Origin of the sequence: Pseudomonas sp. 2995-1 (genome assembly GCF_002742505.1) — a bacterium.
GTDB classification, from domain to species: Bacteria; Pseudomonadota; Gammaproteobacteria; order Pseudomonadales; family Pseudomonadaceae; genus Aquipseudomonas; species Aquipseudomonas sivasensis.
The window spans coordinates 229,505-285,809 of the sequence record NZ_LJSA01000490.1; the positions used below are offsets into that span (position 1 = coordinate 229,505).

Consider the following 56,305-nt stretch of genomic DNA (forward strand, 5'->3'; position numbering starts at 1 on the left):
CACGGTCGTGCCCATGCTAAATCGCTTCGCACCCCTCGTGCCCCTCGCACTCGTTACCCTGTTGTTTGGTTGCGCCTCCCACCCTCAGCAGGTGGTTGAGCAGCAAAAGCCTCAACAACATTCCCAGGCAAAATTTGTTGCAGCGCAGTCTTCCACTGTCTATGAGGAAGAAGTTGCAACAGAGAAAGAACTGGCCGATTTCTCCGGCAGCAAGCCTTATCAGCTTCCAGTTCTGGCCGACAGCATTCTCGAACGCGGCATGTCCCTGATCGGTACCCGTTACCGTTTTGGCGGTACTTCCGAAGCCGGTTTCGACTGCAGCGGTTTCATCGGCTATCTGTTTCGTGAAGAAGCTGGCATGAACTTGCCACGCTCCACTCGCGAAATGATCAACGTGAACGCACCGTTGGTCGCGCGCAACAACCTCAAGCCCGGTGATCTGCTTTTCTTCAGTACTGCAGGTCGTGGTCGTGTCAGTCACGCCGGTATTTACCTGGGTGATAACCAGTTTATCCACTCCAGCAGCCGTCGCAGTGGCGGTGTCCGAGTCGACAACCTGGGCGACAGTTACTGGAGCAAAACCTTCATCGAAGCCAAGCGTGCACTCGCCATGGCCCCGACGACCGTTACCGCTAGCAAGTAAACTTAAAGTGATACTTGAAGTTTGACGTGTAAGCGCTAGAATCCCTGGACATTGTTGTAATCCGTTCGCGCGAGCCTTGCTTGCGCGTTCTGGTTTTCAGCGTTCGGCAGCGAAAGCCGCATCCAGACCAGGATTGTTCTGCACATGTCGACGTCAGCCCGCCTAGTTCTTCTCGTTTGCGCCGCGCTGCTCAGCGCCTGCGCCAGCCGTCCGCCGCCTGCTCCTGTCGCGGTCAAGCCCAAGCCAGTATTCAACTACGCCACTCAGAACTTCTCGCCTGCTGCTGAAGACGTGCTCTTCCGTGCGCTGGGCCTCGTCGGCACGCCTTATCGCTGGGGCGGCAACACGCCGGACTCGGGCTTTGATTGCAGTGGCCTGATCGGCTTTGTGTTCCGTGACGCCGCCGGCATTTCCCTGCCACGCACTACCCGTGAGCTGATCGTGATGCGCGCTCAGGACGTGAGTGAGCAGAACCTGCAAACAGGTGACCTGCTGTTCTTCGCCACCGGTGGTGGTTCGCAGGTCAGCCATGCTGGGATCTATGTGGGCGAGGGCCGCTTTGTCCATGCGCCGCAAACCGGCGGTACGGTGAAGCTCGATACCCTGTCCAAGGCGTATTGGCAGAATGCCTATCTGAGCGCCAAGCGGGTATTGCCAGCAAACCTGGCACGTAATCCCTGAACCCAATACCGCACTAAATGTGGGAGGGGGCTTGCCCCCGATAGCGAAGTATCAGCCACAGTATCTGTGCCTGACCCACTGCTATCGGGAGCAAGCCCCCTCCCACATTGGTTTTGTGATGCTTCTGGGGGCGTTTATTTGGCCGCCGACACCCGCCATACCTTGTTCCCCACGTCATCCGCCACCAGCAAGTCCCCTTGCTGATCAATCACCACGCCCACTGGGCGGCCCATGGCTTTCTCATCTTTATCGAGGAAGCCGGTCAGCACGTCCACCGGCTGGCCTTTAGGCTGGCCTGCCTCGAATGGCACGAAAATTACCTTGTAGCCGCTGTGCGGCTTGCGATTCCACGAGCCATGCTGGCCGATGAATGCGCCGTTGCTGAACGGCGCCGGGAGTTTGCTGCCCTCGGCGAACGTCAGGCCCAAAGAAGCGGTGTGCGGCCCTACGGCGTAGTCCGGCGCAATGGCCTTGGCGACCAGGTCCGGGTTCTGCGGCGTGACGCGCACATCCACATGCTGGCCGTAATAGCTGAACGGCCAGCCATAGAATCCGCCGTCCTTGACCGAGGTGATGTAGTCCGGCACCAGGTCGCTGCCGATCTCGTCGCGCTCGTTCACCGCCGTCCACAGCTTGCCGCTCTGCGGTTCCCAAGCCATGCCATTGGGGTTGCGCAGGCCGGAGGCGAAAATACGGTGCTGGCCGCTGGCGCGGTCGACTTCCCAGATCGCGGCACGCCCCTGTTCCGCCTCCAGGCCGTTTTCACCGACGTTGCTGTTTGAACCGACGCTCACGTACAGCTTGCTGCCGTCCTTGCTGGCCACCACGTTTTTCGTCCAGTGGTGGTTCAGCGGGCCGCCTGGCAAGTCGACCACCTTGGAGCCTTGGGCCTTGATGGCAGTTTCGCCTGGCTGATAGGGGAAACGCAGCAGCTTGTCCGAGTCGGCCACATACAGGTCGTTTCCGACCAGGGTCATACCGAACGGCGAATTGAGGTTTTCCAGGAACACCGTACGTGTTTCGGCGACGCCGTCGTGGTCGGCATCGCGCAATAGAGTGATACGGTTCGGGCTCGGCACCCCGGCGCCGGCACGTCCCATGACCTTCTCCATGACCCAGCCGCGTATGCCCTTGGCGTCATCCGGTTTGGGCGGTGCGTTGGTTTCCGCCACCAGCACATCGCCATTAGGCAACACATACAGCCAGCGCGGGTGGTCGAGGCCCTCGGCGAACGCGGCCACTTGGGTGCCGGGGGCTGCCGTTGGCTTCGCGCCATCTGGCCAGCCGATGGCCGGAGCGATGTTGACGGTAGGGATCAGCGTTTTGTTCGGCTCCGGCAGTCGGGGCGAGGGGCCGGTGCCGTCGGAAACCTTCAGGGTTGAGCTTTCTCCGCACGCCGCGAGGGCGCCGGCAAGCATGATTAACAGGGCGAGTCTGGTTTTATGCATGGTGTTCTCCTTGATACCTGTAAGGGTAGAGGAGGGCGGTGGTGCGATGGTTCAAGTACTCGACCAGCTTTCATTGACGCTCCACCCCCAACCCACTAACCTTCGCCGCTTGTTCCAGGTGCTCTGTGACCCGTGGGTCGACAGAGTGAAACAGGGAAGCCGGTGAGTGAGCGCGCTTGTACACAGCGCCGCCGCAATTCCGGCGCTGCCCCCGCAACGGTAAATGAGTCAAGACGCTGCTTTTGCCACTGTATCGCGTGTGATATGGGAAGGCGCAGCGTTGGCCTGCTTGCTCTCTACAAGAGCTGCGCCACTCATGAGCCCGGAGACCGGCCTGGATCATCCAACAGCATCACGGTGGGCGATGCTTGGCTGTCTGTTTTTTCTTTTTCCTGCCCGCCGTTTTTGTCCAGCCCCAACGGAGAGCTGCCATGACCGATACCCCCGACCGCGACGAACGCCACCTGGCGCGCATGCTGCGCAAAAAAGCCGTGATCGACGAGCGCATCGCCAACTCCCCTAACGAATGCGGCTTGCTGCTGGTACTCACCGGCAACGGCAAAGGCAAGAGCAGCTCAGCGTTTGGCATGCTCGCTCGCGCCATGGGCCATGGGATGCAATGCGGTGTGGTGCAGTTCATCAAGGGGCGTAACAGCACTGGCGAAGAGTTGTTCTTCCGCCGCTTCCCCGAGCAAGTGCGTTTCCACGTCATGGGCGAAGGCTTTACCTGGGAAACCCAGGACCGCCAGCGCGATATCGCCGCCGCCGAGGCAGCCTGGGCGGTATCCCGCGAACTGCTGCAAGACCCAACCATCGGCCTGGTGGTGCTGGACGAGCTGAACATAGCCCTCAAGCACGGCTACCTCGACCTGGACCAAGTGCTCAGCGACCTGCAAGCCCGCCCGCCGATGCAACACGTGGTGGTCACTGGCCGTGGCGCTAAGCCGGAGCTGATCGAGATGGGCGACACCGTCACCGAAATGGGCATGCTCAAACACGCATTCCAGGCCGGTATCAAGGCACAGAAGGGCGTCGAACTTTGAATCAGCCCCGTCATTGCCCGGCCGTATTGATCGCCGCACCGGCGTCCGGCCAAGGCAAAACTACTGTCACCGCCGCCCTGGCCCGTTTGCACCGCAATCTGGGACGTAGGGTGCGCGTGTTCAAATGCGGTCCGGACTTTCTGGACCCGATGATCCACGAACGCGCCAGCGGTGCGCCGGTGTATCAATTGGATATGTGGATGGTGGGCGAGCAGGAAAGTCGCCGCCTGCTGTGGGAAGCGGCGGGGGAGGCCGACCTGATCCTGATCGAAGGCGTGATGGGTCTGTTCGACGGCACGCCCTCCAGTGCCGACCTGGCGCGGCACTTCGGCGTGCCGGTGCTGGGCGTGATTGATGGCACCGCCATGGCCCAAACCTTTGGTGCTCTGGCGCTGGGCCTTGCGCGCTACCAGCCGGATCTGCCGTTCGCGGGCGTGTTGGCCAACCGCGTCGGCACGTTGCGTCATGCGCAATTGCTCGAAGGTAGCCTCACTGAAGGCCTGCGCTGGTACGGCGCGCTGTCCCGCGAGACGGGAATCGAGCTGCCGAGCCGTCATCTGGGCCTGGTGCAAGCCAGCGAACTGAATGACCTCGATGCACGCCTGGACGCCGCCGCCCAAGCCTTGGGCAGCAGTTGCGAAGTCGCTTTACCGCCGCCCGTGACCTTCGCCGCGCCTGAAGTGATCGAAGCTGAGCCGTTGTTGGCCGGTGTCCGCATTGCCGTGGCCCGCGACGAAGCCTTCGCCTTCACCTACGGCGCCAGTCTTGACCTGTTGCGGGCGATGGGCGCTGAGCTGACATTTTTCTCCCCGATCCACGATCGCGAATTACCTGACGCCGACAGTCTGTATCTGCCTGGCGGCTACCCGGAACTGCACCACCAGGCGTTGTCGGAAAATACCCCGATGCTCGACGCCATCCGTGCTCACCATGCGGCGGGTAAGCCGTTGCTCGCTGAGTGTGGCGGCATGCTCTACCTGCTGAACTCCCTCACCGACGTCGACGGCAACCGCGCCGAATTGCTCGGCCTGTTGCAGGGTGATGCAGTGATGCAAAAGAAACTGGCGGCCCTGGCGCTGCAAAGCGTCGAATTGCCGGAAGGCGTACTGCGCGGCCATACCTATCACCACTCCCTGACCAGCACAGAATGGCAACCGATTGCCCGTGGTCTGAGCCCCAATGGTGGGCGCGGGGCCGAAGCGGTCTACCGACAGGGGCGGATGACGGCCTCTTACGTGCACTTCTACTTTCCGTCGAATCCGGCTGCTGTGGCCGCATTGTTTTTACCCACGATAGCGCCATGACTGACAACGCCTTCCCCCAGGCCGACCGCGATGCCGTCTACCGCGCCATCGCCGAACGCCGCGACATGCGCCACTTCAGCGGTGGCACTGTCGCCCCTGAATTGCTCCACCGCCTGCTTCAGGCCGCGCATCAGGCGCCGAGTGTCGGCCTCATGCAGCCCTGGCGTTTTATCCGCATCAGCGACCGCCACCTGCGCGGGCAGATCCAGCAACTGGTGGAAGAAGAGCGCGTGCGCACAGCCGAGGCCCTTGGCGAGCGCACCGATGAGTTCATGAGGCTTAAGGTCGAAGGCATCAATGACTGTGCCGAAGTACTGGTGGCGGCATTGATGGATGATCGCGAGCGCCATATTTTCGGCCGGCGCACCTTGCCGGAGATGGACATGGCCTCGCTGTCCTGCGCGATCCAGAATCTGTGGCTGGCCGCTCGCGTGGAAGGCCTTGGCATGGGCTGGGTCTCGTTGTTTGAGCCCCAGGCCCTGGCCGATTTGCTGGGCCTGCCGCCCGGCGCAAAACCTCTGGCTGTGTTGTGCCTGGGGCCGGTCGTCGAGTTCTATCCGGCACCGATGTTGCAGCTCGAAGGCTGGACCGAACCGCGTCCGCTGAGTGACATGTTGTATGAGAATACGTGGGGAGTAAGTCAATGAGTGTGGCCTTGCTGTGTGTCGCTGCAGTGGCGTTGGATGCGCTACTGGGCGAGCCCAGGCGCTGGCATCCGCTGGTGGCGTTCGGCAATTTTGCCGGGCGCATCGAGCAACGTTTCAACAGTGGCGGCCGTGGCTGGCGCAGTCACGGCGTGACGGCGTGGTTTATCGCCGTGGTGCCGCTGACGCTGCTGGCCACCGCGTTGTCGTGGGCGCCTTATATCGGCTGGGTGTTGGAAATTCTGGCGTTGTACTGCGCCCTCGGTATGCGCAGCCTCGGCGAGCATGTGATGCCGGTGGCCCAGGCGTTGCGCAGCGATGACCTGGATGAAGCCCGCACGCGGGTGAGTTACCTGGTGAGCCGCCAGACCAGCGAGCTGGATCGCACCGAAGTCGCCCGCGCTGCCACCGAATCGGTATTGGAAAACGGCAGCGATGCGATATTCGCCGCGCTGTTCTGGTTCGTGGTCGCTGGCGTACCGGGCGTGGTGCTCTACCGATTGAGCAACACCCTTGATGCCATGTGGGGCTATCGCAACGAACGCTTCGAGCGCTTCGGCTGGGCCGCAGCGAAAATCGACGACGTGCTCAACTACATTCCGGCACGCCTGGTGGCCTTGACCTACGCCGCGCTCGGCAAAACCCGCCTGGCCCTCAAATGCTGGCGCACCCAGGGCCCGACCTGGGACAGCCCCAACGCCGGGCCGGTGATGGCTGCCGGCGCAGGCGCCTTGGGTGTTGAATTGGGTGGTGCTGCGATTTATCACGGCGAAGTGCACCAGCGTCCGCCATTGGGCGAAGGCCCGGCGGCGGATGCCGACTCCATCGACCGAGGCTGGCAACTGGTGCAGCGCGGCGTATGGTTGTGGCTGCTGATCCTATGTGTGGGGGCGCAATTCTATGCTTGAACACGGTGGCCGACTGCGTAAAGCATCCATTCAATACGGGATTGCCGAGGCCGACTGGCTTGACCTGTCCAGCGGTCTCGCGCCTTGGCCCTGGCCGATCCCGCCGATCCCGCTGCGTGCCTGGGCACGATTGCCAGAGACCGACGACGGCTTGGAACAGGCTGCCAGCGAGTACTACGGGGCCGCGCATTTATTGCCGGTGCCCGGTTCCCAGGCGGCGATCCAGTTGCTGCCGCGCCTGCGCCGATCCGGCAAAGTCGGCGTGCTGTCGCCTTGCTATGCCGAGCATGCCGAAGCCTGGCGCCGCGCCGGGTATGTAGTGCGCGAGGTGCAGGAACAGGAAGTCGACTTCTTCCTCGATAGCCTCGACGTTTTGGTGGTGGTCAATCCCAACAATCCTACAGGCCAGAGCCTGACTCCCCAGCGCCTGCTGGACTGGCACACACGGCTGGCCCAGCGCGGCGGCTGGCTGGTGGTGGACGAAGCGTTTATGGACGTGACGCCGGAGTTGAGTTTGGCAGGCCAGGCTCATCAGGTCGGTCTGATTGTGTTGCGCTCGTTCGGCAAGTTCTTCGGCCTGGCCGGCGTGCGTCTGGGGTTTGTGCTGGCCGAACGCAAGTTGCTCAAGTTGCTCGCTGAACAGGTCGGGCCTTGGGCCGTCAGCGGACCGACACGCGTGTTGGGGCAAGTGTGCCTGCGCGACACTGCCGGGCATACCCGTCAGCGGGCGCGTTGCGTCGAGGCTGGCGAGCGATTGTTCACGCTGCTTGAGCGCCACGGATTTCAGCCTCAGGGCGGCTGCGCGTTGTTCCAATGGCTGATCACCCCGCACGCCGAACGCATGCACGAATTCATGGCCCAGCGCGGCATCCTGCTGCGCCTGTTCGTCCACGACAGCAGCCTGCGCTTCGGCCTGCCCGACACCGAGGCCGATTGGTTGCGACTCGACGCCGCACTGGCCGCCTATAAGGATGCTTCATGAGTACGCTGATGGTGCAAGGCACCACGTCCGACGCCGGCAAAAGTACGCTGGTGACCGCGCTGTGCCGCTGGCTGGTACGCCAAGGCGTCGCAGTGGTGCCGTTCAAGCCGCAGAACATGGCGCTCAACAGTGCCGTGACGGCCGAAGGCGGCGAGATCGGCCGCGCCCAGGCGGTGCAGGCCCAGGCAGCTAATCTGGCGCCTCACACCGACATGAACCCGGTGCTGCTCAAACCCAACAGCGACACCGGTTCCCAAGTGATCATCCACGGCCGCGCCGTGACCACCATGAACGCCGTGGCCTATCACGACTACAAAGCCATCGCCATGCAGGCAGTGCTGGCCTCCCACGCACGGTTGAGCGAAGCCTATCCGGTGGTGATGGTGGAAGGCGCAGGCTCCCCGGCGGAGATCAACCTGCGCGCCAATGACATTGCCAACATGGGCTTCGCCGAAGCCGTCGACTGCCCAGTGCTGCTGATCGCCGACATCAATCGCGGCGGTGTATTTGCCCATCTGGTCGGCACCTTGGAATTGCTTTCGCCCACCGAACAAGAGCGGGTCAAGGGCTTCGTCATCAACCGTTTTCGCGGCGATATCGCGCTGTTGCAACCCGGTTTGGATTGGCTGCAAGCACGCACTGGCAAACCGGTGGTGGGGGTTTTGCCCTACGTGATGGATTTGCACTTGGAGGCTGAAGACGGCATCGACCAGCGTCAGATCGACAAGGCGGCGCAGGTGCTCAAGGTGGTGGTGCCGGTATTGCCGCGCATCAGCAATCACACGGATTTTGACCCACTGCGCCTGCATCCTCAGGTGGATTTGCAGTTTGTCGGTCCGGGCCAGTCGATTCCTGCCGCCGACCTGATCATCCTGCCGGGCTCGAAAAGCGTGCGCAGTGATTTGGCGTATCTGCGTGCCAATGGCTGGGATACCGCCGTAGCGCGGCATTTGCGGTATGGCGGCAAGGTGCTGGGGATTTGCGGCGGGTTGCAGATGCTGGGCGAGCAGGTGCATGACCCATTGGGGCTGGAAGGAGCGGCGGGTTCCAGTGACGGCTTGGGGTTGTTGGCGTTCAGCACGACTTTGGAAGAAGAGAAGCAACTGCGCAATGTGCGGGGGCGGTTGTTGCTGGAGGATGCTGAGGTCAGCGGGTACGAGATTCATGCGGGTGTGACGTGTGGCGCTGCCCTGTCGAACGCCGCCGTGCTGCTGGAGGACGGTCGCAGTGACGGCGCGCAAAGTGCTGACGGGCAGATTCTCGGCACGTATCTGCATGGCTTGTTCGAGACCCCGGCGGCCTGCAGTGCGTTGCTGCGTTGGGCCGGGTTGCAGGATGTGCAGGAGGTGGACTACTACGCCCTGCGCGAGCGCGATATCGAACGCCTGGCCGATCTGGTGGAGAACCATTTGGACACCGATTTGTTGCGCAAACTGTGTGGGATTTAATGGTGTACACACGGTTCAAAGGTGGGAGGGGGCTTTCGGTGTACATATCCATTCCTGCGTTCGGCCAGCGTGGTTTACGGGGCGACTTCAGATCAAAAGCAGGATCAAAAACGACTCGCTTCGCATCGTGGATGGGTGAATGGGTAGGGGGTGTCTCATGCTTCAACTGATTTTAGGCGGCGCTCGTTCCGGTAAAAGCCGCCTGGCCGAAAAGCTCGCCAGCGACAGCGCTTTGCCCGTCATCTATATCGCCACCAGTCAGCCGCTTGACGGCGAGATGAATGCCCGCGTTGCCTCGCATCGCGAGCGTCGCCCTGATCATTGGGGTTTGATCGAAGAGCCTGTCGAGCTGGCGCGTGTGCTACGCGAAAACGCCGGCCCCGGTCGCTGCTTGCTGGTGGATTGCCTGACCCTGTGGCTGACCAATCTGCTGATGCTCGAAGACGCAGAGCGCTTGGCGTTTGAGCGCGATCAATTGCTGGAAACCCTGGCCACGCTGCCGGGGGAAATCATTTTTGTCAGCAACGAGACCGGAATGGGTGTCGTGCCGCTGGGCGAATTGACTCGCCGCTATGTGGATGAAGCCGGTTGGCTGCATCAAGCTTTGGCCGAGCGGTGTCAGCGTGTTGTCCTGACGGTTGCCGGCCTGCCCCTGACTTTGAAAGGTATTGCGTTATGACTGACACCTGGTGGCTCAACCCTTGTAAGGCGATTGACGCCTCGGCGTACGAACAGGCCCTGGCGCGCCAGCAGCAATTGACCAAGCCGACCGGTTCCCTCGGTCAGTTGGAAGCGCTGGCCGTGCAATTGGCTGGCTTGCAGGGCCAGGTCAAACCGTCGGTTGATCACGTGTGGATTGCGATTTTTGCCGGGGATCACGGCGTGGTTGCCGAAGGTGTGTCGGCGTATCCCCAGGAAGTGACCGGGCAGATGCTGCATAACTTTGTCACCGGTGGTGCGGCCATCAGCGTACTGGCGCGGCAATTGGATGGGCAGTTGGAGGTGGTCGACCTCGGTACGGTGAACCCGTCGCTGAGCCTGCCGGGCGTGCGTCACCTGAATATCGGTGCGGGCACCGCCAACTTCGTCAAGGGCCCGGCAATGACCGTGGCTCAGGGGCAATTGGCATTGCAAGCGGGTCGCGACAGCGTGCTGCGTGCCCGTGAAAGCGGTGCGCAGTTGTTTATCGGTGGCGAAATGGGCATCGGCAACACCACCGCTGCCAGTGCGTTGGCGTGCGCGTTGCTCGATTGCCACGTCAGCGATCTGACCGGCCCGGGTACAGGGTTGAACGCTGAAGGGGTGAGCCACAAGGTTGCCGTGATCGAACGCGCATTGGCGTTGCATGGCGGGCAGCGTGGTGACGCACTGCACACCCTGTTCAACCTGGGCGGCTTTGAGATTGCTGCGTTGGTGGGAGCTTATCTGGCGTGCGCCCAAGAAGGCGTGGTGGTGCTGGTGGATGGGTTTATCTGCACGGTCGCCGCACTGGTGGCCACGCGTCTGAATCCGGACTGCCGCGATTGGCTGTTGTTCGGCCATCGGGGCGCTGAACCGGGTCATCGTCATGTGCTGCAAAGCCTTGATGCACAACCGTTGCTCGAACTCGGCTTGCGCCTGGGCGAAGGCAGCGGTGCCGCGTTGGCGGTACCGTTGTTGCGCCTGGCGTGTGCGCTGCACGGGCAGATGGCGACCTTTGCTGAAGCGGCCGTGGCAGACCGTCCGGCATGATTTTGCACCTGGACCTGCTGCGCCACGGCGAAACCGAGCTGGGCGGCGGCCTGCGTGGCAGCCTGGATGACGCCTTGACCGCCAAAGGCTGGGAGCAGATGCGCGCCGCCGTCATAGCGCAGGGGCCTTGGGACCGGCTCATCAGTTCGCCGCTGCAACGCTGCGCGCGCTTCGCTGATGAGTTGGCGGCGCGGCTGAAGGTGCCGGTGAGCTTGGAAAAGGACCTGCAAGAGCTGCACTTCGGCGCTTGGGAAGGACAGAGCGCGGCGGCGTTGATGGAAACCGACGCCGAAGGCTTGGGCCTGTTCTGGGCCGATCCCTATAGCTTCACGCCACCTAAGGGTGAGCCGGTCAGGGAATTTTCCGAACGTGTTTTGAGCGCCGTCTCACGCTTGCATCAGGCCTATGCTGGTGAGCGCGTGCTGTTAGTCAGTCATGGCGGGGTGATGCGTTTGCTATTGGCCCAGGCCCGAGGCTTGCCCCGCGAGCAGTTGCTGAATGTCGAAGTCGGCCATGGTGGGCTGTTCAGCTTGCAGGTCGCTGCCGATGGCGTGTTGAAGGAAGGAATCTGACGATGCTGCCGTTCTGGATCGCCCTGCAATTTCTCAGCAGCCTGCCGATTCGCTTGCCGGGCATGCCGCAGCCGCAGGAGTTGGGGCGCTCTTTGCTGTTTTATCCGGTAGTCGGGCTGCTGTTCGGTTTGCTGTTGTGGGGTTTGAATACGGCGCTGATGGGGGCGCCATTGTTGCTGCATGCCGCGCTGCTGCTGACGGCCTGGGTGCTGCTCAGTGGCGGGTTGCACTTGGATGGCCTGGCGGATAGCGCGGACGCCTGGCTCGGTGGTTTTGGCGACCGTGAGCGCACCCTGAGCATCATGAAAGACCCCCGCAGCGGACCGATTGCGGTGGTCACCCTGGGCTTGGTGTTGCTGCTCAAGTTCAGTGCATTGGTGGCCTTGATTGAGCAACACAACGGCGCTGCGCTTATTTTGGCACCGCTGATCGGGCGGGCCTCGATGCTGGCATTGTTTCTGACCACTCGTTATGTGCGTGCTGGCGGATTGGGTCAGGCATTGTCGGATCATTTACCTCGGCTCGTCGGCCAACAGGTGCTGATCCTCAGTGGTCTGGCCTGCATTCTTATCGGGGGGGTCAGTGGTGGGGTCGCGGTGCTGCTCGCGGCGATCTGCTTCATTGGTCTGCGCCAGTTGATGGTCAATCGCCTCGGCGGCACCACCGGCGACACCGCTGGGGCCTTGTTGGAGCTGCTGGAAGTCGCTGTATTGGTCGGTCTGGCGCTGTAACACTTTCTTGCATTTCAATAATCGCGGGTATATACACGTTCCATGCTTGCCTCCCAATGTTTATGCACCAACCTGCGACGCGCCGCCCGTGGCGTCAGCAGGCACTACGACGGCGCCCTCGACGGCTTCGGGATCAACGTTGCCCAGTATTCTTTGCTGTGTAACCTGCAGCGCCTTGATCAGCCGAGCATTTCCAGCCTGGCGGACGCCATGGGGCTGGACCGCAGCACCTTGGGGCGCAATCTCCGGGTGTTGGAGTGCGAAGGATTGGTCCAGTTGGTCGAGGGCAATGACCTGCGAAATCGCCTGGTGCTGCTGACCGAGGCGGGTGCAGAACGGCTGGCTGCGGCCTTGCCAGCCTGGGAAGCAGCGCAACAGAAATTGATCGATCAACTCGGCGCGGATAAACGCGAAACCTTGTTGGCCTTGCTGGATGAGCTCGCCTGAAGGCGAGCTTGTTCGAACATAAGCGGGTATATACCCGCGAGCGGAGAATAAGAAATGACCTCGATGTGGCGCACCAGTGGTTGGATCCTAGTGGGGAGTGCGCTGATCCTGGCGTTGTCATTGGGGGTGCGGCACGGTTTCGGCCTGTTCCTTGCGCCAATGAGCAGTGAATTCGGCTGGGGTCGAGGCACGTTCGCCTTGGCGATTGCGCTGCAGAATCTGATCTGGGGCCTGGCGCAGCCATTTGCGGGGGCGGTGGCCGACCGATTCGGCGCGACCAAAGTGGTATTTGTAGGCGGCGTGCTCTACGCCGTGGGCCTCGTGTTGATGGGCCTGTCCGATTCCGCGTGGTCGCTTTCGCTGAGTGCCGGTCTGCTGATTGGTATCGGCCTCTCTGGAACCTCGTTTTCGGTGATTCTTGGGGTCGTCGGCCGTGCCGTGGCGCCGGAAAAACGCAGCATGGCCATGGGTATTGCCAGCGCCGCAGGTTCATTCGGCCAGTTCGCTATGGTGCCCGGCACCTTAGGCTTGATCAGTTGGCTGGGCTGGTCCGCAGCACTGCTTGCGTTGGGCCTGATGGTGGCGTTGATCTTGCCGCTGGTCAGCATGCTCAAGGATCAGCCGCTGCCGGTACTGGCCGGGCAGCAGACCTTGCGCGAGGCATTGCACGAAGCCTGCGGACACTCCGGATTCTGGCTGCTGGCCTTTGGCTTTTTCGTCTGTGGTTTCCAGGTGGTGTTTATCGGTGTGCACCTGCCGGCCTACCTGGTGGATCAGCACTTGCCGGCCACCACAGGCACCACCGTGCTGGCATTGATTGGCCTGTTCAATATCGTCGGTACCTACACCGCCGGTTGGCTGGGTGGGCGTATGTCCAAGCCGCGTCTGCTGACCGGGTTGTACCTGTTGCGAGCGGTGGTGATTGTGCTGTTCCTTTGGGCGCCGGTGACCCAACTCAGCGCCTACCTGTTCGGCATGGCGATGGGCTTGCTGTGGTTGTCCACGGTGCCGCTGACCAACGGCACCGTAGCCACCTTGTTTGGCGTGCGAAATCTTTCGATGCTCGGTGGGATTGTGTTCTTGTTCCATCAGATTGGTTCGTTCCTCGGCGGTTGGTTGGGCGGGGTGGTCTATGATCGAACCGGCAACTACGATTTGATCTGGCAAGGTGCCATTGTGTTGAGCCTGCTCGCAGCCGCCCTCAATTGGCCGGTACGCGAGCGGCCGGTGGCGCGTCTACAGGCGCAAATGGAGGCGGCATGAGCCTGAAAGCACAGGGTTTATTGATTATTGCGGGGCTCATCCTGCTGGTGCTGGCATGGTGGGGCTGGCAGCGCGGCGGGCTGGCATTGATGCAACTGGGTATGTCGATCTGTTAAGTTCGATCCCTGAACTCTTGAAAGGACGTTTCGACATGCAGATGCGCTGGCTGGCTGTACCTGTGCTGATGGCGGCTTTTGGCGGTGTGGCGTTGGCTGCTGATTGCCCACCTTTGCTTGAAGGCCAATTGCCCAAACTGCGCGCCAAGGAATCCATCGACCTGTGCCATCGCTTTGCCGGCAAGCCTTTGGTTATCGTCAACACCGCGAGCTTTTGCGGATTCGCCCCGCAGTTCAAAGGCCTCGAAGCCTTGTATCAACGCTACAAGGATCAAGGGCTGGAAGTGATCGGCGTGCCGTCCGATGACTTCAAGCAGGAAGCCAAGACCGGCGAGGAGACCGCCAAGGTCTGCTACGTGAACTACGGCGTGACCTTCACCATGACCGAGCCGCAGAAGGTCAAGGGCCCTGATGCAGTGAATCTGTTCAAGGTGTTGGCACAGCAGAGCAACGCGCCGAAGTGGAATTTCTACAAGTACGTGGTGGATCGCCAGGGTAAGGTGATCGCCGATTTTTCCAGCCTGACCAAGCCGGACAGCCCGGAACTGATCAAGGCGGTGGAGCAGGCGATAGCGTCTAAACCCTGATCCGCGCCCAATGAAAAGCCCCGCCTCCTTTGCAGGAGAGCGGGGCTTTTTTACACCTGCCTGAATCAGAAGGTGTAGGTCATGCCCAGGCCGAAACCGTTGGCACTGTTTTCGTACTTGGCGCGATAGCTCGACGGCGCCGCAGTGTTATTGACCTTGACGTCTTCTTCCTTGAGGTAGGAATAAGCCAGGTCTACCGTCATGTTATCCATCACTTTGTAGCCCAAGCCAACACTGAAGATCGTACGGTCGCCAGTAGGAATGCGCGGCGAACGGTCGGTGTTGTTGGTTGGCGACTGGTCGAAGGTCAGGCCGGTACGCAGTACGACCTGTTTGGTCAACTGGTACGAAGTACCCACGGCGTACGCCCAGGTGTCATGCCAGTTTTGTTCTTCAGTAATGTTGCTGATTCGGCTCGGGGCCAGGATGCCGCCGTTTGTACCGGTCACGCCTTCGTTGTTAACAGTGATTTCTTTCAGGCGGCTCCAGCGGGTCCAGGTTGCACCGCCGTACAGTTTCCAGGCATCGGTCAGGTCTTGAGTGACCGACAGATCGTAGGATTCTGGCGTTTCAATTTTCAACGATGCGTCGTAGCGGTTGTTACGCAGGAACCCTTGGGTCGCTGCCGGGCCGCTGACGGTCGTGTGACCCTCAAGCTTGTACTTCACTTTGGAGTGGTAGGTCAGGCCGACTCGGGTGGTATCGGTGGCTTGTACCAGTACGCCGACATTGAAGCCCAGCGCGGTATCGTCGCCCTTGATTTTGACATTGGTATCGGAGAATGCAGGGGACAAGGTCTTGTCCGATTCCAGCACGCCGGAAATCCGGTTGATCGTTGGACCAAAGCCGATCGACACACGATCGTTGAACGCGTAGCTGACAGTTGGCTGGAAGGTCATGACCTTCACTTCACTCTTGCTGCCGAAACCACGGCCCTGGAAGCCGTTTTCATAGTCGGTCACCAGGCCGAACGGTGCATACACACCGAAGCCGATGGCCCACTGATCGTCAAGTTTGTTGGTGTAGAAACCGAATGGCACGGCGGTGAACGGTACCATGTCACCTTTGTTCGAGCCGCTGGAGGCGCCGCCCGTGTCCTTGATGTTGGACGAAGCATCAATGGCAGCAACACCGCCCGTGATCTGCTGGCCATTCAGGCGAGCCATACCGGCAGGGTTACCGTAAACAGTGCTTGCATCATCGGCAGAAGAGGAGCGACCTGCGAAACCCGTACCCATCCCGCTCACGCTTTGTTCGTTCAGTGCAAAGCCGCTTGCGAACAGTTGGGAGGATGCCATGGCAACGGCGAGGCTAAGTGTGGTCTTGAGCATTACTTTTTTCATTATTAGAACTCCGTGGTGATCACCGCTGCGGAAAGTACCAATAAAATTAACATCGCGCTATAGGCTGTAATGTCGGAGATAGAGCGTTTTTGTAGGACAATCCGACCAAAATTCAGCGTTTTTGGCGAATCTTGCAAATTGCCCGGTCAGCAGGCCACGTGATTCATGGGTGAAACACAGGTTTGCCAGGTTTGGGTGAAATCTCGCAGCCTTCCTTGCGGATGAAATATTTCTTTCCAGATACGTGCCATCGCTAAAACGTCACCGGATGGAGGCAGGGCAGGGCTGTGTTGTTCCACCAGAAGCCATGCGATGGCGGTGGCGTAACGCAGGTTTACGGTGAGCTCCAATTGTGGGGCGCTGAGAAAGGCGTGTTGGCTGGCCAGCCCGCGCACCAGACTGGCACGCTCGGGGTCGAGTGCCAGGTAGGTGTCCCACAGGGCGCGATGACGGGGTTCGGTGATGCTGTACAGGCCGTGACCGCGTCGATCGTGCAAGGCGGAACCCAATTCCGACTGGCTGGCCGCGATACCCAGGAGCAGAGACTCTGCCGTTGGGCTCTGTCGGTCGAGGTACATCAGCGTCGGCCGGATTACATAACGACACAATTCACTGGCAGCGATACCCATACAAGCCTCAATCCGTGAAAGTGGTCGACGAGACCTGAGAAGGAGGGGGCTTGGCAGCAGTGGATCGGATCTCAGGCTCGCCGGAAGCGGATCACGCCGCTTGAGTTGAAGTGTAGTGTCATATTCGCGATGTAAAGGCCTGTTTTTAAAACATCTTATTCAACCAGTTATAATGTTTATATCGATTTGAACTTAGTAAAACTTCGCAATTCAGGAATCGCAGGCAATAAAAAACCCTGTGTTTTAAACAGGGTTTTTTGTGTTTCAGCGACTCGGGTCGATCAGGCAACCAGTGCCTGACGGGTACGCTCGATCACGGCCTGCAGCGGTTCTGCGCTGGAGTATTGATCGGGGTACAGGCGTTCGCTGTGACGAGCGATGCCGTGTTCGTTGACCAGTGTGAAGCTGAAGCAGCCTTTGCGAGCGGCCATGATCAGGCAGTTCATTGGGGCAAAAGCATTAGTGAGGGTGCGAATGGCATCCTGAGTATGGATTTGAGCGTTCATATTATTGGTGTTCCTACAAATGACACGGATTAAGAGCCGTGCAACGTTAAAACGTTCCAGTAACGTTGATCACCATTGATCAAACGAAGAACCTGACTGGAACAAAGCAGCCAGTTTGAAGCGCTAATAAGTTAGGCGCGCTTGGGCTGGCAGGTAGGTACTTAGGAGGGCAGGCAGCACAACAGGGGCAAAGGTTCTGTGCCCAGGGTGAAGATCCTGATCAATTTGCAGGTTGGTTCGGTCAGAGTATGGAAACTTTGCGACACCCTTTGCTTGTTCAAAGGCAATGTCGTCGCAAGTGATACCTGGAAACCTTCGAGGTGGTCGATCCCGTGTTGTTCAGGGGAGTTGTTCGACCAGAATTGACTTTCAGCTTGGTACTAACGCCGCGGATAGTAACGGAATGAAACAGGTAATGGAAGTGTGTTACCAAAAAAACTTCAATCAGCCAGCCAGTAGGCTGCGGTAGACCAGTACGGTGATAGCTGCGGCCATCGAACAGCCCAGCCCATAGGCGGCTAAGGTCAGGCGCAGTGATTGGCCGGTCTCAATGACCTTCATCACATCGCGCATATCGTTGATGCGGCCATCGCCGAGCTCGATGCACAGGCTTATGGCCGTGAAAGCGGCCGACAGCAAGATAGCGATGGCGAACAGCGCGCCATCTGGCGATGGCAGCGCGGCATTAATCCACAATGAGATGGCGCAGATGGCCAGTAACAGCACAGCGAATAACAGAATTCCTTTCATCGACCTAGTCCGCATTGCGTTGCCCGTCGGGCAGTGTGGAGAGCCGGTAAAGATTTGAAAAGTCCCCAATTGGCTTCGCGGTAACGTTTTTGAAGGCAGTCGCTCCAAAAAAAGCCGGGGATATAACCATCGGATCGGTACTTGTGCACATTGGTTGCGGCAGGTGTAACCAGGCTGTCCATCGCATCGCAGCCTCGCCATTTGCCTGTAATGGAAATTTAAGTCAATGAAAAATCTGGCTTTTTTTTATTGGTGAAAAAATCGTCAGTTTGACTGCGAGCCCCGCTCCATGGGCCTTTGCGCGAGTTTAAGGTAGGTTGTCCACTGAGTTATCCACAGCTTCTGTGGATTGTCCCAAGCGCTTGCTCTAGCACGGGCGTGCACGGTTTTTTGAGCTTTACCTGTACGAAAAAAAGAGTAGAGTGGCGCGCCTTCCGTTCTGTCCCACAGTGCTTTATGAAGTTTCGCTCAGTATCACCTTCTGTTACCGACACCCTACAGACTGTTACCGCACCCAAGCGCTTCTCATTGAAAGTGGCCCTGTGGTTGCTCGACAGCCCGCGCCTGGGACACAGCAGCAACGTCAAACACTTCGCCGGACGCTTGCTCAAGCAGCCGGCTCGTGAAGGCGTCGTCGCCGCACAAAGCCGCCTGGGCCAATTGATGTGCCGTGAATGCGGCAATGCCCGCGACCGCCGTATCGGTCACGACCTGCTGCGCATGGCCGCCCGTGCCGGTGACCTGCGCGCCCAACGCGAACTGGGCCAGGTCGAAGACTGAGCTGTCTTCCCGCCCTATGCTTGGTTAACCTTGCTCCTTTTCGGTGATGGCAGAAATGGCTATGGCTTTTGACTGGACCAGTATTGCCCTGGGCCTTGCAGGCGCTGCAGTGCCGTTGTTGGCCGTGTGCTGGCAGCTCCAGCGGCGGTTGACCGCGCGCACCACTGGCTGGGAATTGCTTGAAGAGCGCCTGGCCACTGCGCAACTGGCCCAGGAAGGCCTCGCCGCGCAACTGGATGCCAGCCGCGATGAAATCAGCGACCTGAGCCAGGCCAACGCCGCCAAGCAGGCCGACCTCGCCGCTGTGCGCCGTGAAGTCGAACTACTGCAGATCGACCGTGACAACGCCCGCGACGCCGCCCACGCCTGGAACCTCGACCGCAGTGCAAAAGACACCGAATTACGGCGCCTCGACGCCCTGGCGGCCGGCTTGCGCGCCGAACTGCGTGAGCAACAGGACAGCCATCAACAGCGTCTGACTGACCTGCAAGGCTCGCGAGATGAGCTGCGCGCGCAGTTCGCCGAATTGGCCGGCAAGATCTTCGACGAGCGTGAACAGCGCTTTGCTGAAACCAGCCAGGAACGCCTGGGACAGTTGCTCGATCCGTTGAAGGAACGCATACAGTCCTTCGAAAAGCGTGTGGAAGAGAGCTATCAGAACGAGGCGCGTGAGCGTTTTTCCCTGGCCAAGGAGCTTGAGCGCTTACAGCAACTGAACCTGCGTCTGTCAGACGAAGCCACCAACCTGACCCGCGCCCTCAAGGGCCAGAAAACCCAGGGCAACTGGGGCGAACTGATCCTTGAGCGCGTGCTGGAACATGCGGGACTGGAGAAGGGGCGCGAGTACCAGACCCAGGTCAGCCTCAAAGGGCCGGACGGCGAACGCTTTCAGCCGGATGTGCTGATCATGTTGCCTGGCGACAAGCAGGTGGTGGTGGATTCCAAGGTCAGCCTGACGGCGTATCAACAGTACGTTGCGGCTGATGATGAAGTGATTGGCCAAGCGGCGCTGAAACAGCACGTGCTGTCGCTGCGCAATCACGTCAAAGGCTTGGCCGGCAAGGACTATAAGCGCCTGGAAGGCCTGCACAGCCTGGATTTCGTCTTGCTGTTCGTGCCGATCGAAGCGGCGTTTTCCGCTGCGTTGCAGGCCGAGCCGAATCTGTTTCAAGAGGCCTTCGACCGCCATATCGTGATCGTCAGCCCTACGACCTTGCTTGCGACACTGCGGGTGATCGACAGCCTTTGGAAGCAGGAACGCCAAAGCCAGAACGCCCGGGAAATCGCCGAGCGCGCTGGTTGGCTGTATGACAAGTTTGTGCTGTTTATCCAAGACTTGGACGAAGTGGGCAACCGTCTTCAGCAGTTGGATAAGGCCTACAGCGCCGCGCGAAACAAGCTGACAGATGGACGCGGAAATCTGGTCAGCCGCACCGAGCAATTAAGGCTGCTGGGTGCTCGCGCGAGCAAAAGCCTGCCGGCGGATTTGCTGGAGCGGGCGATGACCGATTCAGACGGCGTCGCACACCTTCCCGAATAAACGCAGCGCTAAATGTGGGGAGGGGGCGCATCCGGTTTATAGAGGTAAGTGTCGACTCAGCAACGCCCGCAACGCCGCCGGCTTCACCGGCTTGGCCAGATAGTCCAAGCCAGCCGCATGCACCTCGGCAACCATCTCCGGACGGCCGTCGGCACTGATGACCACACCGGGAATAGGCTCCGCCAACTGCGCGCGCAGCCAACCCATCAATTCAGTGCCGGTTTCTCCATGATCCAAGTGGTAATCCACCAGCGCCAGTTGCGGCCGCACCCCTTCGGCTAACAACGCCGCGCACTGCGCCTGGTTGGTGGCGGTCCACACTTCGCACCCCCAGCGCGTCAGCAGGCTGCGCATGCCGATCAGGATGCTTTCTTCGTTATCCACGCACAGCACTTGCGCGCCGCTCAATGGCTGGCCGTTATCCGCTGTCGGCTTGGGCTGCGGGCTGGCCTGGTTGCGCGCCAGTGGCACGCGCACGCTGAACACGCTGCCTTTGCCCGGCCACGAGCGCACGCTCAGACGATGGCCCAGCACCCGGCACAGGCCGTCGGCAATCGCGAGGCCCAGGCCCAGGCCTTTCTCGGCGCGGGTCTGATGGCTGTCCAGGCGCTTGAACTCTTCGAAGATCACCTTCTGTTTATCCTGCGGAATACCGGGGCCTCTGTCCCACACCTCCAGGCACAACTCGCCCTTGCGCCGGCGTACGCCAAGCAGCACCGGGCCGTCGGCATAACGGAAAGCGTTGGTCAGGAAATTCTGCAGGATTCGTCGCAGCAGCTTGATGTCGCTGTCGACCCGCAGGCGACTACCGCGCAGGCGGAAGCGCAAACCTTGCTCCTGGGCCAGTGCCTTGAATTCCGCGCCCAGAGTGTCGAACAGCTCGTTGAGCACAAAGGGCTGGCGTTGCGGATTGATTTTGCCGTTTTCCAGGCGCGAGATATCCAGCAGGTCGCTGATCAGGTCTTCGGCGGAGCGCAGCGAACTGTCCAAGTGCTGCACCAGTTGCCTGGCTTCGCTGGACAGGCCGTCGTTCTGGTGGGAGAGGGCGGCTGAGAACAGGCGGGCGGCGTTCAATGGTTGCATCAGGTCATGACTGACGGCTGCGAGAAAGCGTGTCTTCGACTGGCTGGCGGATTCGGCCACGCCTTTGGCATCGGTGAGCGCCACATTGAGCTGCGACAGTTCATGGGTACGTTCGGTCACCCGCTGCTCAAGGCCTTCGTTCGCTTCGGTGAGCGCCTGCTCGGCTTCGCGGAACGCGGTGATGTCAGTGAAGCTCATGACAAATCCACCACCGGGCATCGGGTTGCCAATCAGCTCAATCACCCGTCCATTCGGGAACAAACGCTCGGAGGTGTGCGCGCGGCCCTGGCGCATCCAGTGCAGGCGTCGCGCCACATGCACTTCGGCTTCGCCCGGGCCACAAAGGCCGCGCTCGGCGTTGTAGCGGATGATGTCGGCGATTGGCCGGCCGACGCTGATCAGCCCGTCGGGGTAGTTGAACAGTTCCAGGTAGCGTCGATTCCAGGCCACCAGCTTGAGCGACTGGTCGACGACGCTGATGCCTTGGGTAATGTTTTCGATAGCACCTTGCAGCAGCGCGCGGTTGAACTGCAGCACTTCCGACGCTTCATCGGCGATGCGTACTACGTCCTCCAGCTGCATTTCCCGCCCTTCAATCGCAGCTTTTACCACCGCACGCGTCGAAGAGGCGCCGAGCACACCGGCCAACAGGCGTTCGGTGTGGGCGATCCAGTCGTTATCGGCATTCTGATTGGGGTTGAAGCCTTTGCCCTGGCGGTAGGCAAAGCGAATAAAGCTCTGCTGGGCACGTTCTTCACCAACAAAACGTGCCGCCAGGCTGAGGAGGTCGCTGATCTGTACCGACAGCATTGAGCGGGCGTTGGCGCGCTGGCTGATTTCCTGGCCGATAAAACGCCCGGCTTGCCAGTGCTCCGACACCCGCGTGCGCGACAGCATCGACACCCACACAAACAGCGTGAAGTTACCCGCCAGGGAGAACACCGTGCCCAGGGTCAGCGACGTGACGGATAAACCCAACGGGTGGGAATGCATCCACGTCAGCCCAGGGAAAAGGCTGAGGGACCAGCCCAGGCTTTTCGCCGTTACGGGTAGGACCAAGGTGTAGAACCACAGGAATGTGCCCGCCGCCAAGCCGGCAAACACACCGCGGCGGTTCGCCTGCTTCCAATACAGCGCGCCAAGCATGGCCGGGGCGAGCTGGGTCACGGCGGCAAAAGCGATCTGCCCGATAGTTGCCAGGCTTGCCGTAGAGCCCAGCAAGCGGTAGCTCACGTAAGCCAACAGCAAAATGATCACAATGCTGACCCGGCGCACGGAGAGCATCCAGTGGCGGAACACCTCGAACGGGCGCTCTGCGCTGGAACGGCGCAACAGCCACGGCAGCAACATGTCGTTGGAGACCATGGTCGACAGGGCGATGCTCGCCACAATCACCATGCCGGTGGCCGCTGAGGCGCCGCCGATAAATGCCAGCACCGCCAACGCCGGATGGGCTTCGGCCATGGGCAGGCTGATCACGTAGGAGTCCGGCAATACGGAGCCGGGCAGCAGCATCTTGCCGCCGAGAGCGATGGGGATGACGAACAGAGCGGCGAGGATCAGGTAGGCGGGGAATACCCACTTGGCTACGCGCAGGTCCTGCGGGTCGATGTTCTCTACCACCGTCACATGAAACTGTCGGGGCAAGCAGATGATCGCCATCATCGCTACGCCGGTCTGCACCACCATTGACGGCCAGTTGACGGTCTCCTTCCAGTATTCCTCCAAGCGTGGCGCGAGCATTGCCTGGCTGAACAGGTCGCCGAAACCGTCGTAAAGGCCGTAGGTCACAAACGCGCCCACTGCGAGAAAAGCGAACAGCTTGACCAGGGATTCAAACGCAATCGCCAGCACCATGCCACGGTGGTGTTCCGTGGCGTCGAGGTTGCGCGTACCAAACACAATGGTGAACAGCGCCAGCACCAAGGACACGATCAGTGCCGTGTCCTGGGCCCGCGTGCCGGTGGTATCGGCGCCCGCGCCGATCAGCAGGTTCACCCCCAGCACGATGCCTTTGAGTTGCAGGGCGATATAGGGCAGCACGCCCACCAGGCAGATCAGCGCGACCACCACTGCCAGGGACTGGGATTTGCCATAGCGCGCGGCAATGAAGTCTGCGATGGAGGTGATGTTTTCCTGCTTGCTGATCAGAATCATCTTCTGCAGCACCCAGGGTGCCAACACAAGCAACAGCACCGGTCCCAGGTAGATCGGTAAAAACGCCCACAACTGTTCGGCGGCTTGGCCTACGGCGCCGAAGAACGTCCAACTGGTGCAATACACCGCCAGAGACAGGCTGTACACCCAGGCGCGCACGCGCGGCGGCAATGGCGCGCGACGGCGGTCACCGTAGAAGGCAATGGCAAACATAATGGCCATATAGGCCAGGGCAACGGCTGCAATCAGCCCGCTGGACAGCGTCATGGTAACTCCGAGCATAGAAACACCCGGGTATTCCTGCCCCGGTTGGACAGTCTCGCATGATGGCTGAGGTTAGTCAGTGTCGACCAAGGTCGTGTGGGATCTAATGTCGCAGGGCGGCACTTAGCGCGGTGGCAGGGTTTTCTGGCGCAGGATGTAGATCGTGACGAGTACCGCACTGGTCAGCATGAACCCGCGTGCCCACGGCAGCGGCACCAAGTAGCACGAGAGGCCGATGCTCAGCCACATCAAGCCAATGGCGTAGACCTTACCCTTGAGTGGGATGCCATTGCCGTCCAGATAATCGCGAATCCAGGGGCCCAGGCGCGGATGTTCCACCAGCCACTGGTAGAAACGCGGGGAGCTTCGAGCGAAGCAGGCGGCGGCGAGCAGGAGGAAGGGCGTGGTCGGCAATACCGGTAGGAAAATGCCGATTACCCCCAGCGCTACGCTTAACCAGCCTATGGCCAGCAGCACGTAACGCAGGAGGAGTGAGCGATTGCCCATGGGTGTCACGGGCAAGGGACTCAGTGGTGACGAGGCTTGAGGATCGCCGGTTTTTCGTCAGGAGCGTTGCACAGCAGGTACAGGGCTGTCAGGGCTTCCGGGATCTGTACGATCATGTCGTCCATCAGGTTGGCGTCGGCGGCGATGTCGGAAAACTCAGCTTCTTCTTCAAACAGCCCTGAACCGACCATGATCGGCAGCAGCATTTCGCTGACTTCTTCCTCGGCAGTTTCGAACCAGGCAGCTTCACGCAGGAACACGCCTTCCATGAAACCGATGCACCAGCCGCGCAGGTCGGAGTCGTCCGGATCTTCGCCCAGGTCCAGCTCGCATGGCAGTTCGAATTCCTCATCGGAGGCCAGTTGGCGAGCGATGTGGGCCTTGAGGGCCAGCAGGGTGGATTCGATTTCTTCGCGCTGGGCGTCGTCTGCGTAATGAGGCTCTTCAGCGAATAGCGCGTCAATCCATTCACGGTCGGGAACGACATCGGAGCAGATCGAAAGGGCGGTCAGGTAGCCGTGGGCGGCCACATAGTCCAGCGCCTCGTCATGCAGCTCATCGGCGTCGAGGAAGGCTTGCAGGCGGGTTAGTTGCTCAGCGAAGGACATTGAAGGACTACCTTGGGAATAAACGATGCTGAATTCTAGGCGTTCTTGCGCGCCCAAGCCAGTCGGCATGCAGATTTGCCCGGTTTTAGAGACGGGCTGCAATTCGTCAGCGGCGCCCTTTGCCGGATGGTGCTCGGGTATACTGCCGCGTTTTGTGATGCCCCAGCAGGCCAAGCGCCAGGTCGAGAAAACTCCACTTACGGATTATTTTCCGTGAGGTCGGATTTTTTCGACCAGCCTGTATAGAGGGATTTCGGCACTATTTTGTTGGAGTTATACATGCTCGATCAGGCTCAACGCGTCCTCAAGGACATCTTCGGCTACGACAGCTTTCGTGGCCGCCAGGGTGCGATCATTGAGCGCGTGGCCAAAGGCGGTGACGCCCTGGTACTGATGCCTACCGGCGGCGGCAAGTCGTTGTGTTTCCAGGTGCCTGCATTGTTGCGCAACGGGCTGGCCGTGGTGGTGTCGCCGTTGATTGCATTGATGGACGACCAAGTGGCGACCCTGGAAGAACTTGGTGTCGCCGCCGCCGCCTTGAATTCCACCCTCAGTGCCGAGCAGCAGCGTGACCTAGCCGCACGCATCAAGCGCGGTGAAGTGAAAATGCTCTACCTGGCCCCCGAACGCCTGGTGCAGCCGCGCATGCTGGCGTTTTTGCAGAGCCTGGAAATTGCCCTGTTCGCCATCGACGAAGCTCACTGTGTATCCCAATGGGGGCACGATTTCCGCCGCGAATATTTGCAGTTGGGTCAACTGGCGGAGCTGTTCCCGGACGTTCCGCGCATCGCCCTGACCGCCACCGCCGACAAGCGCACCCGCGAAGAAATCGTCGAGCGCCTGCACCTGCAGAACGCCGAGCGTTTCCTGTCGAGTTTCGACCGACCGAATATTTTCTACCGCATCGTGCCCAAGGAGCAGCCGCGCAAGCAGTTGCTCGCGTTCCTCTCTGAACGGCACAGCGACGCTGGCATCGTCTATTGCCTGTCGCGCAAGAAGGTCGATGAGGTGGCCGCGTTCCTCTGCGAGCAAGGCTACCCGGCGCTGCCGTACCACGCCGGTCTACCTAATGAAACGCGCTCCGCTCACCAGAAACGCTTCCTCAACGAGGAAGGCCTGATCATGGTGGCGACCATCGCGTTCGGCATGGGCATCGACAAATCCAACGTGCGTTTTGTCGCCCATATGGACCTGCCAAAATCCCTTGAGGCGTACTACCAGGAGACCGGGCGTGCTGGTCGTGATGGTTTGCCGGCGGATGCGTGGATGGTCTACGGCCTGCAGGACGTGGTGATGCTCAAGCAGATGCTGCAGAACTCCGAAGGCGATGAACGGCACAAGCGCTTGGAGCAGCACAAACTCGACGCCATGCTCTCGTTGTGTGAAGAGACTCGCTGCCGTCGTCAGACCTTGCTGGCGTATTTCGACGAAGACATGCCGGAGCCTTGCGGCCATTGTGATAACTGCATTGATGGCGTGCAGACCTGGGACGCTACCGAGCCCGCACGCCAGGCGTTGTCGACCATCTACCGCACCGGTCAGCGTTACGGTGTGGGCCATCTGGTGGATGTGTTGCTGGGTAAGGACAACGAAAAAGTCCGCAGCTTCGGTCACGAAAAACTCTCGGTCTACGGCGTCGGTAAAGCCCGCGCTGAGGGCGAGTGGCGTTCGCTGTTCCGCCAGATGGTCGCGCGCGGCCTGGTGGATATCGACATTGAAGGCTACGGCGGCCTGCGTCTGAATGACAGTTGCCGCCCGCTGCTCAAGGGCGAGGTCAGCCTGGAACTGCGTCGCGACCTCAAACCGCAAACCACTGCCAAGACCAGCACCAGCCAGGCCAGCCAGCTCGTGCGAGGCGAGGAGCGCGAGCAGTGGGAAGCCTTGCGCACCCTGCGGCGCAAATTGGCACAGGAACACAGTGTGCCGCCTTACGTTATTTTTCCCGACTCCACCTTGCTGGAGATGCTGCGCGAGCAGCCCACCACCATGGCCGAGATGGCGCGGGTCAGCGGCGTCGGTGCACGCAAACTGGAGCGCTATGGCCAGGCGTTCCTCGAAGTGCTCGGCGGCCAGGCCGAAGCACCGAAGGAAATCGCCGACATTCGGCACGAGCTGATCAGCCTGGCGCGCGCTGGCATGACGCCGATCCAGATCGCGGGCCAACTGCAATGCTCGGAGAAAAACGTCTACACCCTGCTTGCTGAATCCATCGGCAAGCAGCAGTTGTCCCTGGAGCAGGCCCTTGATTTGCCGGAAGATTTGCTCGGTGAAATCCAGGATGCATTTCTCGACGGAGAAGGCGAACTACCACCAGTAGCCGAGATTGCGCCACTGTTCACAGGACGTGTTCCAGAGGGTGTTTTGTACTGCGTGCGGGCCGCTTTGCAGTCTGAATTCGAAATTTAGTGTGCCAATTACGACAATGTAACGATTCAGTTCATAGCAACTCTTGCCTAGTGGCATGGCTCATGCTTAGCTGGCTAATAATTAGCCACACTTTATTTTCAGTCTAACCCATGAGTTTTTTATGCCGTTAACCGATCAACACCGATTTGGCATGCAGCTGGCGCAAATGTCCCGAGGTTGGCGCGCCGAGCTAGACCGCCGTTTGGCGGGGCTGGGCTTGTCCCAGGCGCGCTGGCTGGTGCTGCTGCACTTGGCCCGTTTTGAAGAAGCTCCCACTCAGCGTGAGCTGGCGCAAAGCGTTGGCGTAGAAGGGCCGACCCTGGCTCGCTTGCTCGACAGTCTCGAAGGCCAGGGCCTGGTGCAACGCCAGGCAGTGGTTGAAGACCGCCGCGCCAAGCGCATTCTGCTGTGTGACACCGCGCGGCCGCTGATCGAACAGATTGAAACCATCGCCACTGAGTTGCGTCACGAGCTGTTCGTGGGCGTGGATGAAGCGGATTTGAGTGTGTGCATGCGCGTGCACGGGCACATCCTGGCGAATCTGGAAAAGTCCTGAACCCAAGTGCAGTGAAGATCAACGTGTGTGGGGCTAATTGTGGTGAGCGGGGCAAACCCGTTCACCACAATTAGCCGCTCCAACACTGATTCAGCGTTGTCTCAGAACGTCTGCCCCAGGTTCAGGTACACCGCCTTCTGATTATCATCGTTGAACCCGTAGCTGAAATTCAGCGGCCCCAACGGTGTATCAAACCCCAAAAAAATACTCGCAGCGTTGATATAACCGCTGTCGAACTCATTGTCGTTATTCCATGCCCGGCCCCGCTCCAGAGACGCGCCCAGGTACAACGGGAAATCCAACGGTAAGTACGAGCGCGGCGTCAGTCGGCGGTAGTACACCGCGCGCATCAGGCTGATGTTCTGCCCGGAAATCGCATCCTGGCGGAAGCCCGACAACTGTCGTGCACCGCCCAGCAGGAAGCTGGAAATCACCACATCGGAATCATCCAGGGTGCGCCCATACCGGCCGCCCAGCACCAGTGTGTCCGGGCCATGGCTCATGGCCTTGTCCAGCTTGAATTCCCATTGTCGATAGCGCTGGTCCGAACCCAGTCCCGGTTCGAACTCGCGGTAGGCCAGGCCGATGTCCTCACCGGTGTGCGGGAAGTACACGTTATCCAGGGTGTCGAAGGAGTACTTCAGTTCATAGAAACCTTCGCTGAAGCTCACACTCGGCAGGTCGCGGTCGCCAATGCGCACATCCGCCTTGCCCCAGGCCTCGCCGACACCGAAGCGGATCTCGCCGCTGTTGCCGATCTGCCGCCCCACGTTCAGGCCGAAACCATAGCGCTCCAGGCGGTATTCGGAGATGGGGTCGTTGTCCAGAATCAGCTCGACGTTCTGCGCCTGGGCGCTGAGATAGGGCGCGATGAAGTAGCGCGAGCCAGCGTCCATCGGTTGATAGAACTCGCTGTACAACTCCTGCCGATCACCGATCTGCACGCGGGTCAGCCACTCGGCGCCGAGGCGATTGATGCCGTTCATGCGGTAGCTCGCGCCGAGGTTGAAGGCGCTGTCGCCGCGCATATCGTCCGACAGGTTCAAGCCCAGGCGCAGGTAGTCGGTGCCGCTGCGCTTGCCCCGCGCGCTGATCACCAAGGTGTTGTCGTGGCCTTTTTTCACCACGCGGTATTGCACCTGCTCGAAGTAATCCAGGCCGTACAACGTGCCCATGTCGGTTTGCAGACGGCCAAGCTCCAACGGTTCGCCCAACGGTTGGCGGATGTAGTAGCGGATCACGTCGTCGCTGACTTTCGAGTCGTTCTCCAGCTTTATCGCGGTGATCACCGGAGTCCGCTCGCCCGGAGTCCGAGCGGCCACTAATTCGGGGTCGACCGGTTCGGCAGGGCGCAAATGGGCCAGGCGCAGGTCGAGGGCGCGGGTGGCGCGGTACCCGGCGTCGATCATGTCTTTGGCGCGGCCGAAATCGGTCACGCCAAAGGCGGACAGTGGCGGCTGGATCAGTACGTCCTTGGGATTGAGGGCCTTAAGCTGTTCTTCTGAGTTACGCCGGGTCATCAGGGTGATGGACTGGTTGAGCACATCTACCACGGTCGCGAGTTGCTTGCGTGAGCGCAGCGGGGTGCCGATGTCGACCACGATGGCGATGTCCACGCCCATCTCACGCGCCACATCCAATGGGATGTTATCGGTCATGCCTCCATCCACCAGCAGCCGGCCATCCAGTTCCACAGGGGCGAACACCGCCGGGATCGACATACTGGCGCGGATTACCTGGGGCAGGTGGCCCTTGCGGAACACTACTTTTTCGCCGGTGGTGATGTCGGTGGCCACGGCGCGGAAGGGGATCGGCAGCTTGTCGAAATTACGCGTGTCGCTGCTGTGGGCGAACATGCTTTCCAGCAGCAGCGCCAGATTCTGGCCCTGGATCACGCCCAGGGGCAGGCCGAGGCTGCCGTCATCGCGGAAGCTGAGCTTCTGCTTGACCAGGAAATCCCGGTCATCCTGCTTGCGCCGAAACGGCACGTCTTCACGCGGCGGTGCGTCGGATAACGCCTGCTGCCAGTCGATGCTCAGGGCGAGCTTTTCCAGCTCGTCGATCTTGTAGCCCGAGGCGTATAACCCACCAATCACCGCGCCCATGCTGGTGCCGGCAATGGCGTCGATATGGATGCCCTGTTCCTCCAGGGCCTTGAGCACGCCAATGTGCGCCAGGCCGCGGGCGGCACCGCCGGACAGCACCAGGCCGATTTTTGGTCGGGGTGGTTCAACGGCGTCGGCAAGCAAGGGGACGAGGCACAGAAACAGGCAGGACAGCAGGCGGCGCATCAGGAATCTCAGGGCTGGGCGATAAAGGCCGGTATTATAGCCACTCGATCCTCATCCCTCGTCATGCCAGGAACTTGTCAAATGATGTCCGTCAGCAAACCCGAGATCGTTATCACCTATTGCACCCAGTGCCAGTGGCTGCTGCGCGCTGCGTGGTTGGCTCAGGAACTGTTAAGCACCTTTGCCGATGACCTGGGCAAAGTGTCGCTGGAGCCAGCGACTGGCGGCGCGTTTCGTATTACCTGCGATGGCGTGCAGCTTTGGGAGCGCAAGGCTGACGGTGGTTTCCCTGAGGCCAAGGTGCTCAAGCAGCGCGTGCGCGATCAGATCGACCCGCAGCGTGACCTGGGGCACAACGACCGTACACAGTGAAGGTCACCGCCATCGGCTGACGGTGACTGATGGAGGCCGCTACTTGGCGGCCATTTTGCTTTTGATGAAGCCCACGACCCACGTCAGCACCAGGCCTCCGACGCCGCCGCCGACAATATTGCTGCCGACCGCCGCCACATCCAGCGCCTCACCGCCCGAAGCGCCCGTCAGTGCCGTCACTATCTGGCCCAGTACAAGCCCGCCGACACCGCCCAGCATGGTATTGAGCCCGGTCCCCAGGCTTTGTTTGGTCATGCCGGCCAAATTGCCGCCGACGGCACCGCTGATGATTTGAACCAGTAAGCTGATAAACATTTCCATGATGTAGCCTCTGCATCGCGTTTAAGGAGTGACTACTCGCTTGCAGCAACTGCAGGGCACACCAAGGCTGTCGTCGAGCGGTCAGTTATCCGTTGAACGACTCCAGACTGTTGCGGATGTTTAAAGTATAGATCAGGTCGTTGCAGTCGGCTGTTTGGCCTGGCTGGCGCTGCCCATCAGCCCTGAGAGCACGATGGCGACGATGATCAGCGCGCCCCCCAGCAGCATGCGCAGCGTCGGGGTTTCGGCGAACAGCAGCCAGGCCGCGGTAATGCCGTAGACCGGCTCCATGGCAAATACCACGGAGGCGGTACGCGCCTTGATTACTGCGAGGCTGGCGACAAACAGGCTGTGGGCCAAGCCTGTGCAGAACACGCCGAGCAGGCCGATCCACAACCAGTCCAGCGCGCGCACATCCGCCAACCCCGGCGCGGCCACGGGCAATAGGCACACCGCAACGACCACGTTCTGGCACAGGGCTGCCTGTACGGCAGGAATGCGCCCGGAGCTGGCACGGTTGTTCAGCGACAGTAAAGAGAACAGCAGCCCCGACGCGATGCCCCACAGCAGGCCGCCGGTGGCTTCGCTGGCCAGGTTGAAGTCCGGCGTCACCAGCACCAGGCCAACGGTGACCAGCGCCACCAACACGACTTCATTGGCGCGGATACGCTCGCGGAAGATCAGTCCTTCAAGGATCACGGTAAACGCCGGAAACGCCGTGAACCCGAGCGTGGCGACGGCCACGCCAGCGACTTTGACCGCCATAAAGAACGTCACCCAATGTGCGGCCAGCAACACGCCGCTGACCAGCAGGCGTTTCCAGTCGCGCAGTTCCAGCGTTTTCCAGGGTGCGTTGCTGACGAAGCGCGCAAACACTGCCAGGGCAATCACGGCAAATGCGGCGCGACCGAATACGATAATGGCCGGTGAGGCGGCCGCCAGCTTGCCGAATACGCCGGTAAGGCCAAACATCAGTGCGCCGATATGCAGGGCGCCGAGGGCTGAACGGGGAGTCATTGCGATCCTTGAACCAACGGGAGTGACAGGACCGCAGTCTAGAGGGTGCTACTGCGCACGTCTGTCGCGCAGCTCGCGATTTTTAGCGCCAGCCTCGCCCTATGCCGAGCGCCGCAACGCGCCGGGAGAGGCGCCAAACTCGCGCAACATAGCGGCGGCAAAGGCACTTTGCGAGGTGTAGCCGACACGCTCGGCGATTTCACCTATGGGCAATGGCGTTTCGCGCAGCAGGTTCAGGGCCAGTTGCAGGCGACGGCTGCGGATGTAATCCATGGGCGTTTGGCCGCACTCGGTCACAAAGCGCGCATGCAGGCGCGCCACCGACAGGTCGGCAATCCGCGCAAGGTCGGCGACCTGCAGCGGATGGGCGACGTGGCGCTCTATATGCGTATTGAACGCCGCATACGGCAGGCGCCGGCCAGGTACCGGTTGGGCCAGTGAATGATTGAGGCTGGCCAGCAACAGCACCGCGCCCTGTTGCACGATCAGTGGGTCATCCACCGGGCTGTGGGCCAGCCATTGCACCAGTTGGTGTTGTCGCGAATCCAACGCCAGGCGCGCCGGTTGATCCAGCAAGCGGCGGCTTGCATCGGCGTGTTCACCCAACGATTGCAGCACCCAATGCTCCGTGGGCACATCCAGCACCAGGCAGCGGCTGCCATCGCGACTGCCGCAGGCATGGTGGGCAGAGAAGGGCAGGACCATCACGCTGCTTTCACGCACCTGGCTGCCACGGCCATCGACTTCCAGGTCCAGATGACCGGACAGGCCGAACACCAACTGCGCATGTTCATGGCTATGGGCGATGGGCGCTTCGAGGTAGTGGCGCAGGGTGAGGGTAGGTCTCATCGCGGTCTCCTATGCAGGTCGCCAGTCTACAACGCTTCGCGAACACGGGCTTTGTCATCAGACTGACGCACAGTTGTCATGGGCTATTAATCGCTATGGCGCAAGCTCGCGAAAACAGCGTCGAGTGATGCCCATGACCAGTGCCGAGTTCACCAAGCCCAGCCGCAAGCAACGGGTACGTACCCTGTGGATTTCCGACGTGCACCTGGGCACCCGGGATTGTCAGGCCGAACATTTGTCGCAATTCCTCAAGGGTTACCACGCCGACAAGGTGTACCTGGTGGGCGATATCATTGACGGCTGGAAAATGCGCGGCGGCATGTATTGGCCCCATGCCCATACCAACGTAATCCGTCGCCTGCTGACCATGGCCAAGCGCGGCACCGAGGTGATCTACGTCACCGGCAACCATGATGAGTTCCTGCGGCGCTATTCCAAGCTGATTCTGGGCAATATCCAGTTGGTCGATGAAGCAGTGCACGTCACCGCCGATGGCCGGCATTTGTTGGTGATCCACGGTGACCAGTTTGATGTGATCACCCGTTATCACCGCTGGCTCGCATTCCTCGGCGACTCTGCCTACGAATTCACCCTCACGTTGAATCGCTGGTTGAACCATTGGCGTGCGCGGTATGGCTACGGCTATTGGTCGTTGTCGGCGTATCTGAAGCACAAGGTCAAAACGGCCGTGAGCTTTATCAGCGATTTCGAAGAAGCCATCGCCCATGAGGTGACCAAACGCGAGTTGCACGGCGTGGTGTGCGGGCATATCCACCATGCGGAGATTCGCAAAGTGGGCGAGGTGGATTACCTCAACTGCGGGGATTGGGTGGAGTCGTGCACGGCATTGATCGAGCACTGGGATGGGAGTATCGAGTTGTATCGGTTGGCGGACGCGCAGGCGAAAGAGGCGCTGTTGAAAGCCGAGATGGTCGCCAGCTGAAGGGTGTGCTCGGTCAAAATGTGGGAGGGGGGGGGCTCCCGATGAGGGAGTGTCAGCCAGTACACCTGTCACTGACCCACTCCCATCGGGAGCAAGCCCCCTCCCACATTTTCAGTCCCGGTTTCGTCAGTTGGATACGTCGGCGATGGCTTCGGCCAGGAGTGTCAGGCGTGTCGCATCAATACCCGCCACGTTGGCTCGCCCCGAACTGACCATATACACGCTGTGCTTTTCCCGCAGTTGCTTGACCTGCTCGGCACTCAAACCGGTATAGGAAAACATCCCGCGTTGCGAGCCGATGTGCGCAAAGCGCTCCGATAAACCATGGGGCGCCAACGCCTCCACCAGTCCGGAACGCAACTGCGCGATCCGCGCACGCATGGCTTCGACTTCCTCGCTCCACTGCTTTTTCAGCTCGGCATCACCGAGGATAGTCGCGACCACTGCCGCACCATGGTCCGGCGGCGTAGACCACAGATTACGCGCGATATTCGCCAGTTGGCTGCGTACATCCGTCAGCTTCTCGGCGTCTGCAGCGCACACGATCAGCGCGCCAACACGGTCGCTGTAGAGGCCGAAGTTTTTCGAGCACGAGCTGGTGACCAATACTTCCGGCAACTCTCTGGCAAACAAGCGCACCGCCCAGGCGTCCTGCTCCAGGCCATCGCCGAAGCCCTGGTAGGCGAAGTCGATCAGTGGCAGCAGTTGGCGCTCGCGCACGATCTGCAGCACGTGGCGCCAGTCATCCTGGGACAGGTCGAACCCGGTGGGGTTGTGGCAGCACGCGTGCAGCAGCACCACATCACCTTTTGGCACGGTGGGAAGGGTCGCTAGCATCGCCTCCACATCCAGGCGGTTGTCGGCGCCTACATACGGATAGTGGCTGACCTTGAGCCCGGCCTTGGCAAAGATGCTTTCGTGGATTGGCCAGGTCGGGTTGCTCAGCCACACGCCGCGTCCTGGAAGGTTTTGAGCGATGAAGTCGGCACTGAGGCGCAAAGCACCGGTACCACCCGGGGTTTGCGTGGCGCCGGCCCGGCGTTCACGGATAAGTGCAGAATCGGCACCGAGGACCAGCTCGCTGATCAATGTGCCGAACGCTGCATTACCGTGGCCGCCGATGTACGTCTTGGTGGTTTGGGTTTCAACCAGGCGCTGTTCGGCGAGCTTCACCGAATGGGGAATCGGCGTCAGGCCCTGATCATCTTTATAGACGCCCACGCCGAGGTCGAACTTGTTCGGGTTGGTGTCCTGGGCATACAGGTCCATCAGCCCGAGGATCGGGTCGCCGGGCACGCGGCCAATGGCATCGAAATGCATTACTTGCGGCCCTCGGCGTCCTTGGCCACTTCGTCGGTGCGCGCGGCCATGATGAAGTCGTTGCGGTGCAGGCCTTTGATGGAGTGGCTCCACCACGTCACGGTGACTTTGCCCCATTCGGTGAGCAGGCCTGGGTGATGGCCTTCGGCTTCGGAGATTTCACCCATGGCGTTGGTAAAGGCCAGGGCGAATTTGAAGTTCTTGAACAGAAAAACCTTTTCCAACTGCATCACGCCGTCGCGGACTTCGATGTTCCAGTCTGGGATCTGCTTGAGCAGCACCGGCAATTCTTCATCGCTGACTTGTGGGGCATCGGCGCGGCAGGCTTCGCAGTGGGCTTGGTTCAAGGTGGTCATGTGGTGGTGTCCTGAATTCGAGTGTTTAAAAACGGTCGTCAGTGGCGTCACCCTAAAGCAACGCGGGGCCAGGGAACAGACTCACCTGGCCTTAAAAGCCACGGTTCACGCGGCCTTGGGTTTTGGCGGGAATTTCGGCGCATGCAACCCAAGCTGCATACCGCGCTCGACCATGCCCATGATGTCTTCCTGCGCGACTTCGAACAGGCGCTTGAGGTTGGGCAGTACGAAATACAGCGGTTGGAGGATGTCGATGCGATACGGCGTGCGCATCGCTTCCAGCGGGTCGAAGGCCTGGTGCTCGGGCTCGTCCGACAGGCAGTACACGCTTTCCTTGGGCGACGACAAAATCCCGCCACCGTAGATGCGCCGACCCTCGGGCGTATCCACCAAGCCGAACTCGATGGTCATCCAGTACAGGCGCGCCAGGTACACCCGTTGCTCCTTGGTGGCCGCCAGGCCGAGCTTGCCGTACGTGTGAGTGAATTCGGCGAACCAGGGGTTGGTCAGCAGTGGGCAGTGGCCAAAGATCTCGTGGAAAATATCCGGCTCTTGCAGATAGTCCAGTTCTTCACGGGTACGAATAAAGGTCGCCACCGGAAATTGCTTGTTAGCGAGCAATTCGAAAAAGGTCTGAAAGGGGATCAGCGCGGGGACCCGGGCCACTTGCCAGCCGGTGGTCTCGGCCAGCACTTTATTGATTTCGCCCAACTGTGGAATGCGGTCCAGGGGCAGGCCAAGTTTGTCGATACCGTCCAGGTATTCCTGGCAAGCGCGGCCTTCGATCACTTTCAACTGACGCGTGATCAGAGTGTTCCACACCGCGTGTTCTTCCGGCGGGTAGTGGATAAAACCTTGCGCATCGGGCTCGCGGGCCACGTAGTGCGTCTGCTTCATACGGCTCTCCTGCTAGGCATTCGTTCTTGTTATGTCCTGCGATGAACCTATTGATAACCCGCGCGGAGCAGGATTCCATCTGTCTGTGACCGGATCTTGTAGGAAAAAATACCGATTTTCGTAAAGTAATCGTTACGCTTGTGTGGTTCATCGCGCCGCTGGGCTGTGAAAAGCACATAAGCTGTCACATAATCTTGACGACTATCTGCGCCCAGCGACAAAAAGACGCGGCGCCTACCCACTTTTTCGGGCCCTTTCATGCGTATCAAAGTGCACTGCCAAAACCGCATCGGCATATTGCGGGACATTCTCAATCTGTTGGTGGAGTACGGCGTCAACGTCGCCAAGGGCGAGGTCGGTGGTGAGCATGGCAATGCCATTTACCTGTTTTGTCCGAACCTGGTGAACATGCAGTTCCAGGCATTACGCCCGCAGTTCGAAGCCATTGCCGGGGTGTTTGGCGTGAAAAGGGTAGGGCTGATGCCCAGCGAGCGCCGGCACATGGAGCTCAATGCCTTGCTCGGTGCGTTGGAGTTTCCAGTGCTGTCCATCGACATGGGCGGCTCCATTGTCGCCGCCAACCGCGCGGCGGCGCAGTTGCTCGGGGTGCGCGTGGACGAAGTGCCGGGCATTCCGCTGTCGCGCTACGCCGAGGACTTCGACTTGCCGGAACTGGTGCGCGCGAGCAAGTCGCGGATCAATGGTCTGCGGGTCAAGGTCAAGGGTGACGTGTTCCTGGCGGACATAGCGCCACTGCAATCCTCCGAGCACGACGACAGCGAGGCCATGGCTGGCGCCGTGCTGACCCTGCACCGCGCCGACCGCGTGGGCGAGCGCATCTACAACGTGCGCAAGCAGGAACTGCGCGGCTTTGACAGCATCTTCCAAAGCTCCAAAGTCATGGCGGCGGTGGTGCGTGAAGCCCGGCGCATGGCGCCGTTGGACGCACCGCTATTAATAGAAGGCGAAACCGGCACTGGCAAAGAATTGCTGGCCCGTGCCTGCCACCTGGCCAGCCCCCGTGGGCAATCGCCGCTGATGGCGCTCAATTGTGCTGGTCTGCCGGAGTCGATGGCTGAGACCGAGTTGTTCGGCTATGGCCCCGGTGCGTTCGAAGGCGCGCGGGCCGAAGGCAAGCTCGGGCTGCTGGAGCTGACGGCGGGCGGTACGTTGTTTCTCGATGGCGTGGGGGAAATGAGTGCGCGCTTGCAGGTGAAATTGCTGCGCTTCCTGCAGGATGGTTGCTTCCGTCGCGTGGGCAGTGATGAGGAGGTGTACTTGGATGTGCGGGTGATCTGCGCAACCCAGGTGGATTTGTCCGAACTCTGCGCCCGTGGCGAATTCCGCCAGGACCTTTATCACCGCCTCAACGTGCTGTCGTTGCACATCCCACCACTGCGCGAATGCCTTGATGGGCTGGGGCCGTTGGTTGACCATTTTCTTGACCAGGCCAGCCGTCAGATCGGCTGCCCACTGCCCAAGCTGGCGCCGGCGGCGATGGAGCGACTCAGTCATTATCACTGGCCGGGCAATGTGCGGCAGTTGGAAAACGTGCTGTTCCAGGCCGTGTCGTTGTGCGAGGGCGGGACGGTCAAGGCCGAGCATATTCGCTTGCCGGATTATGGCGTGCGTCAGCCGCTTGGCGATTTTTCCCTGGAGGGTGGGTTGGAGGCGATCGTCGGACGGTTCGAGAAGGCGGTGCTGGAGAGCCTGTATGCCGAGCATCCGAGCAGCCGGCAGTTGGGCAAGCGGCTGGGGGTATCGCACACCACCATCGCCAATAAGTTGCGCGATTACGAAATTCTGAAGGCTGATAAATAACCTGTGTGGTTGGGGGGCTGCTTCGCAGCCCGGCGCGGGGCAAGCCCGCTCACCACAGCAAGCTCGCTCTCACATTTGATCTACGTCGTTGCCGTAAGCGGCAGTAGTCCGCCGTTTTTTCGACTATCCCCAGTCCTTCAAATCCTGCTGACTCAACGCAAACCCCCGTCCTGCCTGGTCTTTCCCCTTTTTTTAAAAGTTGGTTCGCAAATTGCTTAAGCCTCATCAGTACAGCGGTGGGCGGCAAGCCTGCGTCAGAAAGAGGAAAGAATGTGGACAAGTACCTTTATGTGGCAATGACCGGCGCCAGCCAGAATGCTCTGGCGCAGAAGGCCCATGCCAACAACTTGGCGAACATTTCCACCAACGGCTTTCAACGTGACCTGGAACAGGCGCGTTCGATGCCGGTGTTCGGTGACAGCTTTCCGGCGCGGGCGTTTGCCCTGACCGAACGTCCAGCCACCGACTTCACTCCCGGCGCGATGATCGAAACCGGTCGTGATCTGGACGTGGCGGTCAACGGCGACGGTTGGATGGCGGTGCAAACCCCGGATGGCAGCGAAGCCTATGTGCGCAGCGCCAGCATGAACGTCGATGCGTTGGGCGTGCTGCGCGCCGGTAACGGCATGCCGATCATGGGCAACGGTGGCCCGATTGCCGTGCCGCCCCAGCAGAAGATCGAAGTTGGTTCCGACGGCACCATCAGCATCCGCGCCATGGGCGAAGGCCCACGGGTGATGGCTGAAGTGGACCGGATCAAGCTGGTCCAGCCCGACCTGAAGAATATGAATAAAGGCCTCGATGGCACCATTCACACCAAAGATGGCCAGCCGGCCGTGGCCGATGCGAGTGTCAAGCTGACCTCGGGTTTCCTGCAGGCAAGCAACGTCAATGCCGTGGAAGAAATGACGGCAGTGCTGGCGCTTTCCAAGCAGTTCGAGCTGCACATCAAGATGATGAACAGCGCCAAAGAAGACGACCAGGCCATGACTCGCGTCATGCAGATGAGCTGATCAGCGCTCACTCACTAATTTGCTAAACGGCGCCAACAAACAGGCGCACGAAGGAGAACACCATGCTTCCGGCTCTATGGGTTGCCAAAACAGGTCTGTCCGCCCAGGACACCAACCTGACCACCATTTCCAACAACTTGGCTAACGTGTCGACCACGGGCTTCAAACGTGACCGCGCCGAGTTCCAGGACTTGCTCTATCAGATCAAGCGCCAGCCGGGCGCCCAGTCGACCCAGGACAGCGAGTTGCCGTCGGGCCTGCAATTGGGTACCGGTGTGCAAATCGTCGGCACCCAGAAGAACTTCAACGCCGGTAACCTGCAGCAAACCGGCCAGCCGCTCGACATGGCTATCAACGGCAAGGGCTTCTTCCAGATCCTGCAACCGGATGGGACCACTTCGTACACCCGTGACGGCACGTTTCACCTGGACGCCAACGGCCAGATCGTGACGGCCAACGGTTTCGCCCTGGAACCGGCCATCGTCGTGCCGAACAACGCCCAGACCTTCACCGTCGGCAACGACGGCACCGTGTCCATCACCGTGGCCGGTAACCCGGCATCGCAAGTGATCGGCAACCTGCAAACCGCCGACTTCATCAACCCGGCTGGCCTGCAGGCCATGGGTAATAACCTGTTCCTGGAAACCGCCTCCAGCGGCGCGCCGCAAATCGGCACCCCTGGCCTGAACGGTTTCGGCACCACGCTGCAAAGCACCCTGGAAACCTCCAACGTGAGCACCGTTGAAGAGATGGTCAACATGATCACCACTCAGCGCGCCTACGAGATGAACTCCAAGGTGATTTCCACCGCCGACCAGATGCTCTCGTTCGTAACGCAGAATCTGTAATCAAGTCTATGGGGCGCTCTTGAAGGCGCCTGCAACACCGTGAGGTATGGGTCATGAATCGCTATGTTTCCGTTTTGGCATTGAGTGGGATTGCCGTGCTCGCGGGCTGTGTCGCCCCGACGCCCAAACCCAATGACCCGTACTACGCGCCGGTGTTGCCGCGCACGCCGTTGCCGGCGGCGGCCAACAATGGCTCGATCTACCAGGCGGGTTTCGAACAGAACCTGTACAGCGACCGCAAGGCGTTCCGGGTTGGTGACATCATCACCATCACCCTGAACGAGCGGACCCAGGCCAGCAAGAACGCCAACTCGCAGATCGGCAAGACCAGCAAGGCCAGCATTGGCCTGTCCTCGCTGTTCGGCGGTGTGCCGAACACCAATAACCCATTGGGCAGCGGTGACCTGAGCCTCGATGCCGGCTACAGCGGCGACCGTGCTACCAACGGCAAGAGTGCGGCGGCGCAAGGCAACACACTGACCGGTTCGATCACCGTGACCGTGGCCGACGTGTTGCCTAACGGCATCATCGCTGTACGCGGTGAAAAGTGGATGACCCTCAATACCGGTGATGAACTGGTGCGCATCGCCGGCATGGTCCGTGCCGATGACATCGCCACCGACAACACCGTGCCGTCGACACGGATTGCCGATGCACGCATTACCTACTCGGGTACGGGTTCGTTTGCTGATGCGAGCCAGCCGGGTTGGTTCGACCGTTTCTTCCTTAGCCCGCTGTTCCCTTTCTAGGTGGCCACTTTGAAACTCAAACAGCTGATGGCTGCCGCACTCCTGCTTTCGTTAAGCGCTGTCGCCCAGGCCGAGCGCCTGAAAGACATTGCGAGCATCTCCGGCGTGCGTTCCAACCAGTTGATCGGTTACGGCCTGGTAGTGGGGCTCAACGGCACGGGTGACCAGACCACCCAGACCCCGTTCACTCTGCAGACCTTCAACAATATGCTCTCGCAGTTCGGCATCAAGGTGCCGGCGGGCTCGGGTAACGTGCAGCTCAAGAACGTCGCGGCCGTGTCTATCAGTGCCGACTTGCCGGCGTTCTCCAAGCCGGGTCAGGTGGTGGACATCACCGTGGCTTCCATCGGTAACTCGAAAAGCCTGCGCGGCGGCACGCTGCTGATGACGCCGCTTAAAGGTATCGACGGTAACGTCTATGCCATCGCCCAGGGCAACCTGGTGGTGGGCGGGTTTGACGCCGAAGGTCGTGACGGTTCGAAGATTACCGTCAACGTGCCATCGGCCGGTCGCATTCCTGGCGGTGCCACGGTGGAACGTACCGTGCCCAGTGGTTTCAACCAAGGCAACAGCCTGACCCTGAACCTCAACCGTTCCGACTTCACCACCGCCAAGCGCGTGGTCGACAAGATCAACGACATGCTCGGCCCTGGCGTGGCCCAGGCCATCGACGGCGGCTCGATCCGTGTAACTGCGCCGCTGGACCCAAGCCAGCGTGTGGATTACCTGTCGATCCTGGAAAACCTTGAAGTCGACCCAGGCCAGGCGGTGGCCAAAGTCATCATCAACTCGCGCACCGGCACCATCGTGATCGGCCAGAACGTCAAGGTGTCGCCGGCAGCGGTGACCCACGGCAGCCTGACCGTGACCATCACCGAAGACCCGATCGTCAGCCAGCCTGGGCCGTTGTCCAATGGCCAGACGGCAGTAGTGCCGCGCTCGCGGGTCAATGCTCAGCAGGAAGCCAAGCCGATGTTCAAGTTCGGCCCGGGCACCACGTTGGATGAGATTGTCCGCGCGGTGAACCAGGTGGGCGCTGCGCCAGGCGACTTGATGGCAATTCTTGAAGCCCTGAAACAGGCCGGCGCCTTGCAAGCCGACCTGATCGTAATCTGAGGCCGTGGCCATGGATATGCGCAAGAGCGGGATCAGCAGCACGGCGGACTCGGGGTCTTACTCCGACTTGAACCGGCTTAACCAGCTCAAGGTCGGCGACGACAAGAACAGCGAAGGCAATATGCGCAAGGTGGCGCAGGAGTTCGAGTCGCTGTTCTTGAGCGAGATGCTCAAGTCGATGCGCTCGGCCACCGAGGCCCTGGGCAAAGACAACCCGATGAACACGCCTGCGGCCAAGCAATATCAGGAGATGTACGACCAGCAACTGGCGGTGTCGTTGTCCCGTGAGGGCGGTGGTATCGGCCTCGCCGACGTGCTGATGCGCCAGATGCAGAAGAACAAACCGGTGGACGCCGCTGCGGCCACTTTGCAGGGCCCGGCAGCCGCTGAACCGGTTAAGAAAGTCGACGTGCCGACGGAAATTGCCGCCGGCACCCAGGCTCAGGGTCCGCTGGGTCGATCCAATGGCCAGCGTCCGTTGTGGGCCTACCGCGTGGCAGAGCCCCAGGCCGGTGCCGCTGCTGCCCATAGCAACGATATGGAGCTGATGAACCAGCGCCGGATCGCCTTGCCAAGCAAGCTGACCGATCGCCTGCTCGCCGGCATCGTTCCGAGCACCCAAGTGGCGACCGAGGCCAAGGCCGCGCCGCTGCGTAACAGTGCCTCCGATGACAACGTCGTCAATAGCACCGCACGCAGTTTTGCGGTGCCCAGCGACCGTATGCAGATCTACAGCCGCGCCGTGGCCCAGCCGCCGCTGGCACCGGCGAAGAAGGCGTTCAGTTCGCAGGACGAATTTGTCGCCACGATGTTGCCGATGGCCAAGGCGGCTGCGGCGCGCATTGGTATCGATCCGAAGTACCTGGTGGCCCAGGCCGCCCTGGAAACCGGTTGGGGCAAATCGGTGATGCGCGCCGAAGATGGCAGCAGCAGTCACAACCTGTTCGGCATCAAGGCCGGCCAGAGTTGGCAGGGCGGTCAGGCGCGTGCGATCACCAGCGAGTTTCGCGATGGCGCGATGGTCAAGGAAACGGCGCAGTTCCGTTCCTACGACTCCTACCAGGACAGCTTCCACGACCTGGTGACATTGCTGCAAAGCAATGATCGCTATAAAGAAGTTGTGAAGTCGGCCGACAACCCGGAACAGTTTGTGCGCGAGTTGCAAAAAGCCGGTTACGCCACCGATCCGGCCTACGCCAGCAAGATTTCGCAGATCGCAAAAACGATGAACAGTTATCAGAATTACGCTGCCGCGGGCGCGACCACTCATTTATAAGGTCTGAACCATGAGTTTGCTCAATATCGGGATGTCGGGGCTTAACGCCGCTCAAGGATCGTTGTCGGTCTTGAGTAACAACATCGCCAACGCCAATACCGCGGGCTATTCGCGTCAGCAGACCACCCAGAGCGCGAACGCGTCGAATCAGTACGGCGGCGTGTTCATCGGCAGCGGCACCACCCTGGCCGACGTGCGCCGGGTCTACAACGAATACCTGGACACCGCTTACCAGAACAGCACCTCGCTCAACAGCGATGCCAAGGCTTACCTGGACCAGATCAGTGCGGTCGACAAGACCCTGTCGGACAAGACCACCGGCATGTCCGCCGTGCTCAGCTCGTTCTTCGCGGCGGTGCAGACCGCCTCGGCCAGTCCGAACGATGCTTCGGCCCGTCAGATCCTGCTTACGAATGCCCAGACCCTGACCAACCGGTTCAACACCATCTCCAGCCAGTTGAGCCAGCAGAAAGAGACCATCAACAGCCAGTTGACCTCGATGAGCGATCAGGTCAACCAACTGACGTCGTCGATTGCGTCCCTCAACAAGCAGATCGCCCAGGTACAGGGTTCGTCGAACACCTCCCCGGCCAACCTGCTGGACTCCCGTGCCGAGGCTGTGCGCTCGCTCAATGAGTTGATCGGCGTGACCGCCACGGAAAAGAACGGCGTGTTCAGCCTCAGCACCGGCAGTGGCCAGTCCCTGGTGCTGGGCGATCAGTCCAGCAGCATTTCCGCGGTGCCGAGCAAGAGCGACACCAGCCAGTACACGATTCAGCTCAATGCGCCGGGCGGTACCGCCCTGGACTTGGGCAACGTGATCAGTGGCGGCAGCATCGGTGGCCTGCTGCGTTATCGCAGCGATGCGCTGATGCCGGCAATCAATGACTTGGGCCGTATCGCGATTGTCACTGCCGATGCGCTCAACAGCCAGTTGGGCCAAGGCCTGGACCTCAATGGCGAGTTCGGCGCCTCGATGTTCACCGACATCAATAACGCAGCCTCCGTTGCCCTGCGCAGCCAGGCGGCCCAAGGCAACCTGGGCGACGGCGCCTTGGGCGTGACGATCAAAGACAGCAGCCAGTTGACCAACTTCGATTACAAGGTCAGCTTCAACGATGGGACCAATCTCAACAAGGTGACGGTCCTGCGATCCGACGGCAAGGCTATGGGCACTTATGACCTGAGTGCCACGCCGCCGCCGGTTATCGACGGTTTCACCCTGGCGGTCCAGAGCGGCGCAGTGCAGGCGGGTGACAGCTTCAAGGTCAGCCCGACCGCCAACGGCGCCAAGGAAATCGGCACCGTGCTCAGCGATCCGAGCAAGATTGCCTTTGCCGCGCCGTTGCAGGGCGAGGCGGGTAAAACCAACCAGGGCACCGGCACCTTTACCCCGCCGACCCTCACAGTGCCTCTGGATATCCAGGGTGGCGCCGACACCGCGCAATTGCGTACGGGCATTGAGCACTCGATGCCGGTGACGATGGTCTTTGGTAAGCCCGCGGCCGATGGCACTCAGGCTTACACCCTCAGCAACGCCCAGGGTGATCCGATCGGCTCCGGCACTATCATTCCAGGCCAGGCCAACAAGATCAGCATCAGCGTGCCGATGCGCGATGCCGGCGGTGTCTTGTTGTCGCCAGCCAAGAGCTTCAGCTTCGACACCACGGTGGGCGGTTCACCAGCGAACGGCGACAGCACCTCCTTCTCGTTCAATGCCTCCGGCAAGTCCGACAACCGTAACGCCCAGGCTCTGCTCAACCTGCAGACCAAGTCAACCGTAGGCCTCGCGGCCGATGGCAGTGGCGGCACCAGCCTGGTGGGGGCCAACAGCAAGTTGGTCTCGACCGTCGGCGCCAAGGCTGCAGCGGCCACCACAGACACCACGGCGACCAACGCGCTGTTGACGGCCAACAAGAACGCACGCAACTCCGTATCCCAGGTCAACCTGGATGAAGAAGCGGGCGACATGATCAAGTTCCAGCAGTACTACACAGCGTCGTCGCAGATCATCAAGGCTGCGCAAGAAACCTTCAGCACGCTGATCAATAGTCTTTAAGGGAGTCTGGGACGATGCGCATTTCTACACAGCAGTATTTCGACACCAGTGCCAGCAAGTATCAGAACAATTATTCAGGTGTGGTGCAGGCCCAGCAGCAGGCCAGCTCCGGCGTGCGTGTGCAGACCGCCGCCGATGATCCGGTGGCTGCCCAGCGCTTGCTGATGCTGCAACAGCAGAAAGATATGCTGTCGCAGTACAGCGGCAATATCACCAGTATTCAGAACAAGCTGACTAACGAAGAAAGCATCCTGGATGCGATCAACACCACGATCCAGGCCGGCAGCCAACTGGCGCTGCGTGCCGGTGGCGTGACCAGTGATGCTGACCGCAAGTCCATTTCGGTTGAGGTGGGCGCGCTTGAGGATCAACTGTTGGGCTTGCTCAACAGCAAGGACTCGGCCGGCAACTATCTGTTCTCAGGCTCCAAGACCGACACGCCGCCGTACTCGCGCAACAACGATGGTACTTACAGCTATCAGGGCGACGAGAACGAGCTGAGCCTGCAGGTATCCGAGACCCTGACGGTTCGCACCGGCGACACCGGCAAGACCATCCTGGAAGGGGCGGTCAATACCAGTCGCACCCAGTCCAATTACCTCGCGCCTGCCACTGCGCCGGTGGCGCCTGCGATTTCGCCGCCGCTGGTCGACGACCACAAGGTCGCCTTATCGAGCGGCCTTGTGACTTCGGGTTCCGACTACACCCGGCAGTTTGCCGACGGCCAACCGTACAAACTGACGTTCACCAGTAGCACCCAGTACGTCATTACCGACAAAGACAACAACGACATTACTTCGCAGGTTGCCGGTAACGGGACGTTCGACTCCACCAAGGAAGGCAGCGCCAGCGTCAACCTGCGTGGCGTCAAGTTCGATATCACCGTAGACCTGACCGACCTTGCCACCGGGCCTGATGCCGATGCGCTGGTCAAGGGGCGTGAGTTCAGCCTCAGCGCCAAGCCTGACGGGTTCAACATCGCTCGAACCCCGAGCAACACTTCCAGCGCGCAATTGACCAATGCCAGCGTCAGCAGTGCGGCCAACTATTCGAGCACGTTTCCTAACAGCGGCGTATTGATCAAGTTCGACGACACCGACCCGACGGCCTACAAGGTCTATGCCCAGCCGTATACCGCCGGCAGCAAACCGATCGTGGACAATGGCGTCATCACTCCCGGCACCGGCACCCCGCCGGGCCCGAGCACCATCACGGCGGCAGGCGTTACCTTCGAACTGAGCGGCACGCCGAACGTTGGCGACCAGTTTTCGGTGGGCAACACCACCCAGAAAACCCAGAATGCCCTCGATACCCTGGGCCAACTGCGTATGGCTCTGGAGCAACCGGCAGACGGCATTCCGGGCGCGCGGGTCAAACTTCAGGACGCCTTGAATGCCGCCGTCAGTAACCTGACCAGCTCGGCCGACCAAGTGGACAACGTACGTGGCTCCATCGGTGCGCGTGAGAATGCGTTGACGGTGCAGGCCAGCGCAAACACTAGCATCAGCTTGGCCAACACCACGACCATGAGCGCACTGGCCAACGTCGACATGGGTGAGGCGGCGATCAACCTGACGCTTCAGCAAACCATGCTCGAAGCCTCGCAGCTGGCGTTCGTGAAAGTCTCGCAGTTGAGCCTGTTCAACAAGATGTAAGTGGCGCCAAGTCAAGCGGCCCGCTCTGGAAACAGGGCGGGCCGTTGTCGTTTCTGGGGTTAAATTGTTGAAACGTTTTGCATAAAGCGCACAAAATTGAGTGACCTGTGAGTCATAAAGCGCATCTTCACTGTATCGTGTGAAAAGGATAAGTCGTCACAGGGTCCTTGCGGGGCGGCTTTCAGCGAGATTTTTATGGGGTTATCCCCTTTATTGTCAGCACTCCGGGCGCAGTCCTCGGGGTGTTCTCCAGCTATTTAGTATTGGGAAGCCACAATGATTGGCATAAAAAGCATCGCCAGTTACGTGCCGGCAGACGGGATCGATAACTACGCCCAGGGTGCCAAATTCGCCAAGGATGAAGAATTCATCATTGGCAAGATCGGTTCTGCGTTCCTGCCGCGCAAGGAAGCCGCGCAGGAAACCTCCGATCTGTGTGTCGAGGCGGTTAACGCTTTGTTTGCCAACAACCCGGATCTGAAGCGCGAATCGATTGATGCGCTGATCGTCGTCACCCAGAACGGTGATGAAGAGGGTTTGCCCCACACCGCCGCGATCGTCCAGGACAAACTGGGCCTGCCGACGCATGTGGCGGCCTTTGATATTTCCCTGGGCTGCTCCGGCTACGTCTACGGTATCTACGCGATGAAGGGCTTCATGGAAGCCACTGGCCTGAAAAACGGGCTGCTGATCACCGCCGACCCGTATTCGAAGATCGTCGACCCGGAAGACCGTAACACCACCATGCTGTTCGGCGACGCCGCTACCGCCACCTGGATGGGTGAAGACGCGCCGTGGTTGCTGGGCAAGTCCAAATTCGGCACCGACGGTTCCGGCGCACCGCACTTGAAGGTCAGTGATGGCGTGTTCTTCATGAACGGTCGCCAGGTCTTCAACTTCGCCTTGCTCAAGGTGCCGGCGCATTTGCACGAGCTGCTCAACGAGTCGGACCTCAAGGCTGATGAGATCGACGCGTTCTGCATTCACCAGGGCAGTGCGGCCATCGTTGATGCCGTGGCACGCCGTTTTGAAGATGCCCCGGTGGACAAGTTCATCAAGGACATGGTCGAGACCGGCAACACCGTGTCGTCGAGCATTCCGCTGCTGCTGGAAAAGCACGTGATGGACGCCAAGTGGAAGCGCGTGGCAATCAGCGGTTTTGGTGTGGGTCTGTCGTGGGGTTCGGCGATTCTGTATCGCCCGTGACGCTTTAATAGGCTGCATAAAAAAACGCCGATGATTTAGAAATCATCGGCGTTTTTTATTTGGCGCCAGAAAAGCCAATGAATCCGGGGTTTTGAGCTGATGTAAGCCGTTGAATTGCAAAGGGTGGCACGGCGCCAGTAAAAAAAATCAAAAAAATCCTCAAGCAACTGCCTACCACGACGATAACTATTACGTAGGTTCTCAGGCCACACCCGGCGGTTGCCAGGGCCGGAAGCCGCAGTATCCATCCAACGAGGATTTCGTCATGGCTTTAACAGTAAACACCAACATTGCTTCGATCACTACTCAGGGCAACCTGAACAAAGCTGGCGGCGCCCTGGCCACTTCCATGCAGCGCCTGTCTTCCGGCCTGCGTATCAACAGCGCTAAAGACGACGCAGCTGGCCTGCAGATCGCTAACCGCCTGACCAGCCAAATCAACGGCCTGGGTCAAGCAGTAAAAAACGTGAACGACGGTATCTCCATCGCTCAGACCGCTGAAGGCGCGATGCAGGCTTCGACCGACATCCTGCAAAAAATGCGTACCCTGGCTCTGTCTTCCGCTACTGGCTCCCTCAGCGCTGACGACCGTAAGTCGAACAACGACGAATACCAGGCTCTGACTTCGGAACTGACCCGTATCTCGCAAACCACTACTTTCGGTGGCCAGAAGCTGCTGGACGGTTCGTACGGTACCAAAGCTATCCAGGTTGGCGCTAACGCTAACGAAACCATCAACCTGAGCCTGGAAAACGTTGCAGCCAACAACATTGGTTCGCAGCAGGTCAAAACCAAGGCCATCGTGCCTAGCGCAACTGGCCTGGCTGGCGGCGACATCACTGTTACCGGCAACGGTCAGACCAAAACCGTAACTTACGCTGCAGGCGCTTCGGCTAAAGACATCGCTGCGGGCCTGAACGGTTCGATCGGTGGCCTGACCGCTACCGCCAGCACTGAAGTCAAACTGGAAGTAGGCGCTGCCACTCCGTCGAACTTCAAACTGGCTGTAGGTAGCGGTGCCGCTGTTGATTTCGTCGGCGTGAAGGACCTGGCCGGCCTGGCTGACCAGCTGAAATCGAACGCTGCCAAACTGGGCATCAGCGTTAACTACGACGAATCCAACAAAACCCTGTCGGTTAAGTCGGATTCCGGCGAAAACCTGTCGTTCTCGGGTGCTGATACCAACGCTCAGGCCAACATCCTGGTTGGCGCTAAAGACGGCGCTGGCGCATTCGCCACCCCGGCTGCTCTGGGTGCTGCTGCAATCGTTGTGACCGGTCAGGTTTCCCTGGATTCGGCTAAAGGCTACTCCCTGAGCGACGCTGGTACTGGTGTATCGGACTTGTTCTCGGCTGCTACCGTTTCGTCGACCAAGACCACCATCTCTAACACCGACGTGACCGACGCTACCAACGCTCAAAACGCGCTGGCTGTTATCGACAAGGCCATCGGCACCATCGACGGCGTTCGTTCGGGCCTGGGTGCTACCCAGAACCGTCTGACTACCACTGCAGACAACCTGCAGAACATTCAGAAGAACTCCACCGCTGCACGTTCCACCGTTCAGGACGTCGACTTCGCTTCCGAAACCGCCGAACTGACCAAGCAACAAACCCTGCAGTCGGCTTCCACCGCGATCCTGTCGCAGGCTAACCAGCTGCCATCCGCTGTACTGAAGCTGCTTCAGTAATCCCAGCGCTTGGTAACTAACGGAAGGGCGCGTCTACGTGCCCTTCCGTTTTTTCGGTTTAGAGGAGATTGGACATGGACATGAGTGTAAAGCTGAACCAGTCTTATCCGCCGGTTGCACCTCAAAGCGCACCTGCCAAGGTAGTGGCTGACAACAACGTTCTGAATGTCCAGGCAACGCCCGCGATTAGCCAAGAGCCCGCACGCGCCGACCTGGAAAAAGCAGTCACCGATATTCGCGATTTCGTTCAAGCTACCCAGCGTAGCCTCGATTTTTCCATTGATGATTCCACCCACCGTGTGGTGGTCAAGGTCATCAATACCGACAATGGTGAAGTGATTCGCCAGATTCCGTCGGAAACAGCATTGAAGCTGGCACAGAACCTCAGCAGCGCAAGCAACCTGTTGTTTGACGACAAGGCCTGAGCTGGCATGAAACTTGTTGCTGTCCTGTCTTGAGGCGTAATAAGTCAAGATAACGGCAGCCACCGAACAGGAGATAGATGATGGCGGGTTCAACGGTAAGTGGTATCGGTTCGAACATCGATACGCAAGCGATCGTGACATCCTTGGTTAACGCCGAAAAGGTGCCCAAGCAAACGCAGATCAATACCGCGTCCGCGAAAGCGACCACCACGCTGTCTTCGATCGGCAAGGTTCAGGCAGCGCTGGATGCGTTTCGTAACGCCCTGGACACCATGTCCAAGGACAGCAGCTTCACCGGTTTGAGCGGTTCGTCGTCGGATGAAAAGACCGCGACCATGACGGCCAGCAATACGGCCTCGAACGGCAGCTTCCGGTTGATCGTCGACCAGTTGGCCCAGGCGTCCAAGCTGTCGAGCAAGAACTTCAGCGGTGGCACTTCGACGGTTGTCAACGCGACGGATAAGCCGACCACGTTGACCATCAGTCAGTCCGGCAAGGCTTACGACCTCAGCGTTCCAGTCGGCGCGACCCTGCAGCAGGTACGTGACTCGATCAATACGCAGTTTGGCACGTCGGGGCTGAGTGCCAACATCCAGACCGATTCCAACGGTTCTCGATTGATCCTGACCTCTACCAATATGGGGACGGGCTCGGACCTCACGCTTTCTGGCACCTCGGGGCTGGATGTGGGCGCCACGGTCGTTGATCCGCCCAAGGATGCGCTCTACAGCATCGATGGTGTTTCGTCTGTGTCCAAGTCCAACACCATCACTGGTGCTCTTAGTGGCGTGGATATCAAGCTGGTAGCTGCGTCGACTTACAAAACGGGCAGTGAGGGTGAAAAGAACGCCACGCTCATCACCGTCAGCACCAACAACACCGCGCTCAAGTCCGGGGTCAAGGGGTTCATTGACACCTACAACGCCCTGATCACAGCGATGAACGCCGAAACCAAGGTCACCACGAACTTGGACGGCAGCACCACTGCGGCAGCGTTGACGGGTGACTCGACCATGCGTTCGTTGCAGAGCACGATCCGCAATGAGTTCAACGCGCTGTCGGGCAACGGGGCCTTCAAGTCACTGGCTCAGTTCGGCGTGACCACCAGTTCGACCACTGGTCTGCTGGCGATTGATGACAAAAAGTGGGACGCGGCGGTTAAAACCAACGGCGCCGACATCAACAGTATGTTCAGCGGTAAAGACGGCATGCTGGCGCGGATGAAAAGCGCCACGGATGACTTTGCCAAGGCGAGCACCGGTATCTTGGCGACGCGTTCGACGTCCTTGTCGGACACGCTGAAGGACCTGACCAAAGACCAGGCCACGCTCGACGAGCGCATGACCCTGCTCACCAGCAGCCTGTCGGCCAAATACAACGCCATGGACACCCTGGTCGCCCAATTGCGCCAGCAAAGCACCAGCGTCATGACCACGCTCAACGCCTTGAACAACGTCAAGACCAATAGCTGATGCCTGCGCATGAAAAAGGCCAGGCAATCTGCCTGGCCTTTTTTTATCGCGGGACAACTGGCCCTAAAGCTTTTTGCGAACCCGTCGACATATTGGTTACTAGAATCCTTTTCGCTGTCGCCCGTCACGAGGTAGAAACATGAATCCCATGAGAGCCCTTCGCCAATACCAGAAGGTCAATTCCCATGCTCAGATCTCCGAAGCCAGCCCTCATCGCCTGGTGCAGATGCTGATGGAAGGCGGGCTCGACCGCATGGCCCAGGCCAAGGGCGCGCTGGCGCGTGGCGACATCGCCCAGAAGGGGCTGATGCTCGGCAAGGCCATCGATATCGTGATCGGCCTGCGTGACGGCCTGAACGCTGAAAAGAGTGATAACCCGGCTTACGTTCAGCAGTTGGAAAGTCTGTATGCGTACATGACCAACCGTCTGATGGAAGCCAACCTGCATAACGACGCTGACATGATCGACGAAGTTGCTCGTTTGATGATTACCGTTAAAGAAGGCTGGGATGCGATTGGCGCGCCACAGGCTGCAGCAGAATAAGGCCTGGGTGCCTTGAGGAACACGTCATGAGCCAAGCACTGCAACGCATTGATGAAACCCGTGAGGCGCTGATGGGCGCGCTGGCAGACCGTAACTGGGACGCCATTGGCGAGCTGGATATGGGCTGTCGCGACGTGATCGAGCAGGTGCTCAGCGAAGCACCGGTGGATGAGGATGCGTTGCGTGAAAAGCTTGAGAGTCTGTTGGCGGTATACCAGCAATTGCTTGAGGTGACGACCGGCGAACGCCAGGCGATTTTCGAAGAGATGTCGCAGATCAACCAAGCGAAAAATGCGTCAAAGGTTTACCATCTGTTCGGCTGAACAGTCGAAGTTAATCCTACCGGCGCGTCATAAATTTGACCGTGCCAGCATTTTTGACTTAACTAGTGCTGTTTTCAGATTTCAGACGTCTATAAGGTAAGAAGTCTTACAGGCGCCTCGATTGCCCTCAATCTCGGGGCAGGAAGTTTTACTAGGGAAGTTGCTATTGCATGTGGCGTGAAACCAAAATTCTGCTAATCGATGACGATAGCGTCCGCCGCCGCGACTTGGCGGTGATTTTGAATTTTCTTGGCGAAGAAAATCTGCCCTGCGGTAGCCATGACTGGCAGCAGGCGGCCAGCTCATTGTCATCGAGCCGTGATGTCATTTGTGTGCTGATCGGGACAGTAAACGCTCCAGGCGCTGTTTTGGGCTTGTTAAAGACACTGTCTACGTGGGATGAGTTCCTTCCGGTCCTGCTGATTGGTGATATTTCTTCTGTCGAGCTGCCGGAAGACCAGCGCCGCCGCGTGCTTTCCAGCCTGGAAATGCCTCCCAGCTACAGCAAATTGCTTGATTCCCTGCACCGTGCCCAGGTCTATCGCGAGATGTACGACCAGGCCCGCGAGCGCGGTCGCCACCGCGAACCTAATCTATTCCGCAGCCTTGTCGGCACCAGCCGCGCGATCCAGCACGTGCGCCAGATGATGCAGCAAGTGGCCGATACCGACGCCAGCGTGCTGATCCTCGGCGAGTCGGGCACTGGCAAAGAAGTGGTCGCGCGTAACCTGCATTACCACTCCAAGCGCCGCGACGGGCCATTTGTGCCGGTCAACTGCGGGGCGATCCCTGCAGAGCTGCTCGAAAGCGAACTGTTCGGCCATGAGAAGGGCGCCTTTACCGGGGCGATCACCAGCCGTGCCGGGCGTTTCGAGCTGGCCAACGGCGGCACCCTGTTCCTTGACGAAATCGGCGACATGCCGCTGCCGATGCAGGTCAAGCTGTTGCGCGTATTGCAGGAGCGCACCTTCGAGCGCGTGGGCAGCAACAAGACCCAGAGCGTCGACGTACGCATCATCGCCGCTACCCACAAGAACCTCGAAAGCATGATCGAGGTGGGCAGCTTCCGTGAAGACTTGTACTACCGCCTAAACGTTTTCCCAATCGAGATGGCCCCGCTGCGTGAGCGCGTGGAAGACATCCCGCTGCTGATGAATGAACTGATCTCGCGCATGGAACACGAAAAGCGCGGCTCGATTCGCTTCAACTCCGCTGCGATCATGTCCCTGTGCCGCCATGGCTGGCCGGGCAACGTCCGTGAGCTGGCCAACATGGTGGAGCGCATGGCGATCATGCACCCCTACGGTGTGATCGGCGTGGTCGAGCTGCCGAAGAAATTCCGCTACGTCGACGACGAAGACGAGCAGATGGTCGACAGCCTGCGCAGTGACATGGAAGAGCGGGTCGCCATCAACGGCCATACCCCGGACTTCGGTTCTACCGCCATGCTGCCGCCGGAAGGTCTCGACCTCAAAGACTACCTCGGCAACCTGGAGCAAGGCTTGATCCAACAGGCCCTGGACGACGCCAACGGCATTGTCGCCCGTGCCGCCGAGCGCCTGCGTATCCGTCGAACCACCCTGGTGGAGAAGATGCGCAAGTACGGTATGAGCCGCCGAGAAGGTGATGAACAGGCAGATGATTGACGCCTGTTTTTCAAGCCGCTGATTAATCAGCGGTTTTTTTTCGGCACAAGTATTGCTACAGCCCTCGCAACGTTCCGTTTAACTGACGGTCAGCCAAGCGAGAGAGCATGATGCCCCACGCCGCCCAACTATCTTCGGCCCCTGCCATCCAGGGACTGATTGCGCCTGTAGAACCGCAGACCCGCCAGGGTCTTGAACAAGCGTTCTTGCAGTTCAACCAGATGTCGAGCCAATTGACTGATTCCTACAGCCTGCTGGAGGCCCGAGTCTGCGAGCTGAAAGGCGAACTGGCGGTGGTTAGCGCCCAGCGCATGCAAGAGCTGGCCGAGAAAGAGCGCTTGGCCAACCGTCTGCAGAACCTGCTGTCGCTGCTGCCCGGTGGCGTTATCGTCATTGACGAAGAGGGCCGCGTGCGCGAAGCCAATCCGGCAGCCTGCGACATGCTCGGCCTGCCGCTGGAAGGCGAGCTGTGGCGCCACGTCATTACCCGCTGCTTTGCGCCGCGCGAGGATGATGGTCACGAAATCTCCCTTAAAGACGGGCGCCGCCTATCCATCGCTACCCGTTCCCTGGACGCTGAGCCAGGGCAATTGGTGCTGCTCAACGACCTGACCGAAACCCGTCACCTGCAAGACCAATTGGCGCGCCACGAGCGTTTGTCCTCGTTGGGCCGAATGGTCGCTTCTTTGGCGCATCAAATCCGTACGCCGTTGTCGGCGGCCTTGATTTACGCCAGTCATTTGACTGATGAACAATTGCCCGCTGCCACGCAGCAGCGGTTTGCTGGCCGTCTCAAAGAGCGCCTGCACGAACTGGAGCATCAGGTACGCGACATGTTGGTGTTTGCCCGCGGCGAATTGCCGCTGACTGACCGCGTGACACCTGCCCAATTGATGCAGGCCCTGCAAGCGGCGGCTGCCACCCATATTCAAGACACTCAGGTGCGTTGGCAGTGCGACAGCCACCTTGGCGAGTTGCTGTGCAATCGCGACACCCTGGTGGGCGCGTTGCTCAACCTGATCGAAAACGCTATCCAGGCCAGCGGCCCGGGCGCACGGCTCAAGGTGCACCTGTACAACCGCGAGCAGACCCTGCGCCTGTGCATCAGCGACAGCGGTGCCGGCATTGATCCTGTGGTGCTTAAGCGCCTTGGCGAACCCTTTTTCACCACCAAGACCAATGGAACCGGCCTCGGCCTGACCGTGGTCAAGGCTGTGGCGCGTGCCCATCAGGGAGAATTGCAGCTGCATTCCCGGCTGGGGCGTGGCACGTGTGCATTGATGAGCTTGCCGCTGTTTTCATGCGCGGCAAGCGCGGAGTAAAAAGTAATGGCTATCAAGGTTCTGTTGGTGGAAGACGATCGCGCCCTGCGTGAAGCATTGGCGGACACGCTGCTGTTGGCGGGTCATGACTACCGGGCGGTCGGTTCTGCCGAGGACGCCTTGGACGCGGTGGAGCAGGAAACCTTCAGCCTGGTGGTCAGTGACGTGAACATGCCGGGCATGGACGGCCACCAGTTACTGGCCTTGCTGCGCGCGCGCCAACCGCAACTGCCGGTATTGCTGATGACCGCCCACGGTGCGGTGGAGCGTGCGGTGGACGCCATGCGCCAAGGCGCGGCGGATTACCTGGTCAAGCCGTTCGAACCCAAGGCGCTGATCGAACTGGTGGCGCGGCACGCCCTGGGCGTGATCCCTGCCAACGAAGGCGAAGGCCCGATTGCCTTCGAGCCGGCCAGTGCGCAATTGCTTGAGCTGGCGGCCCGGGTGGCGCGCAGTGATTCCACGGTGCTGATCTCCGGCGAGTCCGGTACCGGTAAAGAGGTGCTGGCACGTTACATCCACCAGCAATCCACTCGCGCCAAACAACCGTTCATCGCCATCAATTGCGCGGCGATCCCCGACAACATGCTTGAAGCCACCTTGTTCGGTCATGAAAAAGGCTCGTTCACTGGCGCCATCGCGGCCCAGGCGGGCAAGTTCGAACAGGCCGATGGCGGCACCATTCTGCTGGATGAAATCTCGGAAATGCCTCTGGGCCTGCAAGCCAAGCTGCTGCGGGTGTTGCAAGAGCGCGAAGTGGAGCGCGTCGGTGCGCGTAAACCGATCCAGTTGGATATCCGTGTGGTCGCCACCACCAACCGCGACCTCGCTGGCGAAGTGGCGGCGGGGCGCTTCCGCGAAGACCTGTTCTACCGGCTATCAGTATTCCCCCTGGCCTGGCGCCCGCTGCGTGAGCGTCCGGCGGACATCATTCCGCTGGCCGAGCGGTTGCTGAACAATCACGTCAAAAAAATGAAGCACGCCCAGGCGCGGCTCTCGGCCGAGGCGCAAGCGTGTCTCATCAGCTATCCCTGGCCGGGCAACGTGCGCGAGTTGGATAACGCCATCCAGCGCGCGCTGATTCTGCAGCAGGGTGG

At 60.1% G+C, this 56,305-nt stretch carries 53 protein-coding genes and 1 riboswitch (1 of these 54 only partly in view); of the genes, 38 read left to right on the top strand and 15 right to left on the bottom strand.

The genetic code is table 11. The features are described from left to right. The first annotated feature begins 13 nt into the window (after positions 1–13). On the top strand, positions 14–643 hold the full coding sequence (locus AOA61_RS25665; protein ID WP_032887785.1) for a C40 family peptidase: 630 nt from the start codon (positions 14–16) through the stop codon (positions 641–643). 144 nt (positions 644–787) lie between these two features. Then, positions 788–1,324, top strand: a complete 537-nt coding sequence (locus AOA61_RS25670; protein WP_099602998.1) for a C40 family peptidase — start codon at positions 788–790, stop codon at positions 1,322–1,324. A 134-nt stretch (positions 1,325–1,458) separates the two neighbouring features. Here AOA61_RS25670 and AOA61_RS25675 read toward each other — a convergent pair whose 3' ends face one another. Beyond that, on the bottom strand, positions 1,459–2,772 hold the full coding sequence (locus tag AOA61_RS25675) for a sorbosone dehydrogenase family protein (protein ID WP_099602999.1): 1,314 nt from the start codon (positions 2,770–2,772) through the stop codon (positions 1,459–1,461). A gap of 99 nt (positions 2,773–2,871) precedes the next feature. After that, a riboswitch (cobalamin riboswitch) is annotated at positions 2,872–3,125 on the top strand. Positions 3,126–3,203: 78 nt separating this feature from the next. Here AOA61_RS25675 and cobO point away from each other — a divergent pair. The 13 genes from cobO to AOA61_RS25740 all read left to right on the top strand — a co-directional run bounded on the left by cobO (position 3,204) and on the right by AOA61_RS25740 (position 14,548). Continuing rightward, entirely contained in the window at positions 3,204–3,815 is a 612-nt protein-coding gene (gene cobO, locus AOA61_RS25680; protein WP_027603802.1) for a cob(I)yrinic acid a,c-diamide adenosyltransferase, read from the top strand. Next, positions 3,812–5,119, top strand: coding sequence for a cobyrinate a,c-diamide synthase (locus tag AOA61_RS25685; protein WP_032887791.1), 1,308 nt, complete (start codon positions 3,812–3,814; stop codon positions 5,117–5,119). Before cobO ends, AOA61_RS25685 begins: the two co-directional genes overlap by 4 nt. Further along, positions 5,116–5,766, top strand: coding sequence for a 5,6-dimethylbenzimidazole synthase (gene bluB, locus AOA61_RS25690; protein ID WP_099603000.1), 651 nt, complete (start codon positions 5,116–5,118; stop codon positions 5,764–5,766). The genes AOA61_RS25685 and bluB overlap by 4 nt, the downstream gene beginning before the upstream one ends. Then, a complete protein-coding gene (gene cbiB, locus AOA61_RS25695; protein WP_099603001.1) occupies positions 5,763–6,671 on the top strand; it encodes an adenosylcobinamide-phosphate synthase CbiB in 909 nt (302 codons plus the stop codon). Before bluB ends, cbiB begins: the two co-directional genes overlap by 4 nt. After that, a complete protein-coding gene (gene cobD, locus AOA61_RS25700) occupies positions 6,664–7,653 on the top strand; it encodes a threonine-phosphate decarboxylase CobD (protein ID WP_032887797.1) in 990 nt (329 codons plus the stop codon). The genes cbiB and cobD overlap by 8 nt, the downstream gene beginning before the upstream one ends. Further along, positions 7,650–9,101: a cobyric acid synthase gene (locus tag AOA61_RS25705; RefSeq protein ID WP_099603002.1), complete on the top strand. Its 1,452-nt coding sequence runs from the start codon at positions 7,650–7,652 to the stop codon at positions 9,099–9,101. The genes cobD and AOA61_RS25705 overlap by 4 nt, the downstream gene beginning before the upstream one ends. Before the next feature lie 157 nt (positions 9,102–9,258). Next, positions 9,259–9,780: a bifunctional adenosylcobinamide kinase/adenosylcobinamide-phosphate guanylyltransferase gene (cobU, locus tag AOA61_RS25710; RefSeq protein ID WP_099603003.1), complete on the top strand. Its 522-nt coding sequence runs from the start codon at positions 9,259–9,261 to the stop codon at positions 9,778–9,780. Further along, a complete protein-coding gene (gene cobT, locus AOA61_RS25715) occupies positions 9,777–10,832 on the top strand; it encodes a nicotinate-nucleotide--dimethylbenzimidazole phosphoribosyltransferase (protein WP_099603004.1) in 1,056 nt (351 codons plus the stop codon). The genes cobU and cobT overlap by 4 nt, the downstream gene beginning before the upstream one ends. Beyond that, positions 10,829–11,404 (top strand): alpha-ribazole phosphatase family protein, encoded by a 576-nt coding sequence (cobC, locus tag AOA61_RS25720; RefSeq protein WP_099603005.1) that lies wholly within the window; start codon positions 10,829–10,831, stop codon positions 11,402–11,404. The genes cobT and cobC overlap by 4 nt, the downstream gene beginning before the upstream one ends. A 2-nt stretch (positions 11,405–11,406) precedes the next feature. Then, complete coding sequence (locus AOA61_RS25725; RefSeq protein WP_099603006.1) at positions 11,407–12,135, top strand: adenosylcobinamide-GDP ribazoletransferase; 729 nt, start codon at positions 11,407–11,409, stop codon at positions 12,133–12,135. A gap of 42 nt (positions 12,136–12,177) precedes the next feature. Continuing rightward, positions 12,178–12,582 carry a MarR family winged helix-turn-helix transcriptional regulator gene (locus AOA61_RS25730; RefSeq protein WP_032887810.1) on the top strand — a complete coding sequence of 135 codons (405 nt, stop codon included), beginning with the start codon at positions 12,178–12,180 and terminating at the stop codon, positions 12,580–12,582. Positions 12,583–12,645: 63 nt separating this feature from the next. Next, complete coding sequence (locus tag AOA61_RS25735; protein ID WP_163033221.1) at positions 12,646–13,845, top strand: MFS transporter; 1,200 nt, start codon at positions 12,646–12,648, stop codon at positions 13,843–13,845. 151 nt (positions 13,846–13,996) lie between these two features. Continuing rightward, positions 13,997–14,548, top strand: a complete 552-nt coding sequence (locus AOA61_RS25740) for a glutathione peroxidase (RefSeq protein ID WP_099603007.1) — start codon at positions 13,997–13,999, stop codon at positions 14,546–14,548. A gap of 65 nt (positions 14,549–14,613) precedes the next feature. Here AOA61_RS25740 and AOA61_RS25745 read toward each other — a convergent pair whose 3' ends face one another. From AOA61_RS25745 to AOA61_RS25765, 4 genes are all read right to left on the bottom strand, one after another. After that, entirely contained in the window at positions 14,614–15,891 is a 1,278-nt protein-coding gene (locus AOA61_RS25745) for an OmpP1/FadL family transporter (protein WP_032887816.1), read from the bottom strand. A 146-nt stretch (positions 15,892–16,037) separates the two neighbouring features. Then, on the bottom strand, positions 16,038–16,520 hold the full coding sequence (locus AOA61_RS25750) for a hypothetical protein (protein ID WP_032887818.1): 483 nt from the start codon (positions 16,518–16,520) through the stop codon (positions 16,038–16,040). 281 nt (positions 16,521–16,801) lie between these two features. After that, a complete protein-coding gene (locus tag AOA61_RS25755; RefSeq protein WP_003175353.1) occupies positions 16,802–17,026 on the bottom strand; it encodes a hypothetical protein in 225 nt (74 codons plus the stop codon). 444 nt (positions 17,027–17,470) lie between these two features. Then, positions 17,471–17,776 (bottom strand): hypothetical protein, encoded by a 306-nt coding sequence (locus AOA61_RS25765; RefSeq protein WP_099603008.1) that lies wholly within the window; start codon positions 17,774–17,776, stop codon positions 17,471–17,473. 456 nt (positions 17,777–18,232) lie between these two features. Here AOA61_RS25765 and AOA61_RS25770 point away from each other — a divergent pair, with 456 nt between their 5' ends. Next, entirely contained in the window at positions 18,233–18,556 is a 324-nt protein-coding gene (locus tag AOA61_RS25770; protein ID WP_032887821.1) for a hypothetical protein, read from the top strand. Between the two features lie 175 nt (positions 18,557–18,731). Further along, positions 18,732–20,096: a DNA recombination protein RmuC gene (gene rmuC, locus AOA61_RS25775; RefSeq protein ID WP_177434284.1), complete on the top strand. Its 1,365-nt coding sequence runs from the start codon at positions 18,732–18,734 to the stop codon at positions 20,094–20,096. 36 nt (positions 20,097–20,132) lie between these two features. Here rmuC and AOA61_RS25780 read toward each other — a convergent pair whose 3' ends face one another. From AOA61_RS25780 to AOA61_RS25790, 3 genes are all read right to left on the bottom strand, one after another. Then, positions 20,133–23,603: a PAS domain-containing hybrid sensor histidine kinase/response regulator gene (locus AOA61_RS25780; protein WP_099603009.1), complete on the bottom strand. Its 3,471-nt coding sequence runs from the start codon at positions 23,601–23,603 to the stop codon at positions 20,133–20,135. Between the two features lie 120 nt (positions 23,604–23,723). Continuing rightward, entirely contained in the window at positions 23,724–24,107 is a 384-nt protein-coding gene (locus tag AOA61_RS25785; RefSeq protein WP_032887826.1) for a YbaN family protein, read from the bottom strand. Between the two features lie 20 nt (positions 24,108–24,127). After that, the gene (locus AOA61_RS25790) at positions 24,128–24,715 is read right to left on the bottom strand and encodes a YecA family protein (RefSeq protein WP_032887828.1); all 588 of its coding nucleotides are present in this window, start codon (positions 24,713–24,715) and stop codon (positions 24,128–24,130) included. 279 nt (positions 24,716–24,994) lie between these two features. On the opposite strand from AOA61_RS25790, the gene recQ reads away from it, so the two are divergent. Beyond that, positions 24,995–27,121 carry a DNA helicase RecQ gene (gene recQ, locus AOA61_RS25795; protein ID WP_099603010.1) on the top strand — a complete coding sequence of 709 codons (2,127 nt, stop codon included), beginning with the start codon at positions 24,995–24,997 and terminating at the stop codon, positions 27,119–27,121. A 121-nt stretch (positions 27,122–27,242) separates the two neighbouring features. Beyond that, complete coding sequence (locus AOA61_RS25800) at positions 27,243–27,677, top strand: MarR family transcriptional regulator (protein WP_032887832.1); 435 nt, start codon at positions 27,243–27,245, stop codon at positions 27,675–27,677. Between the two features lie 101 nt (positions 27,678–27,778). Here AOA61_RS25800 and AOA61_RS25805 read toward each other — a convergent pair whose 3' ends face one another. Further along, positions 27,779–29,968 carry a patatin-like phospholipase family protein gene (locus tag AOA61_RS25805; RefSeq protein WP_032887834.1) on the bottom strand — a complete coding sequence of 730 codons (2,190 nt, stop codon included), beginning with the start codon at positions 29,966–29,968 and terminating at the stop codon, positions 27,779–27,781. 84 nt (positions 29,969–30,052) lie between these two features. Between AOA61_RS25805 and AOA61_RS25810 the strand changes: the two genes are divergently transcribed. Then, positions 30,053–30,340, top strand: a complete 288-nt coding sequence (locus AOA61_RS25810) for a SelT/SelW/SelH family protein (RefSeq protein WP_032888088.1) — start codon at positions 30,053–30,055, stop codon at positions 30,338–30,340. A gap of 39 nt (positions 30,341–30,379) precedes the next feature. Here the strand turns inward: AOA61_RS25810 and AOA61_RS25815 are convergent, their stop codons facing one another. From AOA61_RS25815 to AOA61_RS25825, 3 genes are all read right to left on the bottom strand, one after another. Continuing rightward, positions 30,380–30,661 (bottom strand): hypothetical protein, encoded by a 282-nt coding sequence (locus AOA61_RS25815; RefSeq protein WP_095185420.1) that lies wholly within the window; start codon positions 30,659–30,661, stop codon positions 30,380–30,382. Positions 30,662–30,793: 132 nt separating this feature from the next. Next, complete coding sequence (locus AOA61_RS25820) at positions 30,794–31,678, bottom strand: DMT family transporter (protein WP_032887838.1); 885 nt, start codon at positions 31,676–31,678, stop codon at positions 30,794–30,796. Between the two features lie 99 nt (positions 31,679–31,777). Continuing rightward, positions 31,778–32,527 (bottom strand): helix-turn-helix domain-containing protein, encoded by a 750-nt coding sequence (locus AOA61_RS25825; RefSeq protein ID WP_099603011.1) that lies wholly within the window; start codon positions 32,525–32,527, stop codon positions 31,778–31,780. A 133-nt stretch (positions 32,528–32,660) separates the two neighbouring features. On the opposite strand from AOA61_RS25825, the gene AOA61_RS25830 reads away from it, so the two are divergent. Beyond that, the gene (locus tag AOA61_RS25830; protein ID WP_099603012.1) at positions 32,661–33,470 is read left to right on the top strand and encodes a UDP-2,3-diacylglucosamine diphosphatase; all 810 of its coding nucleotides are present in this window, start codon (positions 32,661–32,663) and stop codon (positions 33,468–33,470) included. Between the two features lie 126 nt (positions 33,471–33,596). Here the strand turns inward: AOA61_RS25830 and AOA61_RS25835 are convergent, their stop codons facing one another. The 3 genes from AOA61_RS25835 to phhA form a co-directional block, all read right to left on the bottom strand. Then, positions 33,597–34,790 (bottom strand): amino acid aminotransferase, encoded by a 1,194-nt coding sequence (locus AOA61_RS25835; RefSeq protein WP_099603013.1) that lies wholly within the window; start codon positions 34,788–34,790, stop codon positions 33,597–33,599. Beyond that, positions 34,790–35,146, bottom strand: a complete 357-nt coding sequence (locus AOA61_RS25840; protein WP_010208721.1) for a 4a-hydroxytetrahydrobiopterin dehydratase — start codon at positions 35,144–35,146, stop codon at positions 34,790–34,792. Before AOA61_RS25840 ends, AOA61_RS25835 begins: the two co-directional genes overlap by 1 nt. A 105-nt stretch (positions 35,147–35,251) precedes the next feature. After that, positions 35,252–36,043, bottom strand: coding sequence for a phenylalanine 4-monooxygenase (phhA, locus tag AOA61_RS25845; RefSeq protein WP_095185423.1), 792 nt, complete (start codon positions 36,041–36,043; stop codon positions 35,252–35,254). A gap of 258 nt (positions 36,044–36,301) precedes the next feature. On the opposite strand from phhA, the gene AOA61_RS25850 reads away from it, so the two are divergent. The 17 genes from AOA61_RS25850 to AOA61_RS25930 form a co-directional block, all read left to right on the top strand. Next, complete coding sequence (locus AOA61_RS25850; RefSeq protein WP_032887849.1) at positions 36,302–37,864, top strand: sigma-54-dependent phenylalanine hydroxylase transcriptional regulator PhhR; 1,563 nt, start codon at positions 36,302–36,304, stop codon at positions 37,862–37,864. 272 nt (positions 37,865–38,136) lie between these two features. Continuing rightward, complete coding sequence (locus AOA61_RS25855; RefSeq protein ID WP_032887850.1) at positions 38,137–38,877, top strand: flagellar basal body rod protein FlgF; 741 nt, start codon at positions 38,137–38,139, stop codon at positions 38,875–38,877. Positions 38,878–38,939: 62 nt separating this feature from the next. Next, positions 38,940–39,725: a flagellar basal-body rod protein FlgG gene (gene flgG, locus AOA61_RS25860; protein ID WP_032887852.1), complete on the top strand. Its 786-nt coding sequence runs from the start codon at positions 38,940–38,942 to the stop codon at positions 39,723–39,725. Between the two features lie 53 nt (positions 39,726–39,778). Continuing rightward, the gene (flgH, locus tag AOA61_RS25865) at positions 39,779–40,474 is read left to right on the top strand and encodes a flagellar basal body L-ring protein FlgH (RefSeq protein WP_032887854.1); all 696 of its coding nucleotides are present in this window, start codon (positions 39,779–39,781) and stop codon (positions 40,472–40,474) included. A gap of 27 nt (positions 40,475–40,501) precedes the next feature. Next, the gene (locus AOA61_RS25870) at positions 40,502–41,590 is read left to right on the top strand and encodes a flagellar basal body P-ring protein FlgI (RefSeq protein ID WP_081797739.1); all 1,089 of its coding nucleotides are present in this window, start codon (positions 40,502–40,504) and stop codon (positions 41,588–41,590) included. Positions 41,591–41,600: 10 nt separating this feature from the next. Beyond that, a complete protein-coding gene (gene flgJ / locus AOA61_RS25875) occupies positions 41,601–42,866 on the top strand; it encodes a flagellar assembly peptidoglycan hydrolase FlgJ (RefSeq protein ID WP_032887857.1) in 1,266 nt (421 codons plus the stop codon). Positions 42,867–42,876: 10 nt separating this feature from the next. Next, positions 42,877–44,925, top strand: coding sequence for a flagellar hook-associated protein FlgK (gene flgK, locus AOA61_RS25880; protein ID WP_099603014.1), 2,049 nt, complete (start codon positions 42,877–42,879; stop codon positions 44,923–44,925). A 14-nt stretch (positions 44,926–44,939) separates the two neighbouring features. After that, positions 44,940–46,580, top strand: coding sequence for a flagellar hook-associated protein 3 (locus AOA61_RS25885; protein WP_099603015.1), 1,641 nt, complete (start codon positions 44,940–44,942; stop codon positions 46,578–46,580). Between the two features lie 276 nt (positions 46,581–46,856). Continuing rightward, positions 46,857–47,786: a ketoacyl-ACP synthase III gene (locus AOA61_RS25890; protein ID WP_032887863.1), complete on the top strand. Its 930-nt coding sequence runs from the start codon at positions 46,857–46,859 to the stop codon at positions 47,784–47,786. A gap of 265 nt (positions 47,787–48,051) precedes the next feature. Continuing rightward, positions 48,052–49,476 (top strand): flagellin, encoded by a 1,425-nt coding sequence (locus AOA61_RS25895; RefSeq protein ID WP_099603016.1) that lies wholly within the window; start codon positions 48,052–48,054, stop codon positions 49,474–49,476. Between the two features lie 74 nt (positions 49,477–49,550). Further along, positions 49,551–49,901, top strand: coding sequence for a flagellar protein FlaG (locus AOA61_RS25900; RefSeq protein WP_095185426.1), 351 nt, complete (start codon positions 49,551–49,553; stop codon positions 49,899–49,901). Between the two features lie 80 nt (positions 49,902–49,981). Continuing rightward, complete coding sequence (fliD, locus tag AOA61_RS25905; RefSeq protein ID WP_099603017.1) at positions 49,982–51,373, top strand: flagellar filament capping protein FliD; 1,392 nt, start codon at positions 49,982–49,984, stop codon at positions 51,371–51,373. 139 nt (positions 51,374–51,512) lie between these two features. Then, positions 51,513–51,917: a flagellar export chaperone FliS gene (fliS, locus tag AOA61_RS25910; protein ID WP_032887870.1), complete on the top strand. Its 405-nt coding sequence runs from the start codon at positions 51,513–51,515 to the stop codon at positions 51,915–51,917. Between the two features lie 26 nt (positions 51,918–51,943). Further along, positions 51,944–52,240: a flagellar protein FliT gene (gene fliT / locus AOA61_RS25915; protein WP_028617332.1), complete on the top strand. Its 297-nt coding sequence runs from the start codon at positions 51,944–51,946 to the stop codon at positions 52,238–52,240. 170 nt (positions 52,241–52,410) lie between these two features. Continuing rightward, positions 52,411–53,886: a sigma-54 dependent transcriptional regulator gene (locus AOA61_RS25920; RefSeq protein ID WP_099603018.1), complete on the top strand. Its 1,476-nt coding sequence runs from the start codon at positions 52,411–52,413 to the stop codon at positions 53,884–53,886. 110 nt (positions 53,887–53,996) lie between these two features. Continuing rightward, positions 53,997–55,208 carry a PAS domain-containing sensor histidine kinase gene (locus AOA61_RS25925; RefSeq protein ID WP_099603121.1) on the top strand — a complete coding sequence of 404 codons (1,212 nt, stop codon included), beginning with the start codon at positions 53,997–53,999 and terminating at the stop codon, positions 55,206–55,208. Between the two features lie 6 nt (positions 55,209–55,214). Beyond that, positions 55,215–56,305: the 5' portion of a sigma-54 dependent transcriptional regulator gene (locus tag AOA61_RS25930; protein WP_099603019.1), read on the top strand. Its footprint extends 286 nt past the window's final position; 1,091 of the gene's 1,377 nt are visible here — the first part of the coding sequence; its start codon is at positions 55,215–55,217; its stop codon lies beyond the right edge, outside the window.

Excerpts from the sequence above, each read along its gene's own strand:
- AOA61_RS25665 (WP_032887785.1), top strand. The coding sequence starts at position 14 with ATGCTAAATCGCTTCGCACCCCTCGTGCCCCTCGCACTCGTTACCCTG.
- AOA61_RS25670 (WP_099602998.1), top strand. The coding sequence starts at position 788 with ATGTCGACGTCAGCCCGCCTAGTTCTTCTCGTTTGCGCCGCGCTGCTC.
- AOA61_RS25675 (WP_099602999.1), bottom strand. The coding sequence starts at position 2,772 with ATGCATAAAACCAGACTCGCCCTGTTAATCATGCTTGCCGGCGCCCTC.
- cobO (WP_027603802.1), top strand. The coding sequence starts at position 3,204 with ATGACCGATACCCCCGACCGCGACGAACGCCACCTGGCGCGCATGCTG.
- bluB (WP_099603000.1), top strand. The coding sequence starts at position 5,116 with ATGACTGACAACGCCTTCCCCCAGGCCGACCGCGATGCCGTCTACCGC.
- cbiB (WP_099603001.1), top strand. The coding sequence starts at position 5,763 with ATGAGTGTGGCCTTGCTGTGTGTCGCTGCAGTGGCGTTGGATGCGCTA.
- cobD (WP_032887797.1), top strand. The coding sequence starts at position 6,664 with ATGCTTGAACACGGTGGCCGACTGCGTAAAGCATCCATTCAATACGGG.
- AOA61_RS25705 (WP_099603002.1), top strand. The coding sequence starts at position 7,650 with ATGAGTACGCTGATGGTGCAAGGCACCACGTCCGACGCCGGCAAAAGT.
- cobU (WP_099603003.1), top strand. The coding sequence starts at position 9,259 with ATGCTTCAACTGATTTTAGGCGGCGCTCGTTCCGGTAAAAGCCGCCTG.
- cobT (WP_099603004.1), top strand. The coding sequence starts at position 9,777 with ATGACTGACACCTGGTGGCTCAACCCTTGTAAGGCGATTGACGCCTCG.
- cobC (WP_099603005.1), top strand. The coding sequence starts at position 10,829 with ATGATTTTGCACCTGGACCTGCTGCGCCACGGCGAAACCGAGCTGGGC.
- AOA61_RS25725 (WP_099603006.1), top strand. The coding sequence starts at position 11,407 with ATGCTGCCGTTCTGGATCGCCCTGCAATTTCTCAGCAGCCTGCCGATT.
- AOA61_RS25730 (WP_032887810.1), top strand. The coding sequence starts at position 12,178 with ATGCTTGCCTCCCAATGTTTATGCACCAACCTGCGACGCGCCGCCCGT.
- AOA61_RS25735 (WP_163033221.1), top strand. The coding sequence starts at position 12,646 with ATGTGGCGCACCAGTGGTTGGATCCTAGTGGGGAGTGCGCTGATCCTG.
- AOA61_RS25740 (WP_099603007.1), top strand. The coding sequence starts at position 13,997 with ATGCAGATGCGCTGGCTGGCTGTACCTGTGCTGATGGCGGCTTTTGGC.
- AOA61_RS25745 (WP_032887816.1), bottom strand. The coding sequence starts at position 15,891 with ATGAAAAAAGTAATGCTCAAGACCACACTTAGCCTCGCCGTTGCCATG.
- AOA61_RS25750 (WP_032887818.1), bottom strand. The coding sequence starts at position 16,520 with ATGGGTATCGCTGCCAGTGAATTGTGTCGTTATGTAATCCGGCCGACG.
- AOA61_RS25755 (WP_003175353.1), bottom strand. The coding sequence starts at position 17,026 with ATGAACGCTCAAATCCATACTCAGGATGCCATTCGCACCCTCACTAAT.
- AOA61_RS25765 (WP_099603008.1), bottom strand. The coding sequence starts at position 17,776 with ATGAAAGGAATTCTGTTATTCGCTGTGCTGTTACTGGCCATCTGCGCC.
- AOA61_RS25770 (WP_032887821.1), top strand. The coding sequence starts at position 18,233 with ATGAAGTTTCGCTCAGTATCACCTTCTGTTACCGACACCCTACAGACT.
- AOA61_RS25780 (WP_099603009.1), bottom strand. The coding sequence starts at position 23,603 with ATGACGCTGTCCAGCGGGCTGATTGCAGCCGTTGCCCTGGCCTATATG.
- AOA61_RS25785 (WP_032887826.1), bottom strand. The coding sequence starts at position 24,107 with ATGGGCAATCGCTCACTCCTCCTGCGTTACGTGCTGCTGGCCATAGGC.
- AOA61_RS25790 (WP_032887828.1), bottom strand. The coding sequence starts at position 24,715 with ATGTCCTTCGCTGAGCAACTAACCCGCCTGCAAGCCTTCCTCGACGCC.
- recQ (WP_099603010.1), top strand. The coding sequence starts at position 24,995 with ATGCTCGATCAGGCTCAACGCGTCCTCAAGGACATCTTCGGCTACGAC.
- AOA61_RS25800 (WP_032887832.1), top strand. The coding sequence starts at position 27,243 with ATGCCGTTAACCGATCAACACCGATTTGGCATGCAGCTGGCGCAAATG.
- AOA61_RS25805 (WP_032887834.1), bottom strand. The coding sequence starts at position 29,968 with ATGCGCCGCCTGCTGTCCTGCCTGTTTCTGTGCCTCGTCCCCTTGCTT.
- AOA61_RS25810 (WP_032888088.1), top strand. The coding sequence starts at position 30,053 with ATGTCCGTCAGCAAACCCGAGATCGTTATCACCTATTGCACCCAGTGC.
- AOA61_RS25815 (WP_095185420.1), bottom strand. The coding sequence starts at position 30,661 with ATGGAAATGTTTATCAGCTTACTGGTTCAAATCATCAGCGGTGCCGTC.
- AOA61_RS25820 (WP_032887838.1), bottom strand. The coding sequence starts at position 31,678 with ATGACTCCCCGTTCAGCCCTCGGCGCCCTGCATATCGGCGCACTGATG.
- AOA61_RS25825 (WP_099603011.1), bottom strand. The coding sequence starts at position 32,527 with ATGAGACCTACCCTCACCCTGCGCCACTACCTCGAAGCGCCCATCGCC.
- AOA61_RS25830 (WP_099603012.1), top strand. The coding sequence starts at position 32,661 with ATGACCAGTGCCGAGTTCACCAAGCCCAGCCGCAAGCAACGGGTACGT.
- AOA61_RS25835 (WP_099603013.1), bottom strand. The coding sequence starts at position 34,790 with ATGCATTTCGATGCCATTGGCCGCGTGCCCGGCGACCCGATCCTCGGG.
- AOA61_RS25840 (WP_010208721.1), bottom strand. The coding sequence starts at position 35,146 with ATGACCACCTTGAACCAAGCCCACTGCGAAGCCTGCCGCGCCGATGCC.
- phhA (WP_095185423.1), bottom strand. The coding sequence starts at position 36,043 with ATGAAGCAGACGCACTACGTGGCCCGCGAGCCCGATGCGCAAGGTTTT.
- AOA61_RS25850 (WP_032887849.1), top strand. The coding sequence starts at position 36,302 with ATGCGTATCAAAGTGCACTGCCAAAACCGCATCGGCATATTGCGGGAC.
- flgG (WP_032887852.1), top strand. The coding sequence starts at position 38,940 with ATGCTTCCGGCTCTATGGGTTGCCAAAACAGGTCTGTCCGCCCAGGAC.
- flgH (WP_032887854.1), top strand. The coding sequence starts at position 39,779 with ATGAATCGCTATGTTTCCGTTTTGGCATTGAGTGGGATTGCCGTGCTC.
- AOA61_RS25870 (WP_081797739.1), top strand. The coding sequence starts at position 40,502 with ATGGCTGCCGCACTCCTGCTTTCGTTAAGCGCTGTCGCCCAGGCCGAG.
- flgJ (WP_032887857.1), top strand. The coding sequence starts at position 41,601 with ATGGATATGCGCAAGAGCGGGATCAGCAGCACGGCGGACTCGGGGTCT.
- flgK (WP_099603014.1), top strand. The coding sequence starts at position 42,877 with ATGAGTTTGCTCAATATCGGGATGTCGGGGCTTAACGCCGCTCAAGGA.
- AOA61_RS25885 (WP_099603015.1), top strand. The coding sequence starts at position 44,940 with ATGCGCATTTCTACACAGCAGTATTTCGACACCAGTGCCAGCAAGTAT.
- AOA61_RS25890 (WP_032887863.1), top strand. The coding sequence starts at position 46,857 with ATGATTGGCATAAAAAGCATCGCCAGTTACGTGCCGGCAGACGGGATC.
- AOA61_RS25895 (WP_099603016.1), top strand. The coding sequence starts at position 48,052 with ATGGCTTTAACAGTAAACACCAACATTGCTTCGATCACTACTCAGGGC.
- AOA61_RS25900 (WP_095185426.1), top strand. The coding sequence starts at position 49,551 with ATGGACATGAGTGTAAAGCTGAACCAGTCTTATCCGCCGGTTGCACCT.
- fliD (WP_099603017.1), top strand. The coding sequence starts at position 49,982 with ATGGCGGGTTCAACGGTAAGTGGTATCGGTTCGAACATCGATACGCAA.
- fliS (WP_032887870.1), top strand. The coding sequence starts at position 51,513 with ATGAATCCCATGAGAGCCCTTCGCCAATACCAGAAGGTCAATTCCCAT.
- fliT (WP_028617332.1), top strand. The coding sequence starts at position 51,944 with ATGAGCCAAGCACTGCAACGCATTGATGAAACCCGTGAGGCGCTGATG.
- AOA61_RS25920 (WP_099603018.1), top strand. The coding sequence starts at position 52,411 with ATGTGGCGTGAAACCAAAATTCTGCTAATCGATGACGATAGCGTCCGC.
- AOA61_RS25925 (WP_099603121.1), top strand. The coding sequence starts at position 53,997 with ATGCCCCACGCCGCCCAACTATCTTCGGCCCCTGCCATCCAGGGACTG.